At 71.0% G+C, this 56923-nt stretch carries 50 protein-coding genes, 3 tRNA genes and 2 pseudogenes (2 of these 55 cut by a window edge); 33 read left to right on the top strand and 22 right to left on the bottom strand.

The genetic code is table 11. From position 1 onward, the window contains the following. Together GQQ93_RS16940 and GQQ93_RS16935 are read left to right on the top strand one after the other, a co-directional pair. On the top strand, positions 1 to 324 hold the final stretch of the coding sequence (locus tag GQQ93_RS16940; protein ID WP_157425409.1) for a LamG-like jellyroll fold domain-containing protein. 4089 nt of this gene lie to the left of the window's left edge; 324 of the gene's 4413 nt are visible here — the last part of the coding sequence; its start codon lies beyond the left edge, outside the window; its stop codon occupies positions 322 to 324. A 28-nt stretch (positions 325 to 352) separates the two neighbouring features. After that, complete coding sequence (locus GQQ93_RS16935; protein ID WP_246192391.1) at positions 353 to 1744, top strand: HupE/UreJ family protein; 1392 nt, start codon at positions 353 to 355, stop codon at positions 1742 to 1744. 362 nt (positions 1745 to 2106) lie between these two features. Here GQQ93_RS16935 and GQQ93_RS16930 read toward each other — a convergent pair whose 3' ends face one another. The 5 genes from GQQ93_RS16930 to GQQ93_RS16910 form a co-directional block, all read right to left on the bottom strand. After that, the gene (locus GQQ93_RS16930) at positions 2107 to 3132 is read right to left on the bottom strand and encodes a LacI family DNA-binding transcriptional regulator (RefSeq protein ID WP_157425408.1); all 1026 of its coding nucleotides are present in this window, start codon (positions 3130 to 3132) and stop codon (positions 2107 to 2109) included. A 21-nt stretch (positions 3133 to 3153) separates the two neighbouring features. After that, positions 3154 to 4611 (bottom strand): GH1 family beta-glucosidase, encoded by a 1458-nt coding sequence (locus tag GQQ93_RS16925; protein WP_246192390.1) that lies wholly within the window; start codon positions 4609 to 4611, stop codon positions 3154 to 3156. A gap of 26 nt (positions 4612 to 4637) precedes the next feature. Then, on the bottom strand, positions 4638 to 5549 hold the full coding sequence (locus GQQ93_RS16920) for a carbohydrate ABC transporter permease (RefSeq protein WP_157425406.1): 912 nt from the start codon (positions 5547 to 5549) through the stop codon (positions 4638 to 4640). Beyond that, positions 5546 to 6643 carry a carbohydrate ABC transporter permease gene (locus GQQ93_RS16915; RefSeq protein WP_376863851.1) on the bottom strand — a complete coding sequence of 366 codons (1098 nt, stop codon included), beginning with the start codon at positions 6641 to 6643 and terminating at the stop codon, positions 5546 to 5548. Before GQQ93_RS16915 ends, GQQ93_RS16920 begins: the two co-directional genes overlap by 4 nt. Positions 6644 to 6718: 75 nt before the next feature. Further along, positions 6719 to 8038 carry an ABC transporter substrate-binding protein gene (locus GQQ93_RS16910; protein ID WP_157425405.1) on the bottom strand — a complete coding sequence of 440 codons (1320 nt, stop codon included), beginning with the start codon at positions 8036 to 8038 and terminating at the stop codon, positions 6719 to 6721. Between the two features lie 255 nt (positions 8039 to 8293). On the opposite strand from GQQ93_RS16910, the gene GQQ93_RS16905 reads away from it, so the two are divergent. Then, complete coding sequence (locus GQQ93_RS16905; protein ID WP_170296230.1) at positions 8294 to 9103, top strand: M15 family metallopeptidase; 810 nt, start codon at positions 8294 to 8296, stop codon at positions 9101 to 9103. Between the two features lie 5 nt (positions 9104 to 9108). After that, positions 9109 to 10494 (top strand): MFS transporter, encoded by a 1386-nt coding sequence (locus GQQ93_RS16900; RefSeq protein ID WP_170296229.1) that lies wholly within the window; start codon positions 9109 to 9111, stop codon positions 10492 to 10494. Here GQQ93_RS16900 and GQQ93_RS16895 read toward each other — a convergent pair. Further along, positions 10463 to 11476, bottom strand: coding sequence for a DUF1648 domain-containing protein (locus tag GQQ93_RS16895; protein WP_157425402.1), 1014 nt, complete (start codon positions 11474 to 11476; stop codon positions 10463 to 10465). The two genes, GQQ93_RS16900 and GQQ93_RS16895, sit on opposite strands and share 32 nt — an antisense overlap. Beyond that, a complete protein-coding gene (locus GQQ93_RS16890) occupies positions 11473 to 11823 on the bottom strand; it encodes a GntR family transcriptional regulator (protein ID WP_157425401.1) in 351 nt (116 codons plus the stop codon). Before GQQ93_RS16890 ends, GQQ93_RS16895 begins: the two co-directional genes overlap by 4 nt. 227 nt (positions 11824 to 12050) lie before the next feature. On the opposite strand from GQQ93_RS16890, the gene GQQ93_RS16885 reads away from it, so the two are divergent. Then, entirely contained in the window at positions 12051 to 13484 is a 1434-nt protein-coding gene (locus GQQ93_RS16885) for an amidase domain-containing protein (protein WP_157425400.1), read from the top strand. Positions 13485 to 13675: 191 nt separating this feature from the next. Here the strand turns inward: GQQ93_RS16885 and pgm are convergent, their stop codons facing one another. After that, positions 13676 to 15304, bottom strand: coding sequence for a phosphoglucomutase (alpha-D-glucose-1,6-bisphosphate-dependent) (gene pgm, locus GQQ93_RS16880; protein ID WP_157425399.1), 1629 nt, complete (start codon positions 15302 to 15304; stop codon positions 13676 to 13678). 71 nt (positions 15305 to 15375) lie between these two features. Further along, positions 15376 to 16653 (bottom strand): DUF445 domain-containing protein, encoded by a 1278-nt coding sequence (locus tag GQQ93_RS16875; protein ID WP_246192389.1) that lies wholly within the window; start codon positions 16651 to 16653, stop codon positions 15376 to 15378. Between the two features lie 57 nt (positions 16654 to 16710). On the opposite strand from GQQ93_RS16875, the gene pheA reads away from it, so the two are divergent. Next, a complete protein-coding gene (gene pheA, locus GQQ93_RS16870) occupies positions 16711 to 17673 on the top strand; it encodes a prephenate dehydratase (protein WP_157425398.1) in 963 nt (320 codons plus the stop codon). A 458-nt stretch (positions 17674 to 18131) separates the two neighbouring features. Then, on the top strand, positions 18132 to 18701 hold the full coding sequence (locus tag GQQ93_RS16865) for a hypothetical protein (protein ID WP_157425397.1): 570 nt from the start codon (positions 18132 to 18134) through the stop codon (positions 18699 to 18701). A 78-nt stretch (positions 18702 to 18779) separates the two neighbouring features. Here the strand turns inward: GQQ93_RS16865 and GQQ93_RS16860 are convergent, their stop codons facing one another. Then, positions 18780 to 20006, bottom strand: a complete 1227-nt coding sequence (locus GQQ93_RS16860; protein ID WP_157425396.1) for an ROK family transcriptional regulator — start codon at positions 20004 to 20006, stop codon at positions 18780 to 18782. Between the two features lie 126 nt (positions 20007 to 20132). Here GQQ93_RS16860 and GQQ93_RS16855 point away from each other — a divergent pair, with 126 nt between their 5' ends. Next, positions 20133 to 22877, top strand: coding sequence for an alpha-N-acetylglucosaminidase TIM-barrel domain-containing protein (locus GQQ93_RS16855; RefSeq protein WP_157425395.1), 2745 nt, complete (start codon positions 20133 to 20135; stop codon positions 22875 to 22877). Between the two features lie 121 nt (positions 22878 to 22998). Further along, complete coding sequence (locus GQQ93_RS16850; protein ID WP_157425394.1) at positions 22999 to 24582, top strand: MFS transporter; 1584 nt, start codon at positions 22999 to 23001, stop codon at positions 24580 to 24582. Between the two features lie 43 nt (positions 24583 to 24625). Here the strand turns inward: GQQ93_RS16850 and GQQ93_RS16845 are convergent, their stop codons facing one another. Continuing rightward, positions 24626 to 25636, bottom strand: coding sequence for a diacylglycerol/lipid kinase family protein (locus tag GQQ93_RS16845; protein ID WP_246192388.1), 1011 nt, complete (start codon positions 25634 to 25636; stop codon positions 24626 to 24628). Between the two features lie 92 nt (positions 25637 to 25728). Between GQQ93_RS16845 and serS the strand changes: the two genes are divergently transcribed. From serS to GQQ93_RS16805, 8 genes are all read left to right on the top strand, one after another. Beyond that, positions 25729 to 26997 (top strand): serine--tRNA ligase, encoded by a 1269-nt coding sequence (serS, locus tag GQQ93_RS16840; RefSeq protein ID WP_157425392.1) that lies wholly within the window; start codon positions 25729 to 25731, stop codon positions 26995 to 26997. Continuing rightward, positions 26994 to 27827 (top strand): HAD family hydrolase, encoded by an 834-nt coding sequence (locus GQQ93_RS16835; protein ID WP_157425391.1) that lies wholly within the window; start codon positions 26994 to 26996, stop codon positions 27825 to 27827. Before serS ends, GQQ93_RS16835 begins: the two co-directional genes overlap by 4 nt. A 63-nt stretch (positions 27828 to 27890) precedes the next feature. Beyond that, a complete protein-coding gene (locus GQQ93_RS16830; protein ID WP_157425390.1) occupies positions 27891 to 29243 on the top strand; it encodes an LCP family protein in 1353 nt (450 codons plus the stop codon). Between the two features lie 127 nt (positions 29244 to 29370). Further along, a tRNA-Ser gene (locus GQQ93_RS16825) sits at positions 29371 to 29455 on the top strand. A 28-nt stretch (positions 29456 to 29483) separates the two neighbouring features. Continuing rightward, positions 29484 to 30782: an LCP family protein gene (locus tag GQQ93_RS16820; protein WP_246192387.1), complete on the top strand. Its 1299-nt coding sequence runs from the start codon at positions 29484 to 29486 to the stop codon at positions 30780 to 30782. Between the two features lie 98 nt (positions 30783 to 30880). Then, positions 30881 to 30969: transfer RNA gene (locus GQQ93_RS16815), tRNA-Ser, on the top strand. Positions 30970 to 31059: 90 nt separating this feature from the next. After that, the gene (locus GQQ93_RS16810) at positions 31060 to 31872 is read left to right on the top strand and encodes a sulfite exporter TauE/SafE family protein (RefSeq protein WP_157425388.1); all 813 of its coding nucleotides are present in this window, start codon (positions 31060 to 31062) and stop codon (positions 31870 to 31872) included. Between the two features lie 19 nt (positions 31873 to 31891). Further along, positions 31892 to 32329: a hypothetical protein gene (locus GQQ93_RS16805; RefSeq protein ID WP_157425387.1), complete on the top strand. Its 438-nt coding sequence runs from the start codon at positions 31892 to 31894 to the stop codon at positions 32327 to 32329. 241 nt (positions 32330 to 32570) lie between these two features. Here GQQ93_RS16805 and ku read toward each other — a convergent pair whose 3' ends face one another. Further along, on the bottom strand, positions 32571 to 33455 hold the full coding sequence (gene ku / locus GQQ93_RS16800; RefSeq protein ID WP_157425386.1) for a non-homologous end joining protein Ku: 885 nt from the start codon (positions 33453 to 33455) through the stop codon (positions 32571 to 32573). A gap of 100 nt (positions 33456 to 33555) precedes the next feature. On the opposite strand from ku, the gene GQQ93_RS16795 reads away from it, so the two are divergent. Then, positions 33556 to 36003 carry an ATP-dependent DNA ligase gene (locus GQQ93_RS16795; RefSeq protein WP_157425385.1) on the top strand — a complete coding sequence of 816 codons (2448 nt, stop codon included), beginning with the start codon at positions 33556 to 33558 and terminating at the stop codon, positions 36001 to 36003. Positions 36004 to 36114: 111 nt separating this feature from the next. On the opposite strand, the gene GQQ93_RS16790 is transcribed toward GQQ93_RS16795, so the two are convergent. Genes GQQ93_RS16790 through GQQ93_RS16780 form a run of 3 tightly spaced genes read right to left on the bottom strand, consistent with a single transcriptional unit; the run spans position 36115 to position 38303 of the window. After that, the gene (locus GQQ93_RS16790; protein WP_157425384.1) at positions 36115 to 37089 is read right to left on the bottom strand and encodes a DNA topoisomerase IB; all 975 of its coding nucleotides are present in this window, start codon (positions 37087 to 37089) and stop codon (positions 36115 to 36117) included. A 20-nt stretch (positions 37090 to 37109) separates the two neighbouring features. Beyond that, positions 37110 to 37376 carry a DUF7218 family protein gene (locus GQQ93_RS16785; RefSeq protein ID WP_157425383.1) on the bottom strand — a complete coding sequence of 89 codons (267 nt, stop codon included), beginning with the start codon at positions 37374 to 37376 and terminating at the stop codon, positions 37110 to 37112. Between the two features lie 42 nt (positions 37377 to 37418). Beyond that, positions 37419 to 38303, bottom strand: coding sequence for an SDR family oxidoreductase (locus GQQ93_RS16780; protein ID WP_157425382.1), 885 nt, complete (start codon positions 38301 to 38303; stop codon positions 37419 to 37421). 286 nt (positions 38304 to 38589) lie between these two features. Between GQQ93_RS16780 and GQQ93_RS17905 the strand changes: the two genes are divergently transcribed. Together GQQ93_RS17905 and GQQ93_RS16775 are read left to right on the top strand one after the other, a co-directional pair. Then, positions 38590 to 38754, top strand: coding sequence for a hypothetical protein (locus tag GQQ93_RS17905; protein ID WP_170296228.1), 165 nt, complete (start codon positions 38590 to 38592; stop codon positions 38752 to 38754). A gap of 163 nt (positions 38755 to 38917) precedes the next feature. Continuing rightward, positions 38918 to 39220: pseudogene (locus tag GQQ93_RS16775) on the top strand (DUF7882 family protein); the annotation flags it as partial. 146 nt (positions 39221 to 39366) lie between these two features. Here GQQ93_RS16775 and GQQ93_RS16770 read toward each other — a convergent pair. Further along, positions 39367 to 39900, bottom strand: a complete 534-nt coding sequence (locus GQQ93_RS16770) for an SRPBCC family protein (protein ID WP_157425381.1) — start codon at positions 39898 to 39900, stop codon at positions 39367 to 39369. A 150-nt stretch (positions 39901 to 40050) separates the two neighbouring features. Here GQQ93_RS16770 and GQQ93_RS16765 point away from each other — a divergent pair, with 150 nt between their 5' ends. Beyond that, the gene (locus GQQ93_RS16765; protein WP_157425380.1) at positions 40051 to 40269 is read left to right on the top strand and encodes a hypothetical protein; all 219 of its coding nucleotides are present in this window, start codon (positions 40051 to 40053) and stop codon (positions 40267 to 40269) included. Positions 40270 to 40291: 22 nt separating this feature from the next. On the opposite strand, the gene GQQ93_RS16760 is transcribed toward GQQ93_RS16765, so the two are convergent. Beyond that, positions 40292 to 40615 (bottom strand): DUF7882 family protein, encoded by a 324-nt coding sequence (locus tag GQQ93_RS16760; protein WP_157425379.1) that lies wholly within the window; start codon positions 40613 to 40615, stop codon positions 40292 to 40294. A gap of 27 nt (positions 40616 to 40642) precedes the next feature. Continuing rightward, positions 40643 to 41356, bottom strand: coding sequence for a DUF6766 family protein (locus tag GQQ93_RS16755; RefSeq protein WP_157425378.1), 714 nt, complete (start codon positions 41354 to 41356; stop codon positions 40643 to 40645). 125 nt (positions 41357 to 41481) lie between these two features. Here GQQ93_RS16755 and GQQ93_RS16750 point away from each other — a divergent pair, with 125 nt between their 5' ends. The 10 genes and pseudogenes from GQQ93_RS16750 (at position 41482) to GQQ93_RS16705 (ending at position 50812) form a co-directional block, all read left to right on the top strand. Next, a complete protein-coding gene (locus tag GQQ93_RS16750) occupies positions 41482 to 42501 on the top strand; it encodes a LacI family DNA-binding transcriptional regulator (RefSeq protein WP_157425377.1) in 1020 nt (339 codons plus the stop codon). A 240-nt stretch (positions 42502 to 42741) separates the two neighbouring features. Continuing rightward, complete coding sequence (locus GQQ93_RS16745; RefSeq protein WP_157425546.1) at positions 42742 to 44427, top strand: glycoside hydrolase family 13 protein; 1686 nt, start codon at positions 42742 to 42744, stop codon at positions 44425 to 44427. Between the two features lie 83 nt (positions 44428 to 44510). Continuing rightward, on the top strand, positions 44511 to 45869 hold the full coding sequence (locus tag GQQ93_RS16740) for an ABC transporter substrate-binding protein (RefSeq protein ID WP_157425376.1): 1359 nt from the start codon (positions 44511 to 44513) through the stop codon (positions 45867 to 45869). A 121-nt stretch (positions 45870 to 45990) separates the two neighbouring features. After that, entirely contained in the window at positions 45991 to 46968 is a 978-nt protein-coding gene (locus GQQ93_RS16735) for a carbohydrate ABC transporter permease (protein ID WP_212277378.1), read from the top strand. Then, a complete protein-coding gene (locus tag GQQ93_RS16730) occupies positions 46968 to 47957 on the top strand; it encodes a carbohydrate ABC transporter permease (protein WP_157425375.1) in 990 nt (329 codons plus the stop codon). The genes GQQ93_RS16735 and GQQ93_RS16730 overlap by 1 nt, the downstream gene beginning before the upstream one ends. A gap of 73 nt (positions 47958 to 48030) precedes the next feature. Next, on the top strand, positions 48031 to 48429 hold the full coding sequence (locus tag GQQ93_RS16725) for an MmcQ/YjbR family DNA-binding protein (RefSeq protein ID WP_157425374.1): 399 nt from the start codon (positions 48031 to 48033) through the stop codon (positions 48427 to 48429). A 116-nt stretch (positions 48430 to 48545) separates the two neighbouring features. Further along, positions 48546 to 48618: transfer RNA gene (locus GQQ93_RS16720), tRNA-Arg, on the top strand. A 190-nt stretch (positions 48619 to 48808) separates the two neighbouring features. Then, a pseudogene (locus GQQ93_RS18220) lies at positions 48809 to 49915 on the top strand (hypothetical protein); the annotation flags it as partial. 148 nt (positions 49916 to 50063) lie between these two features. Then, positions 50064 to 50516 carry an Hsp20/alpha crystallin family protein gene (locus GQQ93_RS16710; RefSeq protein ID WP_157425372.1) on the top strand — a complete coding sequence of 151 codons (453 nt, stop codon included), beginning with the start codon at positions 50064 to 50066 and terminating at the stop codon, positions 50514 to 50516. Beyond that, the gene (locus GQQ93_RS16705; protein ID WP_157425371.1) at positions 50513 to 50812 is read left to right on the top strand and encodes a GNAT family N-acetyltransferase; all 300 of its coding nucleotides are present in this window, start codon (positions 50513 to 50515) and stop codon (positions 50810 to 50812) included. Before GQQ93_RS16710 ends, GQQ93_RS16705 begins: the two co-directional genes overlap by 4 nt. A 340-nt stretch (positions 50813 to 51152) precedes the next feature. Here the strand turns inward: GQQ93_RS16705 and GQQ93_RS16700 are convergent, their stop codons facing one another. From GQQ93_RS16700 to GQQ93_RS16685, 4 genes are all read right to left on the bottom strand, one after another. Then, positions 51153 to 52466 carry an APC family permease gene (locus tag GQQ93_RS16700; protein ID WP_157425370.1) on the bottom strand — a complete coding sequence of 438 codons (1314 nt, stop codon included), beginning with the start codon at positions 52464 to 52466 and terminating at the stop codon, positions 51153 to 51155. A gap of 16 nt (positions 52467 to 52482) precedes the next feature. Then, entirely contained in the window at positions 52483 to 53832 is a 1350-nt protein-coding gene (locus GQQ93_RS16695; RefSeq protein WP_157425369.1) for a M20/M25/M40 family metallo-hydrolase, read from the bottom strand. 79 nt (positions 53833 to 53911) lie between these two features. Continuing rightward, entirely contained in the window at positions 53912 to 55369 is a 1458-nt protein-coding gene (locus tag GQQ93_RS16690) for an anaerobic C4-dicarboxylate transporter family protein (RefSeq protein ID WP_246192386.1), read from the bottom strand. A 121-nt stretch (positions 55370 to 55490) separates the two neighbouring features. Further along, positions 55491 to 55952, bottom strand: coding sequence for a MarR family winged helix-turn-helix transcriptional regulator (locus GQQ93_RS16685; protein ID WP_246192385.1), 462 nt, complete (start codon positions 55950 to 55952; stop codon positions 55491 to 55493). Positions 55953 to 56205: 253 nt separating this feature from the next. Between GQQ93_RS16685 and GQQ93_RS16680 the strand changes: the two genes are divergently transcribed. Continuing rightward, entirely contained in the window at positions 56206 to 56583 is a 378-nt protein-coding gene (locus tag GQQ93_RS16680; protein WP_157425368.1) for an ArsR/SmtB family transcription factor, read from the top strand. Beyond that, on the top strand, positions 56580 to 56923 hold the 5' portion of the coding sequence (locus GQQ93_RS16675) for a SulP family inorganic anion transporter (protein WP_246192384.1). The gene runs 1312 nt beyond the window's last position; 344 of the gene's 1656 nt are visible here — the first part of the coding sequence; the start codon lies at positions 56580 to 56582; the stop codon falls past the right edge of the window. The genes GQQ93_RS16680 and GQQ93_RS16675 overlap by 4 nt, the downstream gene beginning before the upstream one ends.

The following is a 56923-nucleotide window of genomic DNA, read 5'->3' as shown; positions in this document are numbered from 1 at the left end:
CCCACCTGGCGCGCCGACCGCGTGTACGTCGCCGGCGACCGGGTGCTGCACGACGGTCGCGTGTTCGTCGCCCAGTGGTGGACCAAGGGGGCGACCCCCGGCGCGATCGCGAAGAACGGCAGGGTGAACAGCGCCTGGGCCGAACAGGGCGTCGAGGTGAGCACAGCGCGGGGCGTCGTGCGGGCCTGGACCCCCTCGTGGATCTACACGGGCGGCGAGACCGTCGCGCACGAGGGACGTCTCTACCGCGCCGAGTGGTGGACCCGCGGCCAGGAGCCCGGCACCGCGAAGCACCCGGCCTGGGCGGATCTCGGTGCGGCCTGAGCCACGCCGCCGGGGGAGCGCGCGCCTCGTGCGCGCGCTCCTCTGCGCGGCCGGCGCGGTCGCGGCGCTCGGGGCTGCCGCGCTGGTGCCGGCCGCCCCGGCGGTCGCGCACAGCTACGCCGCGACCGTCTTCGCCGACGTCACCGAGCCCGAGCCCGGCCTCGTGCGCACGGTGCTCGAGGTCGAGTACGTGCTGCTCGCGACCGACGGCGCCCGGGCGATGGACGACGCCGCGTTCGAGGCCGACGCCTACGCCGATGTGCAGGCGTCGGGGCGCGACCCCGAGAAGCTCACGACCGACGTGCTCGAGCGGCACTCCGACAGCGTGCTCGGGTACGTGCTGCCCCGGTTCTCGGTCGCGGTCGAGACGGATGCCCCGGACGAGGCATCCGCGGCGGCTGCGGTCTGCCCGAACGCGCTCGTCGAGCCGTATGCGATCACCATCCGCGACGGCGTTCCGCACGCCCGGCTGGTGATCGACGCCGACTGCCGCTCGGAGGCGGGCGCGGCCGCACCGGTATACCGGATCAGCACCGAGCTCTTCCCGGGAACGGCGCCGGGTGGCAAGACGACGACGATCGTCAGCTACGACCTCCGGTCGGGATCGGGCGTCGCGAACCTCGACACCGACCAGAGCCCGAGCGTGACGACGACGCAGGACTGGGGCTCGCGCATGGGCGAGTTCCTCGTCCTCGGGGCCGAGCACCTGCTGTTCGGGCCCGACCATCTGCTGTTCCTGCTCGCGCTCATCGTCGGCGCCCGCCGCCTGCGCGACATCGTCGTGGTCGCGACGGCGTTCACCGTCGCGCACTCGATGACGTTCATCGCCGCCGCGCTCGGGCTCGTGAGCGTCTCGCCCGCGTTCGTCGAGCCGGTCATCGCGTTCTCGATCGCGGCGGTCGCGCTCTGGAGCGTCTGGGGCTCGCGACGCAGCCGGGGCGGGCTGGGAAGCCTGCTGCGGTGGAACCGGGAGGCCCCGGGCGACGGCGAGATCGCTGCCGGCACCGCGGCCGCGTCGCGCCCGGTCCCGAGCTCCGGCAGCGGCTCGGGTTCGCGCGGCGGGCTCGCCCTTCGCGAACGCACCGCGGTGACGGTGCTGCCGACGGTGCTCGCGCCGCCGCGCGGGTTCTCGCGCGACGACTGGGTGCGGGTCGCGGTCGTCTTCGCCTTCGGGCTCGTGCACGGCGTCGGTCTTGCGGGTGCACTCGGCATCGACGAGCCGTTCTCGTGGGGACTGCTCGGCGCGCTGCTCGTCTTCAACGTGGGCATCGAGCTGACCCAGCTCGTGCTCATCGCCGTCACGTTCCCGCTCATCGTGCTGCTGCGTCGCCGGCTGCCGGCCTCGCCGCTCTGGATCGAGCTCGGAGTCGCCGCCGTGGGGCTCTTCTGGTTCATGGAGCGGCTGCTCGCCGGCGGCTGAGCTGAGGGGCCCGCTCGCGCACCGCGCGCACACCGGCGACGCTTGGCCTGCGGAGGGGATGGGCGCTTCTCGACGGCAACCGCGCACGAGCCGCCGCATCATCTGTCGCACGAGGTCGGCAAGATAGGGTCGAGTGGCCGCGCGGCGGTACCGGATCAGTCCACGCCGGAGCGGGTGACCGTTCGACTGATCGGCCGGGGCGGATCGGTGAAGAACATCAGGGTCACGATCATTCCGGGTCAGGTCACCTTGGACGGGGAGTCGTGGTGCGTCGTCGGAGATTGGGACGAGCTCGTGGAAGAACTGGAGTGACCGACCCAGCCGCGTTCGGGTGACGAACCAGGCTGGGTCGCCATCGGCCCCTACGCCGATTCGCGCACCACGAGCTCGGTCGGCAGGATCGTCGCGTGCGGCACCTCGGCCTCGCCGGCGATGAGCCGCAGCAGCACGTCGGCCATCGCGGCGCCCGCCGCCTCGGAGGGCTGTGCGACGGTCGTGAGCGGCACGGGCCCGGAGACCGCCGCCGGGCTGTCGTCGAAGCCGAGCACGGCGACGTCGTCGGGCACGCGCAGGCCGCGCTCGCGCAGCTCCCCGATGACCCCGGTCGCCATCAGGTCGCTCGCGACGAAGAGCGCGTCGAGCCCGTCGTCGCCGACGCGGTCGAGCAGTCGCCGTGCCGCGAGCGTCGCCCCGGCGGCCGTGAAGTCGGCGGTCTCGAACAGCTCGTCGGGGAGGCCGGCGCCGCGCACGGCGTCGAGGTAGCCGTCGAGCCGGTCGATGCCGGCCGGCATGTCGACGGGGCCCGAGATCGAGCCGATGCGGCGGTGCCCCCGGTCGATGAGGTACTGGGTGCCCGCCGCCGCGGCGGCGCGGTTGTCGACGTCGACGAAGTAGTCGTCCTGCCCTGCGGCGAGCGCGGGGCGGCCGCCGAAGACGAGCGGCACCGCCGGCCGGGAGTCGGCGAGGATCGCGTCGCCGACGTGGTGCGAGATGACGATCGCGCCGTCGACCACGCCCGAGTTCAGGTAGCGCAGGGTCTTGTGGTGCGGGTCGGTCGAGGCGACGAGCAGGTTCAGCACGAACTCGCTGTCGTCGACCCGGCTCGTGATGCCCTTCACGATCGTCGCGAAGTAGGGGTCGCTGAAGAACCACGTCACGTCTTCGGGCACGACGAGCGCGATCGCGTTCGACGAGCGCCGGGCGAGCGAGCGCGCCGCCCGGTTCGGCACGTAGTGCAGCTCGGCGACCGCGGCGTTCACGGCCTCGACGATGTCGGGGCTGACCTTCGGCGAGCCGTTGACCACGCGGCTCACCGTCGCGCGCGACACCCCGGCCACGCGGGCCACCATCTCGAGGGTCGGGGGCGACCCCGCGGCATCCTTCGCCATGTCGTCAGTCTAGGTCTGAGGTCACAGCGCGCGGTCGCGGATGATCCGCGAGTACTCGCGCCCGCTGTGCTTCACCGTGCGCACCTGGGTGTCGTAGTCGACGTGCACGATGCCGAAGCGCTTGTCGTAGCCCCAGGCCCACTCGAAGTTGTCGAGCAGCGACCAGTAGAAGAACCCGCGAACGTCGACCCCGGCGTCGGCCGCGTCGAGCGTCGCCGCGAGGTGCGCGCGCAGGAACTCCGCCCGGTCGGCGTCGTCGACGCGGATGCCTCCGGTGCCCTCGTCGACCGTCACGGCGTCGTCGTAGGCGGCGCCGTTCTCGGTCACGGCGAGCACCGTGCCGGCCGCGGCGGCGTAGTCGTCCCAGATGCGTCGCAGCAGGCGGGTGAGCCCCTCGGGCTGCACCTCCCAGTTCTGCGCCGTGCGGGGCAGGCCACGCTCGACCGAGTGGAGTCCGTCGGGTGCCGGGTAGGGGCTGCGCGTCGGGCGAGCGTTCGCGGGGGCGCCCGAGACCGGCGGGGTCGCGGGCGGTTCCGCCGAGACGAGGTCGCCGTGGTAGTAGTTCACGCCGAGCGTGTCGATCGGGGCGGCGATCACCTCGAGGTCTCCGTCGTGCACGGCGGCCTCGAAGCGCTCGACGGCCGCGGCGTCGACCGCCCGGACGTCCTCGACGACGTCGGCCGGGTAGGAGCCCCGGAAGACCGGGTCGAGGAACCAGCGGTTGAACTGCCCGTCGAGGCGTCGCGCCGCGTCGACGTCGGCCGGGTTCTGCGGGTCGGCCGGGTCGGCGACGGTGTGGTTCAGGGTGAGGCCGAGGTCGAGCGAGGCGTCGCGCGCCCGCAGCTCGTGCACGACCTGCCCGTGGCCGAGCAGCAGGTGGTGCGAGGCGAGCAGCCCCTCGGCGACGCTCTGGTGCCCGGGCGCGTGCTCGCCGCCCGTGTACGAGAGGAACGACGCGCACCACGGCTCGTTGAGCGTGGTCCAGGTGGTGACCCGGTCGCCGAGCGCGTCGTGCAGTGAGAGCGCGTACTCGGTGAAGCGGTCGCTCGTCTCGCGCACGGTCCAGCCGCCGAGCTCCTCGAGCGCCTGCGGCAGGTCCCAGTGGTAGAGCGTCAGCCACGGCTTGATGCCGGCGCCGAGCAGTTCGTCGACGAGGCGCGAGTAGAAGTCGACGCCGGCGGGGTTCACGGGGCCGCCGTCGGGGCGCACCCGCGCCCACGAGGTCGAGAACCGGTAGGTCTGGAGCCCGAGCTCCCGCATCAGGGCGACGTCCTGCGGCATGCGGTGGTAGTGGTCGCAGGCCATGTCGCCGTTGTCGCCGCCGGTCACCGCGCCGGGGACACGGGTGAAGGCGTCCCAGATGGAGGCCCGACGTCCGCCTTCGAACGCCGCCCCCTCGATCTGGTACGCGGCCGTCGCGGCGCCGAACAGGAACCCGTCGGGGAAGCGGCGGCGCGTGGCATCCGTCGTGGCGGTCATCTGACGTTCCTCTCGAACTTCGACGGTCATCCCTTCACTGCTCCTGCCATGATTCCCGAGATCAGCTGCTTTCCGGCGATGACGAACAGGATCAGCAACGGAAGCGTCGCGAGCACTGCGCCCGCGAGCACCACCGAGTAGTCGACGTAGCGCGCCGACTGCAGCTGGCTGAGCGCGACCTGCAGCGTCGGGTTCTGCGGCGCGACGAGGAGCGGCCACAGGTAGTCCGTCCACGCCGTCATGAAGGTGAAGAGGCCGAGGATGGCCATCGCCGGCCGCGCGGCCGGAACGCCGACGTGCCAGAAGGTGCTGATCATCGAGGCGCCGTCGACGCGGGCCGCCTCGATGAGCTCGTCGGGGATGACGTCGACGAGGTACTGGCGCATGAAGAAGACGCCGAAGGCGGTGACGAGGGTCGGCACGATCACCGCGCCGAGCGTGCCCGTCCAGCCGAACTGCTTCATGAGCATGAACAGCGGGATGATGCCGAGCTGGGTCGGCACGGCGAGCGTCGCGATCACGAAGACCATGAGCCCCTCGCGGCCGCGGAAGCGGAGCTTCGCGAAGGCGTAGCCCGCGAGCGTCGAGAACACGACGACCGAGACGGTGATGACGGTCGCGACGATGATCGAGTTGCCGAGCGCGAGCCAGAACGGCACGGTGTCGAACACCTCGCCGACGTTCTGCCAGAACCGGCCGCCCGGCAGCAGCGGCGGCCACGTGCTCGTGAGCGCCGAGGAGTCGCTCGAGCCGACGACGAACGACCAGTAGAGCGGGTACGCGCCGGCGACGAAGAAGACGCCGAGCAGCGTGTAGGTGAGCCAGCCGGGGCGGCGTTCGATGCCCTGCCCGCCGGGGCGGCCGCGACCGTCGCGCGATCCCCGCGAGGCGGCCCGGTCGCCGCTGCCGCTCGTGACGATGGCCTTGGTGGCGGTCATGCGCGTTCCTCCGGTGTCGGTGCGGATGCCTCGGCGCGCGCCGCGGCGTGGGCGTCGAGCCTGCGGCGGGTGCGGCGCTTCGAGGTGCGCGCCTCGACGCCGGCGATGCGCCGCGAGAGCCAGAAGTTGATGAGGCCGATGGCGACCACGATGATGAACAGCATCCAGGCGACCGCGGCCGCTTTGCCGAAGTCCTGCCGGTTGAAGGCGAGGTCCCAGAGGTAGAGCACGGTCGTCTGGTACTGCCGTTGCGGGCCGCCGGGGATCGAGCTGGTCGCGTTGAAGAGCTTGGGCTCCGTGAAGATCTGCAGGCCGCCGATCGTCGCGGTGATGATCACGAAGATGATGGTCGGGCGGATGCTCGGGATGGTCACCGAGAAGAAGCGCCGCACGGCGCCGGCGCCGTCGATCGCGGCGGCCTCGTGCACGTCGCGGGGTACGGCCTGCATGGCGGCGAGGAGAATGAGCGCGTTGTAGCCGGTCCACCGCCAGTTGACCATCGTCGCGATCGCGAGGTGGCTCGGCAGGGTCTCGGTCTTCCACATGACGGGGTCGGCGCCGAAGGTCGTGAGCAGGTTGTTGATGAGGCCGTACTTCTCGCCGAAGATGTTGCTGAAGATCAGGGTCACCGCGACCGGCGTCACGACGTACGGGAGGATGACGGAGAGGCGCCAGAAGGTCTTGGCGCGGATGTTCTGGTCGAGCACCGCCGCGATCACGATGGCGGCGATGAGCTGCGGCACCGCCGAGAGCAGGAAGATGCTGAAGGTGTTGAACAGCGAGTTCCAGAAGAGCGGCGACTGGAGTTCGTCGGTGAAGTTCTGGAAGCCGACCCACTCGCCGGGACCCGTGAGCAGGTTCCAGTCGTTGAGCGAGACGACGAAGGTGTAGACGAGCGGGAACAGGCCGATGAGCCCGAACAGCACGAAGAAGGGCGCGACGTAGAGGTACGGGGAGTACTTCACGTCCCAGCGGTTCAGGCGCTGGCGGGGCGTGAGGTCGGCTCGCATCGTCGTGCGCGCCGCCTTGCGCGGGTGGCGGCCTCGGGGCTCGGGCGCACCGGCCTCCGTCGGCGGCGTGATGGTCGAAGTCATTCGGGGTTCCTCTCGTGAGGCGGGCCCTTCGGAGCAGATCGCTCCGAAGGGCCCGCGATCACCGGATTCGGTCGCCTACTGCTCGACGAGCTCGTCGAGGAGGTCGAGCGCGTGCTGCCACGCGGTCGGGCCGTCGGCCTTGCCCGAGTCGAGCTCCTGGATCGACGGCCCGAAGACCTGCTCCTGGATCACCGAGTCGTCGGGGCCCTTGTACTGGGCGACGACGCCCACGGCGCGCGAGCCGAGGATCTCGCCGATCGGCGCGTCGTTGAAGAACGCGGTCAGCTCGCTCTCACCCGTGACGCCCGAGTCGGTCTGCGCCTCGAGATTCGAGGGGAAGGCGCCGGCGGCCTGGAAGGACGCGACCTGCGACTGGGCGCTGGTGAGGAACTCGGCGAGCTCCGCGGCCTCCTTCGGGTGCTTCGACGTCGTCGGGACCGTCAGGAACGCCCCGCCCCAGTTGGCGGCGCCGCCGGGGAAGACGTCGGCGAAGTCCCAGCCGGTCGTGGCGTCGCCGCCACCGGCCTCGACCTGGCCCTTCACCACGCCGAGCATCCAGCCCGGGCAGACGAAGGTCGCGAAGGAGCCGTCGGTGAAGGCCTTGCCCCCGCCCCAGTCCCACTGCGTCTGCGCCGACGAGAGGCCGTCGGCCGCGCCCTGCGCGAGCAGCGCCCAGCGGGCCTCGAGCTCCTCGTTGCCCTCGACGTTCAGTTCGCCGTCGGCGGTGTAGTAGCCCTCGGGAAGCTGGTTGACCATCGAGTTCCAGACGAAGCCCGACTGGTCGTAGAACGCCTTGCCGGTCTTGTCGTGGTAGGCCTTGCCCACCTCGAAGAACTTCTCCCACGAGGCATCCTCGCCGCCGAAGAGGGCGGCGACGCCCTCGCGGTCGCTCGGAAGGCCGGCGGCCTCGAAGAGGGCGCCGTTGTAGCAGAGGCCCTCGGGGCCGATGTCGGTGCCGTAGCCGATGATGCGGCCGTCGGCGTCGGTGGCCTGCTTCACCTTCCAGTCGACCCACTGGTCGGAGAGGTCCTCGGCGCCGTAGTCGCGCAGGTCGGTGAACGAGTCGCTCACCTGCATGACCTTCGAGAGCCAGCCCTCTTCGACGGCCTGCACGTCGGGCAGGCCTGCGCCCGCGGCCTGCTTCGTCTGCCAGTCGGTCAGCGCGTTGCCGCCCGTGTCGATGTTGGTGGCCTCGATGGTGACGCCGGGGTGGTCGGCCTCGAACTGCTCGTAGAGGCCGTCGAGCCCCTGGGTGCCGAAGGTGGTGATGGTGAGGGTGATGTCCTCCCCGTCGGAGCCCTGGTCGCCACCGGTGGAGCATGCGGTGGCAAGGAGGGCGATGGATGCCGCGCCGGCGAGGGCGACGGCACCGCGGGTGCGTCGTGAGAGCTTCACGGTCACTCCTTTGTGTGCGTGGTTGTGTGTGCGAGGGGATGTGTTTCGGTGCAAGGGTGAGAGCGCTCTCTCACATCAACGTGAGAGCGCTCTCACGCTGTCGGGAGGTGACTCTACGAGTGATTTCGCCCGATGTCAAGAGAGCGCTCTCACGGATGCTTCGAGGCGCGGCGGTCCGGGCGCGGCACACCCCGCTGGGAAGCGCCCCGGCGACGCGGCGGGGTCGGTGCGGAGGCCCCGCGTAGACTCGTGAGAGTGTCCGATCCCGCAGGCCTGCCACCCATCGACGAGGCGGTTCAGCGACGCCGCATGACCATCGCGCTCTCGCTCATCGCAGTGCTCGTCGCGCTCGCCGTGATCGTGGTCGGAGCGGTCGTCGGCAACGGAGGCGGCAGCGGCGCGGCATCCGGCCCCGAGGCATCCGCCGACGAGACCGCGACCCCGCGCCCGGCACCCACCGCGCCGCCCGCGCCGGCGACCGTCGACACCTTCGACACGTCCGCGCACTCGCTCGACGACCCCGCGAGCATCTGGGTCGTCGTGAACCAGGTGCGCGCGCTGAACCCCGAGGACTACGTGCCCGACGACCTCGTCGAGGTGCCGGTCGCGCACACCTGGGTGCCCGAGCTGCGGCAGGAGGCCTCCGACGCGGCCGTCGCGATGTTCGAGGCCGCCGCCGAGGAGGCGGACCTGTACCTGGCCTCGAACAGCGCCTTCCGCAGCTACGAGACGCAGGTCGAGCTCTACGGCGACGGCAGCGACCCGACGACCGCGCCGCCCGGGCACTCCGAGCACCAGACCGGCCTCGCGATGGACATCGGAACCGAGGGCGGCTGCAGCTTCGAGTGCATGGACGACAGCGTCGAGGGCGAATGGGTGCGGGCGAACGGCCACCGATTCGGATTCATCCTGCGGTACCCCGCCGACAAGGTCGAGGTCACCGGGTACCCGCACGAGTCGTGGCACTTCCGCTACGTCGGCCCCGAGCTCGCCACCGAGATGCACGAGCGCGGCGTGACGACCCTCGAAGAGTTCTTCGACGTACCCGGCGGCGCAGCGCAATGAGCCGGATGCCCCGGGCGACCCCCGTGCCGCATCGCGGCCTGTCGCTCGCGGTGCTCATCGTCAACCAGCTGCTCGCGGGCGTCGGGGTGGCTTCGGGCATCGCCGTCGCGGCCCTGCTCATCGGCGAGCTCACCGGGGCCGCCGTGCTCGGCGGTCTCGCACAGTCGTCGAGCGTGCTCGGCGCGGCGATCACCGCGATCCCGCTCGCCCGGCTCGCGGTGCGCTCGGGCCGGCACGTCGCCCTCGCCACGGGCTACGCCCTCGGCATGACCGGCGCCGTGCTCATCGTGATCGCGGCGACGAGCGGCTGGGTGCCCCTCGTGTTCCTCGGCCTCGCCGCCTTCGGCGCCGGAACCGCGGCAGGTCTCCAGGCGCGGTTCGCCGCGACCGAGGTCGCAGCTCCCGGCTTCGAGGCCCGCTCGATGTCGCTCGTACTGTGGGCGACGACCCTCGGCTCGGTCGCCGGTCCGCTGCTCTCCGAGACCGGCGACACCGTCGGCCAGGCGCTCGGGCTTCCGCCGCTCGTCGGCCCGTTCCTGTTCTCGGGGGCGGCGTTCGCGCTCTCGACCCTGCTGGTCGCGACCCTGCTGCGCCTGCCGAAGGCAGGGCAGCTCGCGGCCGACGCGGTGCCCGCGCCCGACGCCGATGCGGCGACGGGCGCGGCCGAGAGCGCAGCCGAGGCCGTGCCCGCCGAGCCGATCGGCGCAGGGCTCTCCGCCTCGACGGTCGCCGAGGCATCCGCACCCGACCCCGCGAAGCCGATCGGCGCGTGGGGCGCGCTCCGCATCGCGGCGAAGACCCCGCGGGCGCTCTTCGCGATCCTCGCGATCGTGTGCTCGCACACCGTCATGGTCGGGGTCATGGTCATGACGCCCGTGCACATGATGGCGCACGGTCTCTCACTCACGCTCATCGGCGTGGTGATCAGCATCCACATCCTCGGCATGTACGGCGCGAGCCCGCTCGTCGGCTGGCTCGCCGACCGCATCGGCCCGTCGCGCGTGATCTTCATCGGCGTGGGCGTGCTGCTCGCGGCGACGCTCACCGGAATCCTCGCGCCGGCCGACGACATGCTGCTGGTGCCGCTGGCGCTGGGCCTGCTCGGCCTCGGCTGGTCGTGCGGACTCATCGGCGGATCGACGCTCGTCACGAGCGCCGTCGACCCGTCGATCCGCGTGCCGCTGCAGGGGGCGACCGACGCGGCGATGAACCTCTCCGCGGCGATCGCGGCCGCGCTCTCGGGCTTCGTGCTCGGCGTCGGCGGCTTCGCCGGAGTCAACGTCGTCGCCGTGCTGGTGCTCGTGCCCCTCGTGGTCGCCGGCGTTCGCGCGGCGCGGTCGGGCGGCGCCGGGGCCGAGGTCAGTGCCGGCGCTCGCGCGCCCGCTCGCTGAGCGCCTCGAGCAGTGCCGCGGCGGTGGCCGCGTCGTCGATCGTCACGACGAAGCGCCGACCTCGCGTGCGGCTGACCTCGAGGGCCTCGCCGGCGCGCAGGATGATGCCGAGCGCGCCGTCGGCGCCCACCCTGATGCCCCAGCCGCCGAACTCCGCGGTGGGGGAGACCATGGTGACCGCGACGCCCTGCACCTCGTCGAGCGGCACCTGGAACCGCGGGAACCCGAGGGGCGACCGCGCCACGAGCCCGTGCTCGTCGATACGGACCCGGAACACGAACGTGGCGCAGGCGAGCAGGGCGAGCAGCGCCGCGGTGGCGAGCATCGCCCACCAGACGGGAGACCCGAGGGCCGCGACGACGAGTGCCCCGAGCGCGAGGGCGGTGAAGCTTGCGACGATGGCGATCTTCGCGCCGCGGGCCATCGTCGTGGTGCGCGCCCAGACGGCGCGCTCTCCCGGTGCGAGGCGGAGCGCCTCGACCGTCGGCGCGGGCCGGTCGCCCGAGACCGTGACGGCGGGCTGGGCGAACCAGCCGGCGACGCCCGCGAGCAGGCCGAGGGCGGTGCCCGCCAGCACGGGCAGCAGCATGCCGGGCGCCTCGGCCGGGTCGTCGAGGCCGCGCTGCATGCCGAGCGACCAGGTCAGGCACACGTCGAGCAGCACCGTCGTGCCGATCGAGAACGCGGCGAGCAGGCGGAGGTTCGGTCCCCATCGCCCGTCGCGCGTGCCGGTGAGCATGATGACGGCGAACAGCGCCGCGAGGCCGAGTGAGAGCAGGGCTGCGCCGAGCGGCACGGTCCAGGCCGGGGCGAACCCGTCGGGTGTGCCGTCACCGCTCCAGTGGGTCGCCACCGTCGACGGCACCTCGGGGAGCCAGGAGACCATGAGCGCCACGGCGACGACCGCGACGAGGAGCGGTGCGACGCCCGCGACCAGGAGGTAGCGGCGGCGGGCCGTGCGGAACTCGGTGGAATCGGTCATCGGTACATCTCCTTGACGAGGGCGGCGAGCGCGTCGGGCGAGAGGGCGAGGGCGCGTGCGCGGGCGACGAGCGCCTCGATGTCGTGGTGCAGCTGGGCGAGCGGTTCGACGGCGTCGGTTGCCACGGCCCCGCGGCCGCGGCGCATGTCGACGAGGCCCTCGTCGCGCAGCAGCTGGTAGGCGCGCAGCACGGTGTGCAGGTTCACGCCGAGGGAGGCGGCGACGTCGCGGGCTGAGGGGAGGCGGTCGCCCGAACGGAGGCGGCCGGCTGCGGCGTCGGCGCGCACCGACGCCGCGACCTGGGCGAAGATCGGCGTCTCGCTCGCGGGATCGACTCGGATCAGCACGTCGGCTCCTTCACAACTGTTCTATAAATACTAGAACAGTTGCATGGGCCTGCGGGGCTGCTCGCGAAGAAGAGTGCCGCTCGCTTTTCGGGAGAGCGTTCTCACCGGTCTCCCAGAGTTCAGGAGGGTTCCTCACAAAATCGCGTGATGAGGTGTCCTGTCCCCCGAAACGCCGACCCGAAACCCCCTTCGTGTTCAAACGCCTCAGCAAGACGCCGCCTGCCCCCATGCCCGAACGCCGTCGCTCGACCTTCCGTGCGCCCGGCGCGATCGATGCCGCCCTCCTCGCGGAGGGGGCGACGCCCGAGGAGGCGACGTCGACGGCCGTCGATGCCGAGGAGCTCGCCACCGCCCCCGAGGCGGTCGAGCCGTCGGCACCCGCACGGCGACGCCGGGGATTCCGCGCCGCGCCCACTGACGCCGGGTCGGCAGCCGATGTCGGCGAAACGCCAGTCGGCGCGGTCGACTCCGACGCGCACGAGGCCGCCGTCGTGGAGTCCGGCACCGCCGAGCACCGCCCCGACGTCGCCGACGCCGCTCCCGAGTCGTCGACCCCGGTCGACCCTGAGCCCGAGGCCGCGCCGGCCGGGGAACCCGCCGCACGGCACCACCAGCCGCGCCACCGCGCCGATCACGTGCGCAACCGGCGCCCCTCGGGCGGAGCGCGTCGCTTCGCCGCGCTGTCGTGCACGACGGCGATCCTCGGCGTGAGCGCCTTCGGCGCCGTCGCGGCGGCGGCCGACGCCCCCGATGCGCCCTCGCTGCTCGCCGGCGAAACGGTCACGGTGAAGGACACGGTCGCGGCGGGAGCCGCCGACGAGATCGTCTCGACGCCCGTGGTCGACGACGGGCCCACCATCACGAGCGGACTCTCGACGGCCTCGGTGCCCTTCACCGGCGGCACGCAGATCACCGTCACCGGTGAGGACCTCGATCAGGTCGGCACCGTCAGCGTCGCGGGCGTGCCTGCGACGATCGTCGCCGCCGACGAGAGCGCCGTCACCTTCGCGGTGCCCGCGACGACGGCCGACGCGCTCGGCGGGGTCGAGGTGAAGTTCGCGGATGCCTCGGGCGAGGCGGTGCCGGTCGAGGAGACCGTCACCTCGATCGCCGCCGCCGGCGTCGAGCTGTCGGCCACCACCGTCGAGCCCACCGAGCAGCTCGACGCGCTCACGCTCACGTACACGAGCAATCCCGCCATCGACGCGCAGCTCGGCTACGTGCTCGCCCACTGGAGCGACTACAACTCGGCCGAGTACACGGTGCTGAGCGGGGTCGACTGCGCGAACTTCGCGAGCCAGTCGCTCATCGCCCGCGGCTGGGCGATGGACGCGGGCTGGTACTACGACCGCGCGACCGGCGCGATGTCTCCGAGCTGGTCGAGTTCGACCGCGATGCGCGACTGGCTCTCCACCCGACCCGACCTCGCGACCCCGCTCGACGACTCGCAGCGCGGCCTCGTGAAGGTCGGCGACATCGCCCAGTTCGACTGGGACGGATCGGGCGACCGCGATCACACCGCCGTCGTCACCAGGGTCGAGCACTCGGCGAACGGCACGAGCGTCTGGGTCGGCGGCCACACCAAGGACGCCGACTATTGGAACGTCGACGAGGCCCTCGCCACGGGCGGCGGCGCGGTCACCTACTTCTCGCTTCGCTGAGCTGAGCTGGGCTGGGCTCGCTTCGCTGAGCTGGCCCGAGCAGCCAGCCTGCTTGTGCAGGAAAAGTGCGCTGAGCCCGGCTGTCAGACAGGGATAGCGCCCATTTTCCTGCACCAGCAGCGCAGCAGCGCAGCAGCGCAGCAGCGCAGCAGCGCAGTGGCGGCAGCGCTACCGCGGCGGGCGGTGGGGTCTCAGCTGCCCAGCGCGGCGTCGACGATGCGCTTCGCCTCGGCCTGCACCTCGGCGAGGTGGTCGGCACCGCGGAACGACTCCGCGTAGATCTTGTAGACGTCTTCAGTGCCGCTCGGCCGCGCCGCGAACCACGCGTCGGCCGTCTCGACCTTCACCCCGCCGATCGCGGCGCCGTTGCCCGGCGCGTGCGAGAGCTTCGCCGTGATCGGGGCGCCGGCGAGCTCCGTCGCCGCGATGGAATCGCCGTCGAGCCTGCCGAGGGCGGCCTTCTGCGCGGCGTTCGCCGGGGCATCCACCCGCTCGTAGGCGGGGTCGCCGAACCGCTCGACGAGCTCCGCGTAGAGCTCCGACGGCGACTTGCCGGTGACCGCACGGATCTCGGCCGCGAGCAGGCAGAGCAGGATGCCGTCCTTGTCGGTCGTCCACACGGTGCCGTCGAAGCGCAGGAACGACGCGCCCGCGCTCTCTTCGCCGCCGAAGCCGACCGAGCCGTCGACGAGCCCCGGCACGAACCACTTGAAGCCGACCGGCACCTCCCAGAGGCGGCGGCCGAGCGAGGCCGCGACCCGGTCGATCATCGACGACGAGACGAGCGTCTTGCCGATCGCGGCGTCGGGCCGCCAGCCGTCGCGGTGGCTGAACAGGAACTCGATCGCGACGGCGAGGTAGTGGTTCGGGTTCATGAGGCCGCCGTCGGGGGTGACGATGCCGTGCCGGTCGGCGTCGGCGTCGTTGCCGGTCAGGATGTCGTACGACCCCGCCTGCGCGACGACCGAGGCCATCGCGTTGCGGCTCGACGGATCCATGCGGATCTTGCCGTCCCAGTCGAGCGTCATGAACGCCCAGCGCGGGTCGACCCGCTCGTTGACGACGGTGAGGTCGAGTCCGTAGGCGTCGCGGATGGCGCCCCAGTACGAGACGGATGCGCCGCCGAGCGGGTCGGCGCCGATACGGATGCCCGAGCGACGGATCGCCTCGAAGTCGATCACGTTCGCGAGGTCGGCCACGTATGCGCCGCGGAAGTCGTAGGTCTCGACCGCGCTCGGCTCGGCCTGCAGCACGCCGCGCAGCCCGCCTTCGATGAGCTCGTTCGCCCTGGCGGCGATCCACGAGGTCGCGTCGCTGTCGGCCGGGCCGCCGTGCGGCGGGTTGTACTTGAAGCCGCCGTCCTGCGGCGGGTTGTGCGACGGCGTGATGACGATGCCGTCGGCCTCGCCCTCGGCGCGCTTGGCGGGGTCGTTGTTCCACGTCAGGATCGCGTGCGAGAGCGCCGGGGTCGGCACGTAGTCGTCGTACTCGTCGACGAGCACGCGCACCTGGTTGCCGACGAGCACGTCGAGCGCGGTGGTCTGCGCGGGGGCGCTCAGCGCATGGGTGTCGGCGCCGATGAAGAGCGGGCCGGTGATGCCCTGCGCGGCGCGGTACTCGACGATCGCCTGCGTCGTCGCGAGGATGTGGTGCTCGTTGAAGCTCGTGGTGAGGGATGACCCGCGGTGCCCCGAGGTGCCGAACACGACGCGCTGCCCGGGCACCGAGGCATCCGGCTTCAGCTCGTAGTAGGCCCTGACGAGGGCCTCCACGTCGATGAGGTCGGATTCGGTCGCCGGGGTGCCTGCTCGCTCGTGCATGCGATCAGTCTGGCGCGGGGCGGAGCCCGCCTCAACCCGCGAGCGCCCGGCTCACCCTGCGAGCGCCCGCCTCAACCCGCGAGCGCGTGCAGCGCGGTCGCGATCGAGTAGATCGCGAGACCGGCGAGGGCGCCCACCACGGTGCCGTTGATGCGGATGAACTGCAGGTCGCGACCGACCTGCAGCTCGAGCTTCTCGGTCGTCTCCCGCGGGTCCCATCGTTCGACGGTCTCGGTGATGACGCCCGCGATCTCGTGCCGGTAGTTGCGCACGACGTAGGCCGCGGCCTCCGTCAGCCAGGCATCGACCTTCGCTGCGAGTGCCGCGTCGGTCGCGAGGCGCGTGCCGACCTCGACGACGGCGTCGCGCAGCGCGATCCGCAGCTCGCTCGCCGGGTCGGCGAGCCCCTCCTCGAGCGTCGATTTCACCGCGCTCCACGCCTCGCCCGCGAACTCGCGCACGCGCGGGCTCGCGAGCAGCTCGGCCTTGAGCCGCTCGACCCGGGCGATCATCTCGGGGTCGTGCTGCAGGTCGCCCGCGAGTTCGGCGAGGTAGCGGTCGACCGCGAGTCGCAGGGGGTGCGCGTCGTCGGCGCGCACCGCACGCACGAAGGCGAGCACCTCGCGGTGGGCGCGGTCGTCGACGAGGCGGTCGACGAACCCGGGCATCCACCGCGGCAGCCGCTCGGAGACCATTCGCCCGAACGCCTCGGGATGCGCGGCCAGCCACGACTCGGCCTTCTCGAGCACGGCGTCGACGGCGGCGCGCTGCTGGTCGGCGGCGACGAGGCTCGCACCGATCCGGCCGATCGCCGGCCCCCACTCGGGTTCGAAGAGATGGCGGCGGGCGAGCCGCTCGATGACGTCCTCGACGTCGTCGTCGCCGAGCAGGGTGAGGATGCCACGGGCCGCGACCGCAGCCTCGGCGGTGACCCGCTCGGCGTTCGCGGGCTGGGCGAGCCATCCGCCGACCCGTCGTGAGATGCCGATCGAGCGGAGCTTGCCGAGCACGACCTCGTCGGAGAGGAACTCGTGCTCGACGAACGCGCCGAGGCTCGCCCCGATCTCGTCCTTGCGCTTCGGGATGATCGCGGTGTGGGGGATGGGGATGCCGAGCGGGTGCCGGAAGAGCGCCGTCACCGCGAACCAGTCGGCGATCGCGCCGACCATCGCGCCCTCGGCGGCGGCGCGCACGTAGCCGAGCCACGCGATGTCGTCCTGCAGCGCGAACGACACGGCGAACACCGCCGCGGCGACGAGGAGCAGGCTCGTGGCGACGCGCTTCATGCGGCGCAGCGCGGCGAGCCGCTCCGCGTCGCTCGGCACGGGCGGCACGGTCTTCGTCGTCACCGCGTCCACCTCCGCAGTATTTCAGGCGCCTCACGCGGTGCTCGTTAGGCTTGGCGCATGACCACGGATGCCACGCCGACACCCCCCGACGAGACGTACTCGTACCTCGGTCCGGCCGGCACCTTCACCGAAGCGGCCCTGAAGCAGGTGCCCGAGGCCGCGGGCAAGCACTGGCGTTCGGTGAACAACGTCGGCGAGGCGCTGGCCGACGTCGTGAGCGGCCGGTCGACGGCGGCGATGATCGCGATCGAGAACTCGATCGACGGCGGAGTGAGCGCCACGCAGGATGCGCTCGCGACGGTGCCGGGTCTTCGCATCGTCGGCGAGTACCTCGTGCCCGTGAACTTCGTGCTGGTCGCGCGACACGGAACGACGCTCGCGGAGGTGAAGGTCGTCAACGCGCACCCCGTCGCCTACGCCCAGTCGCGGGGCTGGCTCGAGCGCGAGCTGCCCGACCACGGGCACATCCCGGCGACGAGCAACGTCGCGGCCGCGGCATCCCTCTTCGAGGACTCGCAGGCCGACGCGGCCGTCGCGCCGCCCGGCATCACCGAGCACCTCGACGTCGAGGTGCTCGCGCGCGACCTCGGCGACAATCCGAACGCGGTGACCCGCTTCGTGCTGGTCAGCCGCTCGCGGGTGCTGCCCGAGCCGACCGGCGCCGACAAGACGAGCCTCATCGTCGAGCTGCCCGACGACGAGCCGGGTGCGCTGCTCGCGATGCTGGAGCAGTTCTCGACCCGGGGCGTGAACCTCTCGCTCATCCAGTCGCGACCGATCGGCGACGCCCTCGGACGGTACCGCTTCGTCGTCGACCTCGACGGGCACGCGGCCGACGAACGCGTCGCCGACGCCCTGCTGGGCCTGCGCCGCACGAGCCCGAAGGTGATCTTCCTCGGCTCGTATCCGCGCGCCGACGAGCAGGAGGTCGCCTACCACTCGAAGTACGATGACGAGATCTTCATCGAGGCCCGCGACTGGTTGCGCGGCATCTTGAGCGGCGAACCCGACGGCGCCTGACCGGCGACCCGTCGCGAGCGAGGAGGTCGACGATGGCCGACGGCGATCGGGGCGTGGACCCGAGGTACGACCCGCGGTTCCAGCGCGGCTACGACGCGTCGCGCGACGGCGGGGCCGCGACGCCGTCGATCGCCAGGCAGGTCGACCGAACCGAGGGAGAAGCCGGGCACGGCACGGCCGGCGCGCCCGAGCCGCTGGCGTCCCGAGCGGCGGTCGGCGGCCGGGTGGCCGATGCCCCGCGCACGGCCCCCGAGCCCGAGTCGTCGGCGCCGGACGAGCCGACGGCGCGCCCGGGTCCGACCGCTGCGCGCCCGGACCCGACAGGCCGCCCGGATCCGACTGTCCGGCCGCATCCGACAGGCCGGCCGGACTCCGAACCGACGGTCGGGCCGCGCCCGCGCCCGTACTCGGAACCGCTCCGGAACCCTGAGCCCGATCGCCGTGCGGACGCCGCACGCGTGCGCAGCTTGCTGCTCGCCGGGTGGGCCGTGACCGGGGGAGCGATGCTGCTCGGCCTCTGGCTGGCGTGGAGCGTGAACTCGGAGTTCAGCTACTACAGCGGCATCGTCGACCAGTCCGCCGAGAACCTGCGCGTGCTCGGCTGGGCGCTCGCGCCGGCGCTGCTCATGGGCGGCGCGGTCGGCGCGGTCGTGGTGACGGGCGTGGCCGCGAACCTCCACGACGGCACGCGGTCCGCCGACGCGGCGGGTGCCCCGCGATTCCGGCGCGGCCCCGCGTGGTGGGCGCTGGCCGCGATCGTGGCGGCCGCCGTCGTGCTGATCGCCTGGGCGGTCGCGCTCTCGGCCGAGGGCAACGCGGCCGGCTCGGGCCTGCAGTTCACGCCCGAGGGGAACGTCTCCGACGATCAGCAGGCGAAGCTGAACACGATGGCGCTCGGCCAGGTCGCCCAGATGCTGATCGGGCCGCTGGCGTCGGCCGCGGTCGCCGCGCTCGTCGCCCTCGTCGTGATCGAGGTCGGGCGGGCGGCCCGCGGCGAGCCCCGCCGGGCCGGCTCCGACGCGGGCTGACGCGGCTGCCACCGGCTGACGCCGGCCGACGCGGGCCGACGCGGCTGCCACCGGCTGACGCCGCGCACGGCGAACTCGTCAGCGGGCGGCCCGGCGCGGTTCCGCGGCGCGATCTCGGCGGTCGAGGCCGCCGTCGAGGGCGGTGTCCCAGGCGGACTGCAGCGCCGCGGTGATCGCTCCCCGCACGACCGTGTTCTCGGTGAACGGCGAGAGGCGCACCTCGACCGGGGCGGCGCCGCCGACCGCGAGGCGGCGTTCGAGCGCGGCGGTGAGCACCTCGCCCCCGCGGGCGATGCCCCCGGTGATGTACATGCGATGCAGGTCGAGGGCGAGCAGGATCGGTGCGAGGGCGCGCGCCGCGACGTCGGCGAGCAGATCGACGATCTCGATCGCCGCGCGTTCGCCGTCGTTGGCCCGCTCGAACACCTGGGCGGTCGCCGCCTCGGCGCCGAGCACCGAGGCGAGCCGGGTGAACGGATCGCGCGCGGCCACGAGGCGGGCGACCTCGTCGATCCGCTCGGCCCCGACGACCGCCTCGAGCGCGGCCGGTTCGCCGCTCCAGGGGTCGACCACCCGCAGCGCCCCGATCTCGCCCGCGGCGCCGAGCGGCCCGCGGTACAGGCGCCCGTCGAGCACCAGTCCGGCGCCGAGCCGTTCGCCCCACTGCACCGTGAGGAAGGAGGGCGGGCAGTCGTCGAGCCGCGACATCGCGAGGGCCGCGAGGTTGGCGTCGTTGTCGAGCTCGGCCGGGCAGGCGAAGCCGCGGCCGAGCTCGCGGGTCAGGTCGAGGTCGGACCAGGCGTCGATGCCGCGGATGACCCGGACGCGACCCTCGGCGTGATCGATCATGCCGACGCTCGCGATGGAGAGCGCCGCGACCTCGGGGCGGGTCAACCCGGCGCCGCCGAGCGCGCGGTCGATCGTCGCTCCCACGAGCTGGAGCAGCGCCCGCCCGTCGTGCAGCTCGTGCTGCGCATCCGCCGAGGAGAGGACCGCGCCCGAGGCATCCGCCACCTCGGCGACGACCCGGTGCAGGCCGATGTCGACCCCGACCACGTGGAACCGGCCGGGCGTGACCGAGAAGCGGGCGGCCGGCCGCCCGAGCGATCCCGCGGGGTCGTGGCGCTGCAGCCAGCCGTCGGCTTCGAGCTCCTCCACGATCGTGGCGACCGTCGAGCGGGTCAGTCCCGTGTGCTCGGCGACCTCGACGATGCGCTGCGGAACGGCGCCGGTGCGCAGTTCATCGAGCACGCGCGCGGTGTTGTAGCGCTTCAGCCGTGCGGTGCCGACGATCGGGTCGTTCATTCGGGCTCCGTTCCGAGATTACTTTAGCCGAGACTTTACGTTAAGACCTTGCGTAATGGTCGGGGCTCTGGTTGGGTCGGTCGTGACCGCGCGGACCGCGCGCACTCCTCCCTGGCGAAAGGCCCGATGATGCACCCAACGCCCAGCCGACGACGCGCGGTGATCGCGCCGCTCGCGGCGCTCGCGACGTCCCTTCTGCTCGTGACCGGCTCCGCCGTCGGCGCGAGCGCAGAGCCACCCGATCGCACCGCGAAACTCGACGTGCCGCCCAAGACGGCGCCCGGACTCGAGTCGGCCCGCTCCGCGGCCGACCGCCTGCTCGGCGACGCGGCAGACGGTTTCGACTTCGCGAAGCTCGACCCCGCCGACGGCGCCGACCGGTACGAGGTCACCTCCAAGCGCAACCACGTGCGCGTGGCCGCGACCGACCCGGCCACCGCTATCGCGGGGGTCAACGCCTACCTCGGCACGATCGGGCAGTCGATCTCGTGGAACGTGCGCAACCTCGACGAGGACGCCGCGCTGCCGCTGCCGAGCTCGCCGATCACGGCGAGCTCGAACGTCTCGCACCGCTTCTACGGCAATGACACCGAAGACGGCTACACGGGCGCCTCCCGCAGTTGGGAGCAGTGGGAGCGCGAGATCGACGAGCTCGCTGCGCTCGGCTTCAACGAGGTCTTCATGCCGGTCGGCTCCGAGGCCGTGTACTTCGAGGTGCTCACGCAGTTCGGCTACTCCGCCGAGGAGGCGCGCGCGTGGATCCCGCTGCCCGGTCACCAGCCGTGGTGGCTGCTGCAGAACATGTCGAGCTACCCCGCCGGCACCAGCGACGCACTGCTCGCCGAGCGCGCCGAGCTCGGACGGAAGATCGCCGACCGTCTGCGTGAGCTCGACATGACCCCCGTGCTCCCCGGCTACTTCGGCACCGTGCCGACCGACTTCGCGGAGCGCAACGCCGGCGCGCGGGTCGAGCCCCAGGGCGGCTGGGTCGGCTTCGAGCGGCCGGGCTGGCTCGACCCGAACTCGGCGGTGTTCACCGACCTCGCCGACGCCTTCTACGAGGAGTCCGAACGCCTGCTGGGCGCCTCCGACGCCTACAAGATGGACGTCCTGCACGAGGGCGGCCGTCGCGGCACCGTCGATGTGCCCGCGGCCACGCGGGCGATCGAGACGGCATTGCAGACGGCGCATCCGGATGCCACGTGGGTGCTGCTCGGCTGGCAGAACAACCCGCCCGAGGATGTCGCCGCAGCGGTGGATCCCGAGACGACGTTCATCGTGGACGGTCTCTCGGACCGCTGGGAGCGCGGCGACCTCGAGGCCAAGTGGAGCGGGGTGCCGTACGCATTCGGCACGATCTGGAACTTCGGCGGCCACACGACGATGGGCGCCGAGCTCACGAAGTGGAACGAACTGTTCGACGAATGGCTGAACCGCGAGGGCAGCCGCGTCGACGGCATCGCGGCCCTGCCCGAGGGCGGGCTCAACAACCCCGCCGCGATCGACTTCTTCGCCGGGCTCGCCTGGCGCGACGGCCCCGTCGACGTGAACGCGTGGTTCGACGCCTGGACCGAGCGTCGCTACGGGATCGACGACCCGGTGCTGAAGGCGGCATGGCGCATCCTCGCCGAGACGGCGTACACGCTGCCCGACAACGAGGGCTACAGCGAGGCCCACGACGGGCTCTACGGCGCGCGGCCGTCGCTCTCGGCGAGCCGCGCCGCGGAGTGGTCGCCGAGCAGCTTCTCGTACGACCCCGACCGCTTCGCCGAGGCGCTCGACCACCTGCTCGCCGCTGCTCCGGCTGCGGCCGAGGTGCCGAGCTACCGCTACGACCTGATGGACGTCTCCCGTCAGGTGACGTCGAACACCTCGCGGATCCTCCTGCCCCAGCTGCAGCAGGCGTACGGCATGCGCGATCGCGAGGCGTTCACGCAGCTCAGCGAGGAGTGGCTCGCGAACATGGCGCTGCTCGACGACATCGCCGCGACCCAGCCGCAGATGCTCCTCGGACGGTGGATCGCGGATGCGCGCGCCGCCGCCGCGGACGACGCCGAGGCCGATCGCCTGGAGTTCGACGCGCGATCGATCGTGACGACCTGGGGCGACCGCAGCGCGGTGAACGCCGGCCTCAACGACTACGCGAACCGCGAGTGGCAGGGGCTCGTCGGCGGCTACTACACCGATCGGTGGGAGCGCTTCTTCGCGAGCATCCAGACCGCCTTCGACACCGGGAAGGCGCCGGCGGCGATCGACTGGTACGCGGTGGGGGCCGAGTTCACCGGCTCGACCGACACCTCGGAGTTCCTCACGGAACCCGAGGGCGACATCGTCGCCCTCGCGGGCCTCGCCGCCGCAGCGCACGATGCGACCGTGCCCGATGTGCCCGAGGCGCCGACGGCGGGAACCCACTTCCTGTCCGAGCTGCCGTTCGCCTCGGTGTCGCTGAACACGGCGTACGGCCCGATCGAGCGCGACACCGAGATCGGGGAGGCCGCGTACGGCGACGGCAAGCCGATCCGCCTGGCGGGTGTCGAGTACGCGAAGGGCCTCGGCGTGAACTCGCCGACGACGATCGGCTTCAACCTCGGCGGGCGGTGCACGACGTTCGAGGCGGTGGTCGGCATCGACGACGTCATGAACAAGGCCGGTGCGTCGCCCAACGTGATCTTCCGGGTGCTCGGCGACGGCGAGCTCCTCTACGACAGCGGCGCGATGACCAAGGGCCTTTCGGCAGAGGTCGCCGTCGAGCTCGCCGGCGTGCAGACGCTCGAACTGGTCGTCGATCCGAACGCGGCCGGCTCGCCCGCCGGCCAGGCCGAGTGGTGGGACCGCGCGGACTGGGCGGATGCCGCCGTGAGCTGCGAGTGATCGCCGGCTGAGGCTCGGGCGGGGCCGATCGGCCGATCGGCATCGGTCGGCTCCGCCCGAGACCCCGAACTGGGACGCCGGCGCCCCTTCCGGGCGGGGTCGCAGTGTGCTTAGGTGAGCCATGGACTCTCGTGGAGTCGCTGAGGTGAAGTTCAACGGGAAGCTCGCCATTCTGCTGGCGATGGCGATGTTCGTGCTGGTCGTCGACACCTCCCTCATGAACGTGTCGATCTCCGCGGTCGTGCACGATCTCGACACGACCGTGAGCGGCGTGCAGGGGGCGATCGCGCTCGAGGCGCTCGTGTCCGCGGCGTTCATCCTCATCGGAGGCAAGACGGGCGACCTGATCGGCCGCAAGCTCGCCTACGTGCTCGGACTGCTCGGCTACGCGATCGGCGCGATCGCGATGGTGTTCGCGCAGGACCTCACGGCGATCATCATCTTCTGGGCCTTCATCGGGGGCATCGGCGCCTCGCTGCTGCTGCCGGCGATGCAGTCGCTCATCCACGGCAACTTCGAGGGCGCGCACCAGAAGCGGGTGTACGCGCTCGTGGGGGCATCGGCCGCCATCGCCGCGGCGGTGGGCCCGCTGCTCGGCGGGTTCATCACGACGTTCCTCTCGTGGCGGGTCGGCTTCGCGCTCGAGGCGGTCATCATCGCGGTCGTGCTCGCGGGCATCGGCCTCGTGAAAGACGTGCCGTACCACGGCGAGCGCTCGGTCGACTACGTCGGCGCCCTGCTCTCGATCGTCGGCATGGGCGGCGTCGTCACCGGCATCCTCGTGTGGCAGGAGGGCGGCGGCTACGTCGGCCTGATCATCGGCATCGGGGTGGTCGGGCTCGGGCTCCTCGTCTTCTGGCTGCGCAACCGCAAGCGCCGCGGGAGGCCGACGCTCCTCGACCCCGCACTCTTCGAATCGAAGATGTTCCGCACCGGGGCGAGCGGCCAGCTGCTGCAGCAGATCGCCCTCGGCGGTACGATGATCGTGCTGCCGATCTACCTGCAGATGGTGTTCGAGTACAACGCCCTGCAGGCGGGTCTCTCGATCGCGCCGCTCTCGCTCAGCATGTTCGTCGTCGCACTGCTCGCCGGCCGCGGCCTGAAGCGGCGGCCGGCCACGATCATCCTGTGGGGCTTCGCCCTCGTCGTCGTCGGGGTCGCGGCGATCGTGCCGATCGTGCCGATCGCCGACTCGGGCTGGTACCTCACGCTGCCCCTGATCGTCGCGGGCTGCGGCCTGGGGCTGCTCGTCTCGCAGCTGAACAACTACACGCTCTCGCCGATCTCCGACGAACGGGTCAGCGAGGCGGCGGGCGTGAACTCCGCCGCGGGCTCGTTCGGCCTCTCGTTCGGCCTGGCCTTCGCCGGGGCGATCATGCTCGCGACGCTCGCCTTCACCTTCACTGCGAGCGCCGAGTCGAGCACCGTGCTGAGCCCCGATCAGCAGGAGCAGGTGGCGACCGTGCTCGAAGAGGACGCCGAGATCATGACGAACACCGGGCTCGAGGAGCTCGTCGCCGATGAGACGCCCGAGGTGCAGGAGGAGATCCTGCGCATCAACACCGACTCCCGGTTCATCGCGCTCCAGATCGCGCTGCTCGTGCCGATCCTCGCGGGCCTGCTCGGGGTACTGAACGCGTTGCGGATGCGGCGGCTGCCCGACCCGAAGCCCACGGAGGCGGCCGAGGGGACCATGCTCGGCTGAGGCCGGCGCAGCGCCCGGAGCCCGGCGCCCGGCCGGGCCCGCCTCAGCGCGGGACGCGCACCACGAGCGCCGCCGGGTCGACGCGGAACCGCGCCGACACGACGCTGCCGAACTCGTCGCCGTCGATCTCGAACTCCTGCGGGCCGCCCTCGATCTCGAGCTCGACCGAGCGGCCGCGACGGTAGACGATCTGCTGCTTGCGGTTGCCGCTCGTGAGGTCGATGAACTGCCGCCCGAGGGCCGACTTGCGCAGCACCCGGTTCTCCCACACGACCGTGCGCCAGATGAGCAGCCAGCCGAGCAGGTTGCGCGGCTGCAGCACGACCACGTCGAGGTGCCCGTCGTCGATCTCGGCGTCGGGGATGAGCTCGATGTTGCCCGGCAGGTAGCCGAGGTTCGCGACGAGGATGCTCGCGACCCGGGCCCGGTGGTGGCGGCGCGACTCGAGCCGGTACACCGCGCGGTAGGGCTTCGAGGCGGGCAGCGCCCGCAGGCCCGCGTCGACGTAGGCGAGCCAGCCGACCCGCTTCTTGAGCTCGGGGTTCGTGTTCTGGATCATCTCGGCGTCGATGCCGATGCCGGCCATCACGAGCGAGACGTGCGTCTCGTCGTCGCCGTCGGGGCGGGTGACGTCGGCGACGATGACGTCGACCGCGCGGTCGATGCCGGCGAAGGCCAGCACGACCGCGTCGTCGATGTCGTTCACGGGAATGTCGAGGTTTCGGGCGAACAGGTTGCCGGTGCCGAGCGGCACGATGCCGAGAGGGATCCCGGTGCCGCGGAGCGCGGCGGCGACCGATCGCACGGTGCCGTCGCCGCCTGCGGCGATCACGAGGTCGACGCCGGCCTCGGCCGCTTCGCGGGCCATGCCCTTGCCGGGATCGTCGACGGCGGTTTCGATCCAGAGGCTGGGCGCGTACGACTGCCGCTCCTCGGCGCGGCCGATCGCCGCCCGCAGCGCATCGGTGCCCTGCTTGCTGGGGTTGAAGATCACGGCGGCGCGCAGGCGCGGCTGCGCGGCATCCCCCTGCCGCTCGTTCCGATCGTCCGACACGCTGCCACCGTATTGCATCCACCCGAGAACACGGCCAACGGGCGCATCCTGCCCATGAATGGTGTCGGATGCCCCGGGCTAGACTTGCTCGGGTGATCGATCCCGTACTGCTCCGCGAGAACCCCGACCTGATCAAGCGTTCGCAGGAGCTCCGCGGCGAGTCCTCGGAGCTCGTCGACGATGCGGTGGCCGCCGACGCCGCACGCCGCACCGCGATCACCGTCTTCGAGGCGCTGCGCGCCGAGCAGAACGCCTTCGGCAAGCAGGTCGCGCAGGCGCCGAAAGACGCCAAGGCCGCGCTCGTCGCACAGGCGCAGGAGCTCGCGGGCAAGGTCAAGGCCGCGAACCAGGCCGTGAGCGACGCCGAGGCGGCGTTCACGCTCGCCGTGCAGAAGCTCGGCAACGTCGTCATCGACGGGGTGCCCGCGGGCGGTGAAGACGACTACATCGTGCTCCGCGAGGTCGGCGAGATCCCCGCATTCGCGTTCGAGCCGCGCGACCACCTCGAGATCGGCGAGCTGCTCGACGCGATCGACATGCAGCGCGGCGCGAAGGTGTCTGGCGCGCGCTTCCACTACCTCAAGGGCGTCGGCGCCCGCCTCGAGCTCGCGCTCATGAACATGGGCCTCGACCGCGCGATCGCGGCCGGTTTCACCCCGCTCATCACGCCCACGCTCGTGCGCCCCGAGATCATGAACGGCACCGGCTTCCTCGGTGCGCACGCCGACGAGGTGTACTACCTGCCCGAGCAGGAGCTCTACCTCACCGGCACGAGCGAGGTCGCGCTCGCCGGGTACCACGCCGACGAGATCATCGACGTGTCGAACGGGCCCATCCGCTACGCCGGGTGGTCGACGTGCTATCGCAGCGAGGCCGGCTCGCACGGCAAGGACACCCGCGGCATCATCCGCGTGCACCAGTTCAACAAGCTCGAGATGTTCACCTACATCGACCCGGCCGACGCCGAGGCCGAGCACCAGCGCCTGCTCGCCTGGCAGGAGGGCATGCTGCAAGACCTGGGCCTCACGTACCGCGTGATCGACACCGCGGCCGGCGACCTCGGGTCGAGCGCTGCCCGCAAGTACGACGTCGAGGCGTGGGTGCCGACGCAGGGCGCGTACCGCGAGCTCACCTCGACCTCGAACTGCACGACGTTCCAGGCTCGCCGCCTCGACATCCGCCACCGCACCGAGAGCGGCAAGACGGCGCCCGTCGCGACCCTCAACGGCACGCTGGCGACGACGCGCTGGCTCGTCGCCATCCTCGAGACGCACCAGCAGGCCGACGGCTCGGTGGTGGTGCCCGAGGCGCTGCGCGGCTACCTCGGCGGACTCGAGCGACTCGAGCCCGTCGCACGATGAGCATCGAGCGAGCGCACGAGACCGAGGTCGCGGCCGAGGCGTGGTTCGTCGCGCTCGACGTCGACGGCACGATCATGCACGAGGACGGCACGATCGACGACGCCGTCGCCGATGCGGTCGCCCGCGCGGTCGAGCGGGGCCACCTCGTCACGCTCGCGACCGGCCGCTCGTGGTCGACGACGAGGCCGGTGATCGAGGCGCTCGGTCTCGCGCCCGAGTACGTGGTGTGCGCGAACGGCGCCATCACGATGCGCCGTGACGACACCGCGCCCGACGGGTACGTGCGCGAGCACGTCGAGACCTTCGACCCGACGGCGGTGCTCGAACGCATCCGCGCCTTCCTCCCGTCGGGCAAGTTCATGGTCGAACTCCCCGACGGCTACCGCCTCTACACCGAGGGCATGACCGAGTGGAACCTCGAGAACGCCCGCGAGGTCGTCTTCGACGAACTGCTCGACCAGCGCGCGACGCGCGTCGTCGTGACGAGCCTCGAGCACGGGCTCGAGGAGTTCTTCGGCATCGTCGACCAGATGGGGCTCCACCACGTGAGCTACGCGATCGGCTGGACCGCGTGGCTCGACATCGCCCCCGACGGCGTCAACAAGGCGACCGCGCTCGAGCGGGTCCGCGGATGGCTCGGCGTCGACGCCGCCCGCGTGTTCGCCGCCGGCGACGGGCGCAACGACCTCGAGATGTTCGCCTGGGCGGGCTCCGCCGGGCGTGCCGTCGCGATGGGCCAGGCCCCCGAGGAGGTGCGCGCCGCCGCCGGCGAGGTGACCGGCCCGGTCGTCGAGGCCGGTCTCGCCACAGCGCTCGACTCGCTTCCCTGAGCTGCGGAATCGAGCCGTGACCGGGGTGCACGACTAGAATCGACGGGTCGGGAGGGGACGACGTTGGATCGAGAAGACGCCGCCGCCGGCGACGGCGCAGTCGACGCGCCGATCGGCGAGCCCACGGGTGAGCACGACGAGGCGAGCGCTGCGCACGACGCCGCGACGCCCGTCGCGACACGTCACGGCCGCCTGCCCCGGCACACGGGGCCGCGCACCGCGGTGAAGTTCGTGGCATCCGCCGCCGCCGTGCTGCTCGTGAGCGCGGGCGCCGTCGGCGCCTACGCGGCCGCCGACCTCGTCGGCTCGGTCGGCAGCGGCGTCACGCTCGCGAACGAGGAGATGCTCGAAGGCGTGCCCGACATCGGCGCGATGGACGGCGGGCTCAGCTTCCTGCTCGTCGGCAGCGACAAGCGACCGGCCGACGGCTCGTTCGGCGACCCCGAACTGGACTCCGGCGTGCTGAACGACGTCAACATGCTGCTGCACATCTCGCAGGACCACTCGCACGTCGAGGTCGTGAGCTTTCCGCGCGACATGATGGTCGCGGTGCCCGAGTGCCCCGACCCCGTCGACCCCGAGAGCGGCCCGCTCTCCGCGATGTCGGAGGTGCCGCTCAACAGCGTGCTGGAACACGGCGGACTCAACTGCGTCGTGATGACGATCGAGCAGCTCACCGGCACGAAGATCCCCGTCGGCGGGGTCGTCGAGTTCAAGGGCGTCGCCGCGCTGTCGTCGGCGGTCGGCGGCGTCGAGGTCTGCCTCGTCGACCCCATCGACGACGTCGACTCGGGGCTTCACCTTCCTGCGGGCAGGAGCACGATCGAGGGCTACGACGCGCTCGCGTTCCTGCGCACGCGGCATTCTGTGGGCGACGGCAGCGACCTCGCCCGCATCGCGAGCCAGCAGGCGTTCATGGCCTCGCTCGCCCGCACCTTGCAGTCGAGCGGCACGCTGAGCGACCCGGTGAAGCTCTACTCGATCGCCAAGGCCGTGCTCTCGAACATGGAGCTCTCGAACAAGCTGCAGAAGCCCACCGTGCTCATGTCGATCGCACGCACCCTTCAAGACGTCGACCTGTCGAAGATCGCGTTCATCCAATACCCGACCGCAGAGTACGGCGACGGCCAGCACGTGATCGCGGCCGACTCCGCCGAGGTCGTGAACCTGGCCCTGCAGGAGGACCGCCCGGTCATCCTCGATCCGACGGCGAACGAGAATGCCGAGTTCGGCACGGCCCCCGCCGACCCGGCGGCCGAGGCCGCCGAGCCCACCGAGCAGGCCGCCGAGGAGACGGCGTCCGAGGCGCCCGCACCGGAGGCCACGGCGTCGGCGCCGCCCGCCGAGCAGCTGCCGCCCGACATCACCGGACTCACCGGCGACGAGGTGCGCTGCACCACGTCGAACGACGGCTGAGCGAGGCATCCGACCTCGCCTCAGCGCTCTTTCAGGAGCGCCTGCGAGGCTGAACGGAACGCGATTCGGCTAGAATCGGGGCCTGCCTGCACGACGAATCCCCTCGACGGGGCCGTCGCACGGGCAAGGAGGGCTGTCCGAGCGGCCGATGGAGCTGGTCTTGAAAACCAGTGGGCAGAAATGTCTCGTGGGTTCGAATCCCACGCCCTCCGCGCGACCACCAGACACGAGAGGATCCCGGTGAACGAAGCGTTGCGACCCAGCTCGCGGCGCGCCGCGAAGAACCCCGCGGTGGCGCAGCACGGCAAGCTCCGGCGTCGATCGATCGGACGCACGCTCGCGAAGGTGGCGGGCATCGGCCTGTCGGTCGCGCTCGTCTCGGGCGGCGCGGTCGCCGCATACGCCGCGTGGGACCTCGCGAACACCCTGAAGCCCACCGTCTCGCTCGGCAACGAAGACGTGCTCGAGGGCGTGCCCGACGTCGGCGCGATGGAGGGCGGCGTGAATGTGCTGCTCGTCGGCAGCGACAGCCGCGAAGGCCAGGGCGACGGCTTCGGCGACCCCGACGAAGAGACCGCCGTGCTCAACGACGTCACGATGCTCATGCACATCTCGCAGGATCACTCGCACGTCGAGGTCATCAGCTTTCCCCGCGACATGTTCGTCGACGTGCCCGCGTGCCCCGACCCCGAAGACCCCGCCGGCGAGCCGCTGTACGAGCAGTACGGCGTGAAGATCAACTCGGTGCTCGACTACGGCGGGCTCGGCTGCGTCGTGAAGACCGTCGAGCAGCTCACGGGCGTCACGATCCCGTTCGCGGGCACGGTGCAGTTCCTGGGTGTCGCCGCCATGAGCGAGGCCGTCGGCGGCGTCGAGGTCTGCGTGGCCGAGCCCATCGAAGACGAGCACACCGACCTCTACCTCCCAGCCGGCATGCACGAGCTCAAGGGCCTCGAGGCGCTGCAGTTCCTGCGCACGCGGCACGGCGTGGGCGATGGCTCCGACCTCGGGCGCATCTCGAACCAGCAGGTCTTCATGTCGGCGCTCGCCCGCAAGCTGCAGGACGGCGGCACCCTCGGCGACCCGGTCGCGCTCTACTCGATCGCCAAGGCCGCGCTCGGCAACATGGAACTCTCCGACTCGCTCGCGAACCCCACGACGATGGTCTCGATCGCGAAGGCGATGAAAGACATCGACCTCTCGAAGATCGCGTTCATCCAGTACCCGACCGGCACCACCGACGGCGGGGTCATGCCGAGCGACTCGGCCGAGATCGTGAACCTGGCCCTGCAGAACGACACCCCGGTGGTCTTCGACCCGACCGCCGACGAGGCCTCGTTCGCGTCGGCCGGCGACCCCACGGCCGTGCCGGTCGAGGGCGAGGCGGCTCCGGCCGCGGAGGCGCCGGCCGAGGAGGCGCCGGCCGCCGAAGACCCGGCGACCCCCGCACCCACGACCGAGGCGCTGCCGACCGACGTGACCGGCCAGACGGCGGCCGAGACGCGCTGCTCGGCGGGCCGAACCCTCGAAGACCAGTAACTTCGGGCCGCTCGGCGACCCCTCGTTCTCGTTCGAATCGTCATTCGGCCCGTCGTCGGGTTATGATGACAGTCGCGTGTGCGCGTGCGCACCCGCAAGGAGACGTCGCATAGTCCGGCCGAGTGCACCACCCTGCTAAGGTGGAGTCCCCGTAAGGGGACCAGGGGTTCAAATCCCCTCGTCTCCGCACACGACACGACGCTTGGCCCTCGCATGATGCGGGGGCCTTTCTCGTTGCGGGGCGACGCGCCGTGAGCCCGTCCACGAAACTGGATCGATGACCGAGTACCACCGCCCCGCCGTCCTGCCCCTCATCCTCGTCGGCATGCTCGGGGGGCTCCTCTCGGGACTCTTCGGCATCGGCGGTGGCCTCGTCATCGTGCCGGCGCTCGTGCTGCTGCTCGGGATGCCGCAACGTCTCGCGGCGGGCACCTCGGTCGCGGCGATCCTGCCGGCTGCTGCGGTGGGGGCGGTGAGCTACGCGATCCAGGGCCACGTCGACTGGGCCGCCGCACTGCTGCTCGCGGCCGGAATCATCGTGGGCTCGCAAGTGGGCAGCGCGCTCCTGGCGAAGCTTCCGGTGCGCACACTGCACTGGTTCTTCCTGGCGTTCCTCCTCGTCGTGATCGTGAGCCTCTGGTTCGTGGTGCCGCAGCGCGACAGCGAGATCGGCATGACCTGGCTCGCCGGCGCGCTGCTCGTGGTCACCGGTTTCGTGACGGGCGTGCTCTCGGGCGTGCTCGGCGTCGGCGGCGGCATCATCGTCGTTCCCGTGCTGATGTTCTTCTTCGGCGCGAGCGACCTCGTCGCCAAGGGCACCTCGTTGACGATGATGATCCCGGGATCGATCTCGGGTACGCTCGCGAACTGGCGCCGGAAGAACGTCGACCTGCGCACCGCGGCCGTCGTCGGCATCGCGGCGAGCGTGATGTCGCCGCTCGGCGCCCTGATCGCGGCTGGGATCGACCCGTTCTGGTCGAACGTCGTCTTCTCGATCTTCCTCGTGTTCGTCTTCCTCCAGATGCTGCTGCGCCGCCTGAAGGACGTGCGCGCCCGTCGGAGGCCGTCGCTAGACTCTTCGGGTCACTGAATTCAGGGGGAACTGCACCATGCAACGAATCATCACGTCCACCGCGCTCGTCTTCGCCGGCGCACTGCTGTTCACCGGTTGCGCCGCGAGCAGCGACGACACCACCACAGCCCAGGGCAGCGACAGCTGCGAGGTCGTCCGGGTCGCCGTGCGCGACATCTCGAACGGCGCGCAGAACGCGATCCTGACCTCGACCGAGCAGGCTGCGCTCCTCGAGAAGCTCGACGGCTACTCCGAGCGCGTCGACGAGCTCGACGAGCAGGCCGCCGACGACACCAAGCTCGCCGAGGCGCTCGACGGACTGCAGGAGAAGATCGAGGCCGCCGAGACCTATGCGGCCACGCTGCCGACCACCGAGACCGAGGAGTTCGAGGCCGACGCCGACGCGCAGGCTGCCGCCACCGGCGACATCCAGGCCGCCGCGGTCACCGTCACCGAGGTGTGCTCGGCCGAGTAGTCGGGGCATCCCCAGCACGCGAGCACGCGGCATCCGTTGGTCGGATGCCGCGTGCTCGCGTTTCGGCGAGTCGATGCGGCCGGGCCGCATCGCGCCCAGCGGCTCGCGGTCAGAGCACCTGAATCCGAGACTCCGACACTGACCCGCTCGGCGACTCAATGTCAGAGCACCCGAGTCGGAGACTCCGACACTGACCCGCTCAGCGACTCAATGTCAGAGCACCCGAGTCGGAGAACCGCGATCAGGCCGACTTCTGCTTCGCCGACTTCTTCGCGGCCGTCTTCTTCGCGGCCGGCTTCGCGGGCGGTTCGGATTCCGCGTCGGCCGGCTTCGCCCCGCCTCCGCGCTTCTCGGCGATCGACCGGCGCAGCGCCTCCATGAGGTCGATGACCTCGCCGCCCTGCTCCTCCTCGGGCTCCTCGCCGAACGTCGCCGCCGTGTCGAGTGCCTCGCCCTGCTCGAGCTTCGCCTCGATGAGCGTGCGCAGCTCCTGCTGGTACTCGTCGACGTACTGCTCGGGATCGAAGTCGGAGACGAGGCTCTCGACGAGCTGCTTCGAGAGGTCGAGCTCCTTCGACGAGATCTTGACCGGCTCGTCGAGCGACTTGAACTCGGCCGCACGCACCTCGTCGCTCCAGAGCAGGGTCTGCACGACGAGCACGTCGCCGTGCACGCGGAGCGCCGCGAGGCGCGTCTTCTGCCGCAGCGCCATCTGCACGATCGCGGTGCGCTCGGTCGACTCGAGGGTCTCGCGCAGCAGCACGTAGGCCTTGTTCGAGGCCGAGTCGGGTTCGAGGTAGTAGCTCTTGTCGAGCATGATCGGGTCGATCTGCTCGCTCGGCACGAACTCGACGACCTCGATCTCGCGGCTGCGCTCGGCGGGCAACGACTTGAGGTCGTCGTCGGTGATCACGACCGTGCGTTCACCGTCGTCGTAGGCCTTGTCGATGTTCTGGTAGGCGACGACCTTGCCGCACACCTCGCACTTGCGCTGGTACCTGATGCGCCCGCCGTCTTCGTCGTGCACCTGATGCAGGGACACGTCGTGATCTTCGGTGGCGCTGTACAACTTGACGGGCACATTGACGAGGCCGAATGTGACCGCCCCCTTCCAGACGGCTCGCATACCCTCCAGTACACACCCGGGGGATGCCCCGTGGGAACCCCGGGCTCGCCCGATGCGGCCGGTCCGAGACATCCGGCCGATGACACGGCAGGATGGGGGAATGGCCGATGGGGAGCGGCAACTCGTCGAGGTCGACGGCCGGCGGCTCAGGCTGACGAACCTCGACAAGGTCATGTATCCCGAGTCGGGCATGACCAAGGGCGAGGTGATCTCGTACTACGCCGAGATCGCCCCCGTCATGCTGCCCCACGTCGCGGGGCGCCCGATCACGCGCAAGCGCTGGGTGCACGGGGTGGGCACGGCGGATGCCCCCGAGTCGCCGTTCTTCGAGAAGGCCCTCGCCGACCATGCCCCCGACTGGATCAGGCGCGGCGTGATCGAGCACTCCGACGGGCCGAAGACCTACCCGATCGCGGGCGACCGGGCGACGCTCGTGTGGCTCGCCCAGCAGGCCGCTCTCGAGCTGCACGTGCCGCAGTGGCGCTTCGCGCCCGACGGAGCGGCGTCGAACCCCGATCGCATGGTCTTCGACCTCGACCCCGGCGAGGGCATGGGGCTCGCCGAGTGCGCCGAGGTCGCCCGGCTCGTGCGCGACCTCGTCGCCGGCATGGGCCTCGCGGTGATGCCGGTGACGAGCGGCAGCAAGGGCATGCACCTCTACGCCGAGCTCGACGGCTCGCAGACCTCGCAGCAGGTCTCGGAGGTCGCCCACGAACTCGCCCGCGCCCTCGAGGCCGATCACCCGGAACTCGTCGTCTCGAGCATGCGAAAGTCGTTGCGGGGCGGCCGCGTGCTCATCGACTGGAGCCAGAACAACGGCAAGAAGACGACGATCGCCCCGTACTCGTTGCGCGGCCGCTTGCGGCCGACGGTCGCCGCGCCGCGCACCTGGGAGGAGCTCGAGGACCCGGGGCTGCGGCACCTCGAGGCCCACGAGGTGCTCGCGCGGGTCGCCGAGCAGGGCGACCCGATGGCCGGGCTCGCGGATGCCACGGGGCCCGGCCCGCTCGCGACGTACCTCTCGATGCGCCGGGAGGGGCGCACGCCCGAGCCGATGCCGGGCGGCCCGGGCGACGGGCGTGCGGGGGAGGAGCCGCGCTTCGTGATCCAGGAGCACCATGCGCGGCGGCTCCACCACGACCTGCGGCTCGAGCGCGACGGGGTGCTGAAGAGCTGGGCCGTGCCGAAGGGCGTGCCAGAGAGCTCGGGCAAGAACCACCTCGCCGTGCAGACCGAGGACCACCCGATCGAGTACCTCGACTTCGAAGGCACGATCCCAGCCGGCGAGTATGGCGCCGGGTCGATGACGGTGTGGGACACCGGCACCTACGCGGTCGAGAAGTGGCGCGACGACGAGGTGATCTTCACGCTCACGGGATCGACCGGCGGGCCGCTCGGCCGAGTGCGGCTCGTGCTCATCCGCACCGACGGCAGCGGCGAGAAGAGCACGTGGCTGCTGCACCGGATGAAGGAGCAGGCGCCCGCCGGTCGAGGAGCGACGAAGGACGGTATCGAGACCGCGTCACCGGGCCTCGAGGTGGTCGCTGCGCGACCCGCGACCTCTGCGAGGGTCGCCGAGAAGCCGATGCTCGCGACCGCGGGCACACTCGGCATGCTGCAGGGCGAGGACTGGGTGCTCGAATGGAAGTGGGACGGGATCCGCGCGCTCGCCCGGGTGGAGGGCGATCGGGTCCGGTTGCTGAGCCGCAACGGCATCGACATCACCGTGCGCTACCCCGAGCTGCACCGCCTGCCGGAGGCGGTCGACGGCGATGCGCTCCTCGACGGCGAGATCGTCGCGCTCGACGCCGAGGGCCGGCCCGACTTCGGCGTGCTCCAGCAGCGGATGGGCCTCACGAAGCCGCGCGAGATCGCCGAGGCCGCGGCATCCGTGCCGGTGCGCCTGCTGCTCTTCGACGTGCTCGAAGCCGGCGGCACCCCGCTCGTCGACGAACCGTACCGGGTGCGCCGCGCCCGCCTCGAATCGCTCGTGCGGCCGCGTCGCGGGGTGCCGGTCGAGGTGCCGGCGCCCGCGACCGGCGATGCCGAGGACGCCTTCGAGGAGAGCCGGGCGCTCGGCCTCGAAGGCCTCGTCGCAAAGCGGCCCGGCTCGGTCTACCGGCCCGGCGTGCGCTCCGACGACTGGGTGAAGCTCAAGCTCACCCGCACGCAGGAGGTCGTCGTCGGCGGCTACCGTCGCGGCGTCGGAAGCCGGGCCGGGCGCATCCGCTCGCTCCTCGTCGGCATTCCTGCCGAGCGCGACGGCGCCGGCGGCGAGCCCTCGCTCGAGTACGTCGGACGTGTGGGGTCGGGGTTCCGGGAGCGCGAGCTCGAACGGCTGCTCGCCCGGCTCGACGCGACGGTGCAACCCGACGCGCCCTTCGCCGAGGTGCCAGCCGCGGACGCCGTCGACGCCGTCTGGGTGCGCCCCGAGTTGGTCGGCGAGATCGAGTTCAGCGGGTGGACGGGCACGGGCGTCGCCCGGCACCCGCGCTGGCGCGGACTCCGGCCGGACAAGTCGCCCGACGAGGTGCACCGGGAGTCCTGACGCATCCATCGTTCCGCGGAGAGTGCATCGAGTCGCCGAAAAGCGCTCTTCCCTGCTCGGGGAGCGACGGTTTCCGGCGACTCGATGGTGCCGAGGGCGGCAGGCGCCCGCTCATGCACGGTCCGGCGCGAGCAGTTCGAGCAGCCGGCGTTCGCGATCGGCGCCGGATGCCACGACCGCCCCCCGCTCGTACGCCGCGACGACGCGCGGGTCGACGTAGCTCGCCTTCGCGATCGCGGGAGTGTTGCCGAGCGCGAGGGCCGTCGCCTCCACCGCCTCGCGGACCGCGGCCGCGCGCGCCCGGGCGGTGCTCGCCGGGCCGATCTGCGCCAGGTGCTCGGCGGCGACGAGGGTGCCACGCAGGGTGCGGAAGTCCTTCGCCGTGAACTCGCCGCCGGTGCGCGCACGGATGTCGTCGTTGACGTCGACCGGCGCCGCCGCGCGGAACCCACGGCCCTCGGCCCAGGCATACAGCCGCGCAGCGCGCGACCGTTCGGTCGCGCCTTCGACGTAACCGGTCAGGCCGGTGTCAGTGAGGTGCAGCTCCTGCGCGATGCCGCCCTTCGCACGGAAGCGGAGGCGCACGGTCTCGGCATCGACGAGGCTCGCGTTGCGCACGAGCAGCGTCGTCAGCCCGCGGTTGCGGAAGCCCGCGAGCGACTCCTCCGAGCCGATCCGGATCGCGCCCAGGTCGAGCGTCGTGAACGCGGCCGCGAGCACGCGGGCGCGAGGCATCCCGTCGAGCGCGAGGTCGCGACGTGCACTGCGCCTCGCTGCCGGAAGCGCCTGCGCGAGCTCGGCCATCCGCTGGAACTTCTCGGCGTCCTGCCGCTCCCGCCAAGCGGGGTGGTAGAGATACTGGCGTCGTCCGGCGGCGTCGACGCCGACCGCGAGGAGGTGCGCATCGGGCGCATCCGAGATCCAGACCTGCTCCCAGGCCGGGGGCACCGCCAGATCGGCGATGCGGGCTCGTTCGGCGCGACCCGCAGTGCCGCCGTCGCGGTGCACGTATCCGAAGCCGCGACCCCGTCGCACCCGGGTGTACCCGGGCGAGACGTAGGGCACGACGCGCTTCAGTCGGGCCATCGGCGGCTCCGCGCGCCGACTCAGTGGTTGCGCAGCGCCGAGATCAGCTCGGCCTTGCGCTTGCCGCTGTAGCCCGTGAGGCCGAGCTCCTTCGCGCGCCTGCGCAGCTCGTCGACCGTCCAGTCCTCGTAGTCGCCGTGCTGACCGCCCTTGCGGCCGATCGCGCTCCGGCCCTGTTTCGCCGCGGCGTTCGAGATGCGCGCGGCCTTCTCCTTCGAGGCGCCGTCCTCGCGGAGCTCCTCGTAGAGGTCCGGATCCTTCAGCGACGCGTTCCTGCTTCCGGGCATGATGTGCTCCTCACTCTCTCGATGGTCGTCTCGTCCGCGACGTCAGAGGGACCGTCCGCCGGTCACCGGCAGCACCGCTCCCGACACGTACGAGGCGTCGTCGGACGCCAGGTAGACGTAGGCCCCGGCGAGTTCGGCGGGTTGGCCCGCCCGCCCGAGCGGCGTGTTCTTGCCGAAGTCCGGCAGCTTGTCGGGCCATCCGGTCGCGGGGATGAGCGGGGTCCAGATCGGGCCCGGCGCGACGGCGTTGACCCGGATGCCACGTGGGCCGAGCTCTTCGGCGAGCGCCATCGTGAAGGCGACGAGCGCCGCCTTCGTCATGGCGTAGTCGATGAGGTTCGTCGACGGCTCGAAGCCCTGGATCGACGTCGTCGTGATGATGCTCGCGCCGGCGTCCATGAGCGGCACGGCGGCGCGTGCGAGGAACACGGGGGCGAAGAGGTTCACCCGCATGACGACCTCGAAGTCGTCGGTCGGGATCTGGTCGATGCCGCCGCGGTCGCGCTGATGCGCCGCGTTGAGCACGAGCAGGTCGAGGCCCCCGAAGGCGTGCTCGGTCTGCTCGATGAGCTCACTGCAGTGCCGCTCGCTGCGCAGGTCGCCGGGCAGCAGCAGCGGCTCGCTGCCCGCGTCGGTGATCCAGTTCGCGGTCTCCTCGGCGTCGACCTGCTCGCTCGGCAGGTAGGCGATCGCGACCCGGGCGCCTTCGCGGGCGAACGCGATCGCGACGGCGCGCCCGATGCCCGAGTCGCCCCCGGTGATGAGCGCGCGCCGGCCCTCGAGGCGTCGGTGACCGCGGTAGCTCTGCTCGCCGTGATCGGGCAGCGGCGACATGGCGTCGGTGAGCCCGGGCGACTCCTGTTCCTGCTTGGGGAAGCGGTCGGTGGTGTGCTTCGTCGTCGGATCGATGAGCTGGTCGTTCGTCATCTCGATGCCCTCCTTCGATCGTCGCCACGGTACGCCCCTGCCCGTCAGGAGGGCAGGGGTTGACAGCGCGTACCGCGCACCGGCACCGACGCGGATGCTCCGTACCGCTCCGGCGCGCGGGCGCGATTACCACTCGCCGAGATCGACGGTCAACCCCTGTCGGGCCGTCGCAGCCGCGGCCTAACGTCGAGTGAGAGCACCACCGTGCCGAAGGTCCGGGCCCATCGGGCATGGACCGACGTCCCGCCCCGTCTCCGACGCGTGCGGACCAAGAGAAGGAGTGACCATGAACATCCTCGTCGCCATCATCGCCATCGCCGCCGTCGTGCTGCTGATCACGGGCGGCATCGTGCCGACGCTCAACTTCCTGCTCTGGGTCGGGCTTGCGCTGGCCATCATCGCCGTCATCGTCTTCCTGGTCCGGTACATCGGCGGCAACCGCACGGTCTGACGCCGAGCCGGACGATCTGCGAGCGGGAGGCCCGACGGGCCTCCCGCTCGTTCGTCGTCGGCGTGGTGCGGTGGGGTGCCGGCTGTCGCCGCTTCGCGCCTCGTCGACGCCGCCCGTCCCGAGGATCGGTGACACGCGCGGCGCCGTCGCCTAGGCTGGCGACGTGGGCACCCTCTACTACGGCGACTCGGGCACACCGATCGGCATCGAAGACCGTGCCCTCGCGCACCTCAAGGTCGCGATCATCACGAAGCTGCGACGGGGCGAGAGCTTCACGCTGTCGTGGCGCCACACCGACGACCAGCCCCGCGGTCGCAGCACCCTCTGGCTGCACGCCTCAATTCCGCTGCGTTTCGTGTTCGACGAACCCGAGACCCCCGAGCTCAGCCGGCAGTGGATCGAAGACCTGATGCGCTCCGCGAACAGCACCGGCGGGATCCAGCTCGTACCCGAGCACCTCGACACCGATCCGATTCCGACGATCGACGAGCAGCCCGTGCAGGTCGGCGTCGACGTTCAAGAGGTCGAGCATGGCCAGTCCCCGGCGCCGGCAGGCGACGGGGTGCGACCCGGCTGACCTTCGAGCGGCGGGGCGGTCGCTCGAAGGCCGACTCACACGTTCAGGTCGGGATCCGAGCCGACGGTTCCGTCGGTCCGATCAGCATCGCGCGGAGGCACGGGCAACGCACCGCCTCCGTGGATCTCGCCGCGCCACGCGCCGGTCTCCGTGCCGCGATCCTCGATGAACTCCTTGAACCGATGCAGGTCTCGCTTCACCTGCAGATCGTCGATCTGCAGCACGGCGCCCGCCCTCTCGACGATTCCCTCCGGCTGCCACTCGATCTCGAGGTCGACGTGGGTCCGCTCCGGCGACTCGGAGGCGAACCGCACCCGACCGCGGTGCAGCACCTCGCCCGCGCTTCGCCAGGCGACGTGGTCATCGGGAACCTGGTCGCTGATGTCGGCATCGAACTCGCGGCGGACACCGCCGATCGACACCACCCAATGGGTGAGGTCGTCGTCGAGCTGCGTCACCTGCTCGACGCCCGACAGGAACTCGGGGAACGACTCGAACTGGGTCCACTGGTCGTAAGCCACGCGGATGGGCACGTCGACCACGGTCGATGCGGTCACGGTCGTGCTCATGATGATCCTCCCGTCCCGGGCGCACGGTCGGCGCCCGTCGGCCACCGTAGGCAGCCTCGCATCGAGATCGCGAGGGCTTGTCAGCCGACGCCACTGCTGGTAAACGGGAGTAGGGGCATTTCGGCCCCAGGAACCCGGGAGGTGGTTTCGATGGGCGCCGACGATTCGCAGGGATCACGATCCGCGATCGAGGATTGGTGGCCCAAGCTGTCCATCAACTCGAAGCACCGGATACTCGAGGACCTCGAGGCGCCGATCCACGCCGAGGTCGCGGCCGAGATCGAACGCCTCACGGTCGGCCCGGCGCCCGACCTCCTGTCGCCCGCCGAACGCCGGTTCGTGCTCACGCAGATCGAACCGGTCGACTGAGCGAACCGATCGACTGACGGCGTCAGTCGGCCTCGAGCTCCTCGACCTCGGCCGGCTCGGGCACGTAGTGGAGCCCGCTCGTGCTGTTCGCCGTCAGCATCAGCTGCTCGATCCACAGCCGGTTGAGCACCGGCGGCCGGTTGCCGCTGAAGACGAACTGCAGCGGAACCGACTCGTTGAGCCACAGGGTGGTGCGCCCGCTGCCGTTCTCGACGCCGTGCTCCCAGGTCATCGCGAAGCTCTCGGAACGTCGGAGCTTGTTGATGATGGTGACCCTGAGGTGGGCGAGGGTGCGGTCGTCGATGTCGAGTTCGCGTGCCGAGGAGTTGTAGATCAGCTTGCCCATGCCTGCACTGTAGTCCGAAGGGCTGCGTCAGGCACCCGTCTCGTGGTGCGGGGTCGCGACGGGCTTCGATTCGGGCGAACCTCGTTGGCGCAGGTACACGGAGGCCCCGACGATCGCAGCGACGGCGAGGAACTCGCTCTGCCAGTTCTGCATCGACTCGAACCAGAACTGCGCCGTGCCGAGGTACTCCCACACCGAGACGCCCGGCAGTCCGTGGAGCGACTGCTCCTCCGAGTACGCCTCCGCTCCGCCGACGGCGTGCAACCAGAACGAGAGGCCGAACAGCACGAAGAAGAAGATCGCCAGGGAGTTCTCGTAGAGCACGAGCACGAAGCCCCCGCGGCGGACGGGCCACGGGGTCTCGGGTCCGTGTTCGACCGTTCGAGGGTCGTCGTCCTGCGGGGTGCGCTCGTCGATCGGCTTCGATTCGCTCGATCCCTTCTGGAAGAGGAAGACGGTGAGCACAACGTAGGCGCCCATCTGCAGGAACTCGGACTCCCAGTTCTCGAACGTCGCCTCGATGAACTGGCCCGACGTCAGGTACTCGACGAGCGGGAGAGGCGCGGCACCGTGGTCGAGCCGCTCCTCGTTCGCGACCTGGAAGCCGCTCGCGGCCATGCCGGCGAGGCACAGGACGAAGACCGCCATGCAGACGAGGAACAGTGCGTGCTCGTGGATCCAGCGGGCGGCACCGCCGGGCGTCGTTCCTCGCTTCGGGCCGGTCGCGGCGTCATGGGTCATCGCGGCTCCCTTCGTCGCCACTCCGATGCTGGCTCCGCTTGGCGGCGGGCGGCAAGGGCTTGACGGCTTCCACGAGCCTCGGGATCTTGTCGAGTTCTTGCACGGCCTCGCGTAGCATTGCGGCCATGTCGAGAAGGCTGGCGGATGTCGCGCGCAAGGTCGGGGTGAGCGAGGCCACCGTCAGTCGGGTGCTCAACGGCAAGCCCGGCGTCTCGGCCTCGACCCGCGACGCCGTGCTGACGGCCCTCGACGTGCTCGGCTACGAGCGCCCGACGAAGCTCCGCGGTGAGCGCGCCCGGCTCGTGGGGCTGGTGATGCCCGAGCTGCAGAACCCGATCTTCCCCGCGCTCGCCGAGGTCATCGGCGGCGGCCTCGCCCAGAACGGCTTCACGCCGGTGCTCTGCATCCAGACCGCGGGCGGCATCTCCGAGTCGGATTACGTCGAACTCCTGCTGCACCAGCAGGTCTCGGGCGTGATCTTCGCCGGCGGGGCGTACGCGCAGGCCGACGTCAACCACGATCACTACGAGCGGCTTCGCGAGCTCAAGCTCCCGACCGTGCTCGTCAACGCACCCATCGACGGCCTCGGCTTCGCGACCGTCTCGTGCGACGACGCGATGTCGATGGAGCAGGCGCTCGGACACCTCGTGCAGCTCGGGCACGAGCGCATCGGGATCCTGCTGGGGCCGGGCGATCACATGCCGTCGCGGCGCAAGCACGCGGCGGCGATCGCCATGGCGGCGCGGCTCGGGCTCGAGCTTCCCGACGAGCGGGTCGTCCACTCGTTCTACTCCCTCGAATCGGGGCAGACGGCCGCGACGAAGCTCCTGGCCGCCGGCGTCACCGGCATCGTCTGCGCGAGCGACCCGATGGCGCTCGGCGCGGTGCGCGCGGCACGGCGGGCCGGCCTCCGCGTGCCCGAGGACGTCTCGGTCATCGGCTTCGACGACTCGGCCCTCATGAACTGCACCGAGCCGCCGCTCACGACCGTTCGGCAGCCCATCGAGTCGATGGGCAAGATGATCATCGAGCTGCTCATGCGCCAGATGTCGAGCGAGCGGGCGATCGGCGACGAGGTGTTCTTCGCGCCCGAACTCGTGGTGCGCGGCTCGACGGCTCCGGCCCCCGTTTCGTCGGTCGAGTAGCGACGAAGGAGCGTGTCGAGACCTGGTTGCGATGGTCTCGATACGGCGCCGGCGCGCCGACCCGGCCGGCGCGACGCAAGCGAATGCCGCAAATCGCCGCAAACCATCGCAAACTGATGTTCGATTGTTGAATAGTTGCATCATTCTGTTGCTCTCATTACGTTGAGCCGCATCGACGCCGGTGTCTCGAACAGTCCGGCGCGAAGCCCGCCCGACTCGAGGAGAAGCGACCGCGTGACCATGCCGCTCACCGACACCCCCGCCGCGCCGACCGCGTTCACCCGCGACCCGCTGTGGTGGCGCAGCGCCGTGATCTATCAGGTGTACGTGCGCAGCTTCGCCGACTCCGACGGCGACGGCACGGGCGACCTCCGCGGGGTCCGCAGCCGCCTGGGCTATCTGCAGGAGCTCGGTGTCGACGCGCTCTGGTTCAACCCGTGGTACCCGTCGCCCCTCGCCGACGGCGGCTACGACGTCGCCGACTACCGCGGCATCCACCCGGCCTTCGGCACCCTCGCCGACGCCGAGGAGCTCATCGCCGAGGCGGCGGCCCGAGGCATCCGCACCATCATCGACGTCGTGCCGAACCACGTCAGCTCCGAGCACCGGTGGTTCCGCGAGGCGCTCGCCGCCGGCCCGGGCAGCCCCGAGCGCGAGCGGTTCTGGTTCCACCCGGGAAAGGGCCCGAACGGCGACGAGATGCCGACGAACTGGGTCTCGAACTTCCAGGGCGACACCTGGACCCGGACGACGAACCCCGACGGCACCCCTGGCGAGTGGTACCTGCACCTCTTCGCACCCGAGCAGCCCGACCTCAACTGGAACCACCCCGAGGTGCGCGCCGAGCACGAGGACATCCTGCGGTTCTGGTTCGACCGCGGCGTCGCCGGCGTGCGCATCGACTCGGCGGGCCTGCTCATCAAGGACCCGGCGCTGCCCGAGGTGCCGGCCGAGCCGGGGCCGGGGGAGCACCCAACCGAGGACCGCGACGAGGTGCACGAGGTCTACCGCGCATGGCGGCGCGTCGCCGACTCGTATGAGGGCACCCGGGTGCTCGTCGGTGAGGTCTGGGTGCCGGATGCCTCCCGCTTCGCGGCCTACCTGCGGCCCGACGAGATGCACACCGCCTTCAACTTCGACTTCATGACGCGGCCGTGGCGCGCCGACGAGCTGCGCGCCTCGATCGACCTCATGCTCGCGGCGCACGCGCCCGTCGGGGCGCCGAGCACCTGGGTGCTCTCGAACCACGACGTGACCCGCCCGGTCACCCGGTACGGCCGCGACGACTCGGGCTTCGCCTTCGCGAAGAAGCGGTTCGGCACGCCGACCGACCTCGAGCTCGGCACGCGCAGGGCCCGCGCCGCGGCCCTGCTCGCCGCGGCACTGCCCGGCTCCCTCTACGTGTACCAGGGCGACGAGCTCGGCCTGCCCGAGGTCGAGCTGCCGCGCGAAGTGCTCGAGGATCCGATGCACTTCCGCTCGGGCGGCGTCGACCCGGGCCGCGACGGTTGCCGTGTCCCGCTGCCGTGGCGAGGCACCGCGACGCCGTTCGGTTTCAGTCCCGACGGCGTCCGCCCCGTGGCATCCGCCGCCCCGGCCGCCCCGTGGCTGCCCCAGCCCGCCGAGTGGGCGGCGCTCACCGTGCAGGCGCAGGAGGCCGACCCGGGCTCGATGCTCTGGCTGTACCGGCAGGCCCTGCGCATCCGCAAGCGCGAGCGCTCGCTCGGCGACGGCCCCATGACCTGGATGCCGAGCGAACCGGGTGTGCTCGCGTTCAGCCGTGGCGACGACGTCGTCTGCGTCACCAACCTCGGCGAGGAGCCCATCGCCCTGCCCGAGCACGACCGCATCCTCCTCAGCAGCGCGCCCCTCGTCGGCGGGCTGCTGGCCCACGACTCCACGGCCTGGCTCCACCGGACCGCCTGACCGTCGAGGCCGCACCCGCACCACCTGCATCACCCGCGGCATCACCACAACACCGCTCCACACAGCACCGAAAGGACTGGACAATGAAGTCATCGAGAACAGTCGCGATCGCCGGCCTCGCCGCGATCGCGATGGTGGGCTCGCTCGCCGCCTGCAGCGCGGGAGCCTCGAGCGAGAGCGGCAAGACCGAGCTGCGCGTCGCGACGTTCCCGCCCGGCGCCGACGAAGCCGCCTACACGGCCTTCGCCGAGCAGGAGAAGCAGTTCGAGGCCGAGCACGAGGACATCGACATCATCGGCGTCGAGTACGAGTGGGAGGGGCCGACCTTCGCCGTGCAGCTCGCGGGCGGCAGCCTGCCCGACGTGTTCACCGTGCCGTTCACCGACGCGAAGACGCTGCTCGAGAACGGCCAGCTCATGGATGTCACCGACGAGATCGACGAGCTCGGCTACACCGACAAGTTCAACCCGATCATCCTCGACGCCGTCACGGACGGAGACCGCATCTACGGGTTCCCGCGCCAGGCCTACGCCATGGGCCTGCACTACAACCGCACGCTGTTCGAGGCGGCCGGGCTCGACCCCGACAGCCCGCCCACCACGTGGGACGAGGTGCGCCAGGCGGCGAAGACCATCTCGGAGAAGACCGGCAAGGCGGGCTTCATGGAGATGACGCAGAACAATACGGGCGGCTGGCAGCTCACCGCGGCGACGGTCGCGCGCGGCGGCAGCATCCAGGAGGACAACGGCGACGGCACGTACACGTCGACCATCGCGAACGACGCGACCAGGTCGGCCCTCGAGTTCCTGCAGGCGCTGCGCTGGGAGGACGACTCGCTCGGCTCGAACATGCTGCTCGACTGGGGCACCATCAACCAGGAGTTCGCCGCGGGCAACATCGGCATGTACTCGTCGGGCTCCGACGTCTACACCGCGCTGGTGCGCGACTTCTCGCTGAACCCCGACGACTACGGCCTCACGGTCGTGCCCGTCGAGAACGACGGCGGCACGCTCGGCGGCGGCGACATCGCCGTGGTGAGCCCCACGGTCGACGACACGACGAAGGCCGCCGCGGTCACCTGGATCGACTGGTACTACATGCAGAAGCTCCTCGACGAGGATGCCGCGGTGCTCGACGCCAAGACGCTCGCCGAGAGCGACCAGGCCGTCGGCACGCCCGTGCTGCCCGTGCTCGATCGCGAGACCTACGAGGAGTCGCTCACCTGGATCGAGCCGTACATCAACGTGCCGCGCGACCAGATGACGCCGTTCATCGACGGCGTCTGGGACCAGACCCCCGTGGGTGAGCCGAAGAGCAAGACGCAGGAGATCTACGCCCTGCTCGACACCGTGGTGCAGGCCGTGCTGACCGATCGGAACGCCGATATCGATGCGCTCCTCGCGCAGGCCGACGTCGACGCGCAGGCGCTGCTCGACCAGTGATCCATCTTCGACGGTCGAGGAGCGCCCGACGAAGGAGGGCGCGTATCGAGGCCTCCCACGCCCAGGTCTCGATACACCCTCCGCGCTCCTCGACCGGCGAAACTCACCCGAAGGATCCCCGATGACCCTCACCGCGAAACCCCCGGCGTCGACGCCGGCGGCCGATGAACCCGGGCAGGCCGCGGCATCCGCCCGCCCGAAGCGCACCCGCAGCCCGCGCACCTGGGTGCGCGGCGGCGGACTCTCGACGCTCGTGTTCCTCGCGCCGATGCTCGTGGTGTTCGGGTTCTTCAGCTGGTCGCCGATCGTGCAGTCGGTGATCATGAGCCTGCAGAAGACGAACCTGCTCGACCCGCCCGCCTGGGTCGGCCTCGACAACTTCGCCAATGTGCTGAGCGACCCCCTGCTCGGCACCGCGGTCGTCAACACCCTGTACTTCGCGGGGCTCGCGCTGCTCTTCGGGTTCCCGCTGCCGATCATCATGGCCGTGCTGATGAGCGAGGTGCGCCGTGGCAAGGGCTTCTACAGCGCACTGGCCTACCTGCCCGTCGTGATCCCGCCGGTCGTGGCCGTGCTGCTCTGGAAGGTCTTCTTCGACGCCAGCCCGACCGGCCTGTTCAACGCGATCCTCGGCTGGGTCGGCATCCCCCCGCAGCCGTGGCTGCAGTCGCCCGCGACCGCCATGCCGTCGCTCGTGCTCGAGGCGACCTGGGCGGCTGCGGGCGGGTCGATCATCATCTACCTCGCGGCGCTGCTCAGCGTGCCGCCCGAGCTGTACGACGCGGCCGAGGTCGACGGCGCCTCGATCTGGCGCAAGATCTGGCACGTCACGCTGCCGCAGCTGCGGGGCATCCTCTTCATCATGCTGATCCTGCAGGTCATCGGCACCGCGCAGGTGTTCCTCGAGCCGTACCTCTTCACCGGGGGCGGCCCGAACAACGCGACCGTCACGATCCTGCTGCTCATCTACCGGTACGCCTTCCAGAACAGCCTGGGCGGCGACTACGGCGAGGCGACGGCCCTCAGCGTCATGCTCGCCGTCGTGCTGGCCCTGCTCAGCTGGCTGTACTTCAAGCTCACCGAACGTTGGAGCTCCTGATGACCACGACCCGACCGCCCGTGTTCGAACAGGTCGACGCGCCGCGCGCGGCCGGCGGACTGCGCGGCGTGTTCGGCAGGCGCCGAGCCGACCGCCGCAGCGACGACCACGGCGACCGCGGCGTCGTCTCGGCCGCCGAGCGCCGGAACCCGAGCGTGAGGCTCGGGCTCTCCGGCGTCCACCTCGTGCTCTTCACGGGGCTCGTCGTCGCCGGACTGGGGCCGCTGCTCTGGCTCGCGAAGGCCGCCGTCACGCCCACGCAGGACACGCTGCGCCAGCCGCTCGCGCTCTGGCCGAACGGCATCGACTGGGCGAACCTCCCGCAGGCGTGGAACGACGTGCACATCGACCAGTTCTTCTGGAACACGATCGTCATCGCCGCGGGCTCCTGGGCGTCCCAGCTCGTCGTGGCCACGACCGCCGGGTACGCGCTCTCGGTGCTGCGGCCGAGGTACGCGCCGATCCTGAACGGGGCGATCCTCGCGACGATGTTCATTCCCGCGGTCGTGCTGCTCGTGCCGCTGTACCTCACGATCGTGAACCCGCCGCTGCCCGGCGACGTATCGCTGCTCAACAACTACCTCGCGGTCTGGCTGCCGGCCGCGGCGAACGCGTTCAACATCCTGCTCGTGAAGCGGTTCTTCGACGCACTGCCCCGTGAGGTGTTCGAGGCCGCGCGCACCGACGGCGCAGGTCCGTTCCGTCTGTTCTGGTCGATCGTGCTGCCGATGTCGAAGCCCATTCTCGGGGTCGTGTCGGTGTTCGCGATCATCGCCGCGTGGAAGGACTTCCTCTGGCCGATGCTCGTGCTGCCCGACCCCGCGGTGCAGCCGCTCTCGGTGCGCCTGCCCGCGGTGCAGCAGTCGATCGAGCTCGACGTGTTCCTCGCCGCCCTCGCGATCTCGACGCTCATCCCGGTCGCGCTGTTCCTCCTCTTCCAGGGCGTGTTCCTGCGGTCGGCCGGGCTCGGCGGGGCGGTCAAGGGCTGAGGATGCCACGGCGGGACGCCGCTCGGGCGCCCAGCCGTGGTGGGCGTCGGCGCCCGCGGGTAGGGTGACGCGCATGGAGCATCCCAGAGTCGTCGACCCCGGGCATCCGCTCGTCGAGCGCGTGCGCGCGCTCTGCCTCGACCTGCCGGAGGCCGTCGAGGTCGAGGCGTGGGGCCGCCCGACGTTCCGCGCCGCGAAGCCGATCTTCGTGCACGTGTCGGCGAGCATGGAGCGGCCGTTCTCGATCGTCGTGAAGACCGACCCCGACGAGCACCTCGCGCTCGTGCAGGACGACCGCTTCTTCGGGCCGCCCTACTACGATCGCGACCGCTGGGTCGCGACCGACCTCGACGGGCCCGACACCGATTGGGCGCTGCTCGCCGAGCTCATCGAGACCTCGTACCGGCAGGTCGCCAACCGCCGTCAGCTCGCCGCACTCGACGCGCAGCGGCCCGAGCACGCGGGCGGGTGACGCCGGGTGCGTGCTCGGTGACGCCGGGCACAGGCACTCGATTGGCGCGAACGCGAACGGTGCGTTAGAGTTACGTGGTTGCCTGATCGCAGATGAAGCGGCAGGCGACGAGCCATGCGCCCGTAGCTCAATGGATAGAGCATCTGACTACGGATCAGAAGGTTGGGGGTTCGAGTCCCTCCGGGCGCACGGAAGAAGGCGGTTCGCGGTTGCGAGCCGCCTTCGTCGTTTGCGGCGCCGTACCGCGCGGCGGGGTCGTGACACGGGCTGGGAATCCGCTGCGCAACATGGCAGCGATGCCATGCCCGGGATGGCATGGATCGGCGGCCGTCACTAGGCTCGCCTCAGGCCTGGTTCCCGTTGATCGAGGGTTCGACCTATGAGGGGTGTGTGCGCGGGGGCGATCCCCGCCTCGTTCGACTCGGGGTTCACGTCGTGCTTCGGCGCGATGCACTCGAGCACAGCCGACCGTGAGTGGCATGGTCGGCCGGAGGTCGCGCCCGCACGCCGGGCGACGAGTCATCCGGGGCGCCTCGTTTCGCTCGTGCGCCGGCTCTACGCTGTGCTCATCGCCGTGGCGATCTCGATCGTGCTCGCTCGCGCGCTCGCGCCCGCCGCGCTCGACCCCGCGAGCGCCCTCGACGTCGTCGGACTCATTCCCGCACTCGCGGGCGGGGCTGCGGTGTGCGCGGCGCTCATCGCCGTGTCGGCCTCGCACGCCGGGCTCGCGTCGATCGCGCACCTGCGCCTGCCCGGACTCGCCCCCGGTCCGCGCGCGGTCGCGAACGGACTCGCCTGGGCGGCACTGGCCCTGCTCGCCGTGCACTTCACCTCGGCGGCGTTCGAACCGCTGCCGGGCGGGCATCGCCCGATCGGGTGCCTGCTCGGCGCGGCCTTCGGCTTCGGCACCTACCGCCTGCACCGGCACGCCCTCGACCACGAGGCGTACCGCACCTTCAACCTCGTCGCGATGCTGCTCGCTGCCGGCAGTCTCGCGAGCATGAGCCTCACCCCGACGGGCGACTGGTGGACGCACAACTTCAGTACGCTCGGCACCTCGAACGACCTCGCCGCGGCGTGCTTCAACGTCGCCGTGGCCGTCTCGGGCGCGGGCATGGCGGGCCTGTCGGGCGCGCTCACCCGGGCGCTCGCCTTCGGCGGCTTCGCAATCCGGCGGGGGGCCCGCACGACGATGCGGGTGTTCATCGGACTGGTCGGCTTCGGTCTCATGGGGGTCGGCGCGGTGCCGATCGACCGGGAGACAGACCTCCACAACGCCTTCGCGCTCGGCGCGGCCCTCGCGTTCGCGTTCCTCTGCATCGGGGCGCGCTGGTACGCACGACGGATGCCTCGTCGACTCGTCGTGTTCTCGTACGCGGCCCTGACCCTCGAGCTCGTGGCGATGGCGGGCTACGACGCGCTCGGCTGGTTCAGCCTGACGGTCTTCGAGATCGTCGCATTCGCGCTCGTATTCGCCTGGCTCATCGCGCTCGTCGCGACGACCTCGGGCCATCACCACCCGGGCGACCGTTCGCTCTCGGCGCACGGCGAACCGGAATCCTCCGACGCGCTCCGCGTTATGTTCGGTAGAGAGTTGAGTCGAGCTGACTCAAGAACACCGATCAGGAGGAAAGATGGCCACCGCCTACGACCCGTTCCGCGATCTCGACCGAGTCGCGTCCGCGCTGTTCGAGCCCCGCCGTGGGCCGCGCCGCATGCCGATGGATCTCTATCGCGACGGCGACCACTACGTACTCACCGCCGACCTGCCTGGCATCGACCCCGGCTCCGTCGACATCGACGTGGACGGCCAGTTGCTCACGATCCGGGCTGAGCGCACCCTCGCCGCCGGCGACGGCGTCAAGTGGATCACCCGTGAGCGCGAGGCCGCGTCGTTCCTGCGGCAGCTGAACCTCGGCCAGGGCGTCGACACGGAACGCATCTCCGCGAACTACACGAACGGCGTGCTGAGCGTGACGATCCCCGTCAGCGAGAAGGCGAAGCCGCGCAAGATCGCGGTCGAGCAGTCGGATGCCTCGACGCCGGCCTCGACCGCCGGCGACCGCGTCGAACCGGTCGAGCAGTGACCGCCGACGCGGGCGTCGTCGAGATCACCCGACTCGACGAACGGCACCGCTACGAACTCGTGGTCGACGGCGAGCGGGCCGGCTTCGCCCAGTACCGTCTCGAGCCGGGGAGGGTGGTGTTCACCCACACCGTGATCAAGCCCGAGTACGAGGGCCGCGGGATCGGCAGCCGGCTCGCGCGGCACGTGCTCGATGACGCGGTGGGGCGCGGCGAGCGCATCGTGCCCGAGTGCCCGTTCATCGCCGCCTATCTCCGCAGGCACGCCGACTACGAGGCATCCGTCGACTGGCCCTGAGCCGCGGCGCGACGGCCGGTGATCGTCCGATCACCGGCCGTTCGGGCGCCGGCGAACAACCACCCCCAGTTGGGGGCAGTGCGCAGCGGGCGACACAGGATTACGCTTTCGAGCACAACCCGAGTCCGACCCGACCGGACCGGCCGGTCATGCCTCGACGGCCGAGCGATCGGATCATCCCTATCGATCGCTCGGGTCAGGCTCGCCGAGCTCAGTTCGGGTCGCTCGGCGAGGTGGTCTCCTCAGGAGACCGCGATGGGGTGGGAGGTAGGGTTCCCACCCCATCGTCACGCGCTCGGTGAGCACGCCCGCGTTTGCCGGCGGCACCGCCGGCGCGGACTCAGGCGCGCGGCGCCTTCCGGCGCGCCCCCGCCTTCCAGACGAAGTCGATCACGACGGCCAGCACGATGATCGCGACGAGGGCGAACGCGGTCGCCGGCTCCTCGACGAGCGTGGTCGTGCAGAAGATGACGAAGGTGCCGAGCGTCGCGACGAGCGCGATGATCAGCATGATGAGACTCGCGCCGGTCTCGCGGTGGAGCCTGAAGTGGGCGATCGTGACCGCGGAGAACACGAGGAGGGCGACCGCGCTGCCGATCGAGGCGATCTTGTTGAGATCGAACCCGAGCACGAGCACGGTCGCGAGCGCCGCCATCACGATGAGCCCGACCGGGAAGCGCCCGACGGAACGCCCGAACGCCGGTGGGAACTGCCCGACCGAGGCGAGGTGCTGCGTCATGCCGATCGACGGGTAGAGGCCCGCGTTGACCGCACCGGTCGTCGAGAAGAGGGCCGTGATCACCATGAGCACGTAGCCCGCCTGCCCGAGCGCGGGCTTCGCGGCCTCGGCGAGTGCGGTGGCGCCGTACTCGACGACCTGGTCGGCCGTGAGCGTGCCGAACACGCCGAGCGACACGGCGACGTAGATCGTCGTCGCGATCGCGAGCGCGAGGTAGATCGCCCGCGGCAGTTGCCGGGAGGGGTTCGGCAGGTCCTTGGCGGTGAACGTGATGACGCCGAAGCCGAGGAACGCGAAGAAGGTGAGTGCGACGCTCGCCACGATCTCTCGGGCACCGGGGTAGCCGGCCGGAGCCAGCAGCGCGGGGTCGAGGTTCGCGAGCGTGACCGCGGCGAACACCACGAGGATGCCGAGCACGATGAGCACGATGACCGACTGCACCCGCGCCACCGCCGTCGCGCCGACCGTGTTCAAGATCGACATCACCACGATGAGCGCGACGGCGAGCACCTTGGCCCAGACGGGGTCGCCTTCCGCGACGACCGAACTGGCGTACCCGCCGAACGAGGTCGCGATCATCGCGACGACGATCGAGCCCGCCGTGAAGAAGAGCCACGAGCCGATGCCCGTGAGGTGCCCCTCGCCGAGCCCCCGCGAGAGGTAGGTCAGGATCCCGCCGCCCGAGGGGTACTTCGCCCCGAGCTTCGCGAACGAGTAGCCCTGGAGCGCGGCGATGATGCCGGCGATCAGGAATGACAGCCAGACGGCCGAGCCGGCGACCGCCCCGGCCGCCCCGAGCAGGGCGAAGATGCCGGCGCCGACCATCGAGCCGACCCCGATGAAGGTCGCCTGCAGCACGGTCATGCGCTTCTCGCTGCCCGGCTCGGCCGACACGGGCACCTCGTTCTCGGGCATGCGGCACCGTCGCCCTTCAGCCCCGCTCGGCGACCCCGCGGATGAAGAGCGTCTGCGCGGCGATCATGCGCTCGATCTCACCCGGGTCGACCGATTCGTCGGAGGCGTGGATCCGCGACTGCGCGGTGTCCTCCGCGCCCCACAGGATGATCGCCGAGCCGGGGGAGACCTTCTGCAGCGACGCCACGAGCGGGATGGAGGCTCCGCTTCCGATGTTCTCGACCGGCGCTCCGTACGCCTGCTCGAGCGCGGATTCCGCGGCGACGATCGCCGGGTTCGAGGCATCCACCGCGAACGCGTGACCCACCTTCACCTTCTCGACCTCGACCTCGCAGTTCCACGGCCGCTGCGACCGCAGGTGCGACATGAGCGCTTCGAGCTGCGCGTCGCCGTCCGAGCCGGGCACGATGCGCATCGAGAGCTTGGCGGTGACCTGCGGCAGCAGCACGTTCGATGCCTCGGCGGTGTTCGGCAGGTCCATGCCGAGCACTGTCACCGAGGGCTTCGCCCAGATGCGATCCGACAGCGAACCCGTGCCCAGGAACTCGACGCCCGGCAGGATCGCCGAACCCTCCCGATACACGTCCTCGTCCATGTCGGCGCCGCTCCAAGCCGAACTGTCGACCCCCGGGATCACCGTGTCGCCGTGCTCGTCGTGGAGGGTGTCGAGGATCCGGATCATCGCCGTCATCGCGTCGGGCGCCGCTCCGCCGAACATGCCCGAGTGCACGGGGTTCGCGAGGGTCCGCACCGTCACCGTACACGCGACGTCGCCGCGGAGCGCGGTCGTGAGCCCCGGGCGACCCACTCGCTGCGGGCCGATGTCGCCGATGACGTAGGCGTCGGCCGTGAACAGCTCGGGGTTCGCCTCGACGAAGCCTTCGAGGTGCGAGATCGTCTCCTCCTCCCCCTCGACGAGGATCTTGATGCGGCACGGGCGGTCGGGGCCGAGCAGCTTCAGGGTGCCGTAGTGGATGACGAGGCCGGACTTGTCATCGGCCGCCCCGCGGCCGTAGATGCGCCCGTCGGCCTTCGTCACCGGCTCGAACGGCGAGCTCGACCACCCCTGGCTCTCGGGCGCCGGCTGCACGTCGTAGTGGGCGTAGAGCAGCACGGTGGGCGAGCCCTCGGGCCCCGGCAGGTCGGCGTAGACGCACGGGTAGCCGCCGGGCACGTCGAGGAGGCGCACGCCCTCGGCCCCCGCCGCCTCGAAGAGCTCGACCACGGCCTCGCCCATCCGGTGCACCGGTTCGGGATCGAATCCGGGGAAGGCGACGGAGGGGATGCGAACGAGCGCGCCGAGGCGGTCGAGCACCTCCGGCATGAGTTGCGCCGCAGCGGTCGAGACGTTCCCGGGGTCGTTCATGGGTTCCTCCTCGGATGGATGGTTCGGTTCTCGCCGGCACGGCGGCGAGACGGTCGGCGTGCGCCGTGCGCCCGGCGGATCACACGGGGACGACGAGCTGAATCAGCAGGCCGGATGCCACGACGGCGACCCACGAGACGAGCATCGGGATCGTGAAGGAGTGCCAGACGGGCACCTGGGTCAGCTTGGTGGAGCCGGTCAGGTCGGTCTCGACCGCGGCGATCTGCGAGCCGTTGGCCGGGAACAGCCAGACGCCGATGAGCGAGGGCCACATCGCCGTGATGATGCCCGGGGCCAGTCCGGCCGCGAGGGCGATCGGAATCATGGTGTTGGTGGTCGCCGACTGGCTGGTCGTGAGACCGCAGACGACGAACAGGGCGACGGCGAGCAGCAGTGGGTTCGCCTCGATCATGGCGCCGAGGGGCTCGATGATCGTCTCCTCGTTCGCCGAGATGAAGGTGTCGGCCATCCACGCGATACCGAAGAGGGCCACCGCCGCGACGAAGCCGGCCCGCAGCAGCGGCTGCTCGACCACGACCGAGGGCTTGACCTTGCGCACGAGGATGATGACGAGGGCCACCGAGAACATGACCATCTCGATGAGCGTCGACATGCCGAGCGGCACGAGTTCGCCCTCCTCGTCGGGGAAGGCCGGGCGGAGGCCCGGGAACAGCCCGAGCAGCACGATCAGGAGCGTGCCCGTGACGAAGATCCAGGCCGCGGTGGCACCGCCCGGCGGGACCGGGTGCTCGATGCGCGGGGGCGGTGCGTCGTCGGTCGCGGTGGCGGATGCGCCTGCGCCGGTCGCGGTGCCGCCGGAACCCGCGGTCACCGCGGTGCCGCCGACCTTCGCGTCGTACCGCGCCTTGAGCGATGCGGGCACCTCGACGGTGCCCTCGGCGACCCGCTTCATGAACACCGGGTCGTCGAGCAGGTCCTTGCCGATGCGCTGCTGCACGGCGGAGGTGGCGATGCACGCGATGATCGCCGCAGGGACGGTGATGAGAAGGATCTGGGGCAGGCCGTACCCGGTGCCGTCCATCAGTACGAGGTAGGCCGCCATCGCGGCGGAGACCGGGCTCGCGGTGATGCCGAGTCCGGAGGTCACGGTCGAGGAGGCCAGCGCCCGTTCGGGCCGCTGCCCGTTGCGGTACGCCGTCTCGTAGATCACCGGGATCAGGGCGAAGAAGATGTTCGAGGTGCCCGAGAGCACGGTGAACACGAACGCGACGATCGGAGCGACGTAGGTGAGCCGCTTCGGATTGCGCTGGATGATCTTCGAGGCGATCGACACCAGGTAGTCGATGCCGCCGGCGGCCTGCATCGCCGACGACGCCGTGATCACCGCGATGATGATGAAGAAGGCGTCGACCGGCACGGAGCCCGGTGGAAGCTGGAAGACGAAGACGAGGATCACGGTGCCGACGACGCCCCAGAGGCCGAGGCCGAGGCCGCCGGTCCGAACGCCGAGCACGATCGCGCCGATGACGACGGCGGCCTGCAGAATCACGAGCACGATGTCCATGGAATCCCCCACCAGATGGACTGGAACTCACTCCCGGAGTGTGCAAGGCGCGTACTCCTAGGCTGACAGTACTGCGGCGGCGTCGTCGTCGTCCAGTACCCGTTCGGGTCTGGTGGTGACGGGCCGGGAGCGGTCAGTCGCGCGTGGACTCGGGGCGCGCCCGGATGCTGAGATCGGCGAGGGCGTGCAGTTCGTCTTCCGAGAGCGCGGCGGCGAAGTTCCGGTGGATCGCGTCCATGTGCTGGATCGCGACGCGTCGGAACAGGGCGAAGCCGACATCGGTGATCGCGACGATCGTGCCGCGCCCGTCGTCGGGGTCGGGCTCCTTCACGACGAGGCCGCGCGCGGTGAGCCGGTCGATGAGCCGGCTGATGCTCGGCTGGGTGATCAGCGAGTTGCGGTTGAGCTCTTTGAGCCGGAGCCTTCGGCCGGGCGCACGCGAGATGTTGAAGAGCACGTCGTACTCGTTCAGCGACATCAGCTCGGTCGGGAACTCGGCTGCGAGCTCCCGCATGGTCGTCACCTGGGTGCGGAAGAGCGCCTCCCATGCAGCGACCGTGAGTGCGCGTTCGGCCATCGGGGCTCCCTTCGTCATCGACTCATCCAACATTAGGGAATCGGCGGAGGAAACGGTTGAGGGCCGGTCGTAGAGGCTGACGACCGGCCCTCGCCCTTGCACCAAGAGTGTCCTGCAATCACATTCCGCGCCGTCCGCCACAGCAAACGTTCGGCGCACTTCCGAATATATAACGGATCGGTAACAGGCGCTAGTTATCGTTCTGTGATTTTTCCGCCGGGCCGATCAGGCGGATGATGGATTCATCAATCCATCAAATGAAGGATGCCCCGTGCCGCACTCCGACGCCCACCAGCCGCTCTACGAAGTCAAGGCGAACCTCTTCAAGGGACTCGCGCATCCCCTGCGAGTGCGGGTGCTCGAGGTGCTCTCGGCGGGCCAGGAGGCATCCGTCTCGGAGTTGCTCGACGCGACCGGGCTCGAGGCCTCGCACCTCTCGCAGCACCTCGCCGTGCTGAAGCGCAACCTGCTCGTCGTCGCCGAGCGACGCGGCAACCAGGTGTTCTACCGGCTCGCATACCCCCAGGTCGCCGACCTGCTGCGCGTCGCCCGGGCGCTGCTCGGCGAGATCCTGCAGACGACCGAGCGGCAGCTCGTCGAGCGCGCCGGCCTGCCCGAGATCCCGCCTGCCGTGGGCGTGCGCTCGTGACCGGGTCGAGGCTCGCCCGGCTGGGTCGCTCCGCCGCGGCCCTGCTGCCGAGTGCGGCCGACTACCGCGACCTCGGCCGCACCTGGCGAGGCGACGTCGTCGCGGGGGTCACCGTGGGCATCGTCGCCCTGCCGCTCGCGCTCGCGTTCGGAGTGAGTTCCGGTGCCGGAGCGGAGGCCGGCCTCGTGACGGCGATCGTCGCCGGCGTCGTCGCGGCCGTGTTCGGCGGGTCGAACGTGCAGGTGTCGGGGCCGACCGGCGCGATGGTCGTCGTGCTCGCGCCGATCGTCGCGTCCCACGGTGCCGGAGTGCTGGCGCTCGTGAGCGTCGTCGCAGGGCT

The sequence above is a fragment of the Agromyces lapidis genome (assembly GCF_009749405.1).
In the GTDB taxonomy this organism is placed as follows: Bacteria; Actinomycetota; Actinomycetes; order Actinomycetales; family Microbacteriaceae; genus Agromyces; species Agromyces lapidis.
This window is presented reverse-complemented; position numbering and strand designations above follow the sequence as displayed.

Coding starts and splice junctions, on each gene's coding strand:
- GQQ93_RS16930 (WP_157425408.1), bottom strand. CDS start 3,132: ATGGCGAAGGATGCCGCGGGGTCGCCCCCGACCCTCGAGATGGTGGCC.
- GQQ93_RS16925 (WP_246192390.1), bottom strand. CDS start 4,611: ATGACCGCCACGACGGATGCCACGCGCCGCCGCTTCCCCGACGGGTTC.
- GQQ93_RS16920 (WP_157425406.1), bottom strand. CDS start 5,549: ATGACCGCCACCAAGGCCATCGTCACGAGCGGCAGCGGCGACCGGGCC.
- GQQ93_RS16915 (WP_376863851.1), bottom strand. CDS start 6,643: ATGACTTCGACCATCACGCCGCCGACGGAGGCCGGTGCGCCCGAGCCC.
- GQQ93_RS16900 (WP_170296229.1), top strand. CDS start 9,109: ATGCCCCGGGCGACCCCCGTGCCGCATCGCGGCCTGTCGCTCGCGGTG.
- GQQ93_RS16895 (WP_157425402.1), bottom strand. CDS start 11,476: ATGACCGATTCCACCGAGTTCCGCACGGCCCGCCGCCGCTACCTCCTG.
- GQQ93_RS16885 (WP_157425400.1), top strand. CDS start 12,051: ATGCCCGAACGCCGTCGCTCGACCTTCCGTGCGCCCGGCGCGATCGAT.
- pgm (WP_157425399.1), bottom strand. CDS start 15,304: ATGCACGAGCGAGCAGGCACCCCGGCGACCGAATCCGACCTCATCGAC.
- pheA (WP_157425398.1), top strand. CDS start 16,711: ATGACCACGGATGCCACGCCGACACCCCCCGACGAGACGTACTCGTAC.
- GQQ93_RS16860 (WP_157425396.1), bottom strand. CDS start 20,006: ATGAACGACCCGATCGTCGGCACCGCACGGCTGAAGCGCTACAACACC.
- GQQ93_RS16855 (WP_157425395.1), top strand. CDS start 20,133: ATGATGCACCCAACGCCCAGCCGACGACGCGCGGTGATCGCGCCGCTC.
- GQQ93_RS16850 (WP_157425394.1), top strand. CDS start 22,999: ATGGACTCTCGTGGAGTCGCTGAGGTGAAGTTCAACGGGAAGCTCGCC.
- GQQ93_RS16835 (WP_157425391.1), top strand. CDS start 26,994: ATGAGCATCGAGCGAGCGCACGAGACCGAGGTCGCGGCCGAGGCGTGG.
- GQQ93_RS16810 (WP_157425388.1), top strand. CDS start 31,060: ATGACCGAGTACCACCGCCCCGCCGTCCTGCCCCTCATCCTCGTCGGC.
- GQQ93_RS16805 (WP_157425387.1), top strand. CDS start 31,892: ATGCAACGAATCATCACGTCCACCGCGCTCGTCTTCGCCGGCGCACTG.
- ku (WP_157425386.1), bottom strand. CDS start 33,455: ATGCGAGCCGTCTGGAAGGGGGCGGTCACATTCGGCCTCGTCAATGTG.
- GQQ93_RS16795 (WP_157425385.1), top strand. CDS start 33,556: ATGGCCGATGGGGAGCGGCAACTCGTCGAGGTCGACGGCCGGCGGCTC.
- GQQ93_RS16790 (WP_157425384.1), bottom strand. CDS start 37,089: ATGGCCCGACTGAAGCGCGTCGTGCCCTACGTCTCGCCCGGGTACACC.
- GQQ93_RS16785 (WP_157425383.1), bottom strand. CDS start 37,376: ATGCCCGGAAGCAGGAACGCGTCGCTGAAGGATCCGGACCTCTACGAG.
- GQQ93_RS16780 (WP_157425382.1), bottom strand. CDS start 38,303: ATGACGAACGACCAGCTCATCGATCCGACGACGAAGCACACCACCGAC.
- GQQ93_RS17905 (WP_170296228.1), top strand. CDS start 38,590: ATGAACATCCTCGTCGCCATCATCGCCATCGCCGCCGTCGTGCTGCTG.
- GQQ93_RS16770 (WP_157425381.1), bottom strand. CDS start 39,900: ATGAGCACGACCGTGACCGCATCGACCGTGGTCGACGTGCCCATCCGC.
- GQQ93_RS16765 (WP_157425380.1), top strand. CDS start 40,051: ATGGGCGCCGACGATTCGCAGGGATCACGATCCGCGATCGAGGATTGG.
- GQQ93_RS16760 (WP_157425379.1), bottom strand. CDS start 40,615: ATGGGCAAGCTGATCTACAACTCCTCGGCACGCGAACTCGACATCGAC.
- GQQ93_RS16755 (WP_157425378.1), bottom strand. CDS start 41,356: ATGACCCATGACGCCGCGACCGGCCCGAAGCGAGGAACGACGCCCGGC.
- GQQ93_RS16750 (WP_157425377.1), top strand. CDS start 41,482: ATGTCGAGAAGGCTGGCGGATGTCGCGCGCAAGGTCGGGGTGAGCGAG.
- GQQ93_RS16745 (WP_157425546.1), top strand. CDS start 42,742: ATGCCGCTCACCGACACCCCCGCCGCGCCGACCGCGTTCACCCGCGAC.
- GQQ93_RS16740 (WP_157425376.1), top strand. CDS start 44,511: ATGAAGTCATCGAGAACAGTCGCGATCGCCGGCCTCGCCGCGATCGCG.
- GQQ93_RS16735 (WP_212277378.1), top strand. CDS start 45,991: ATGACCCTCACCGCGAAACCCCCGGCGTCGACGCCGGCGGCCGATGAA.
- GQQ93_RS16730 (WP_157425375.1), top strand. CDS start 46,968: ATGACCACGACCCGACCGCCCGTGTTCGAACAGGTCGACGCGCCGCGC.
- GQQ93_RS16725 (WP_157425374.1), top strand. CDS start 48,031: ATGGAGCATCCCAGAGTCGTCGACCCCGGGCATCCGCTCGTCGAGCGC.
- GQQ93_RS16710 (WP_157425372.1), top strand. CDS start 50,064: ATGGCCACCGCCTACGACCCGTTCCGCGATCTCGACCGAGTCGCGTCC.
- GQQ93_RS16700 (WP_157425370.1), bottom strand. CDS start 52,466: ATGCCCGAGAACGAGGTGCCCGTGTCGGCCGAGCCGGGCAGCGAGAAG.
- GQQ93_RS16695 (WP_157425369.1), bottom strand. CDS start 53,832: ATGAACGACCCCGGGAACGTCTCGACCGCTGCGGCGCAACTCATGCCG.
- GQQ93_RS16685 (WP_246192385.1), bottom strand. CDS start 55,952: ATGACGAAGGGAGCCCCGATGGCCGAACGCGCACTCACGGTCGCTGCA.